This window comes from Streptomyces sp. WAC 06738 (assembly GCF_003945505.1).
Taxonomy (GTDB): Bacteria; Actinomycetota; Actinomycetes; order Streptomycetales; family Streptomycetaceae; genus Streptomyces.
The window spans coordinates 2539344-2593081 of sequence record NZ_CP029618.1 but is presented as its reverse complement, the minus strand read 5'-3'; the positions used below and the strand labels follow the sequence as shown (position 1 = coordinate 2593081).

The window sequence follows — 53738 nt, the reverse complement described above, 5'->3', positions numbered from 1 at the left end:
AATCGTGCCATGACCGGCTCCGCAGCAACCTCCCCCACCGGACCGCACCGCGTCGCCGTGCTCGTCCGGGACGGCGTGATGCCCCTCGAACTCGGCCTCGTCCACCAGATGTTCGGCTCCGCCGAGGCCGGGGGGCGGCGGCTGTACGAGGTCGTCACCTGCGCGCTGCGGCCGGGTCCGGTGCGTACCGACGCGGACTTCCCGGTGCTCGTCGAGCGCGGCCCGGAGGCGCTGGACGGGGCCGCGACCGTCGTGGTGCCCGCGTCGCACGCCGCGGACGCGGTCGAGAGCGAGGTCGGGAGCGCTGTCGGGAGCGCGGGGGACGCGGGGGAGGGGCCGGCCGGGGGCGCCGGGTACGGGGAGCCGTCGGCCGCGCTGCGGGCGGCCCTCGGGCGGGTGGGGCCCGACGCGCGCGTGGCGTCCGTCTGCACCGGCGCGTTCGTGCTCGCCGCCGTGGGTCTGCTCGACGGGCGCCGGGCCACGACGCACTGGAAGTCCGCCGAGCTGTTCCGCCGCCGCTTTCCCGCCGTGCGTCTCCAGCCCGACGTGCTCTACACCGAGGACGGCGGCGTCCTCACCTCCGCGGGCGAGGCCGCGGGCATCGACCTGTGCCTGCACATGATCCGCGCCGACCACGGCGCCGCCGTCGCCAACGACGTCGCCCGCCGCACCGTCGTGCCCCCGCACCGCGACGGCGGGCAGGCGCAGTACGTGCCCCGGCCGGTGGCCGAGCCGGAGCTGGGCACCACGGGCCGCGCCCGCGCGTGGGCGCTGGCGCACCTCGACCGCCCCATCGCCCTGCGGGAGCTGGCCGCGCAGGAGTCGATGAGCGTACGGACCTTCAGCCGCAGGTTCCGCGAGGAGACCGGCGTGACGCCGCTGCAATGGCTCACCCGGCAGCGCGTCGAGCGGGCGCGGCACCTGCTGGAGGAGACCGACCGCAGCGTCGACCGGGTGGCGGCGGACGCCGGGTTCGGCACGGCGGCGTCGCTGCGGCAGCACATGCAGGCGGCGCTGGGCGTCTCGCCGACCGCGTACCGGGGCACGTTCCGCGGGCCGGGGCAGCTTCCGGCGGGGACGGCGGCGTAGCGCCGAACGGGGGCGGGGCGCCGCACGGTTGCGCGAGGCGGCGCGGGGGCGCGCAGCGGGGCGTACGGGCGCTCACGTATCGCCGGACTCGTCCGACGGCCACGGGTCGCTCAGCCACAACTCGTCCCGTGTCGCGGGCCCCAGCAGCTCCGCCAGCCCCTCGTCCAGGCCGAGCTGCGCCCTCTCCGAACCCGGGGGCACGGCCCGTAGCGTGCGCTCCAGCCAGGTGGAGACCGCGGCGGCGGGCGCCTCGATGAGCGCGTCCCCGTCCGAGGAGGTGAGCGCGAGGCAGATGACGCTCCCCGAACGGGACTTCGTCGGCCAGACCCGCACGTCGCCGTGGCCGCACGGCCGGAACACCCCCTCCACCAGCAGCTCCCGGGCGAACGACCAGCGCACCGGCGCCGCCGAGCCGATGTGGAAACTGATGTGGACCGCGTACGGGTCCGACGACCGGTATGTCAGTCTGGACGGAACCGGAACACTTCTCTCCGGCGACAGCACGAGCCGCAGCTCCAGTTCGCGTTCCACCACGGTCCGCATGGTGTGGCACCTCTCTTGTCGAACGTCACGCAGGTCCGACGGGCCTGCTGGGGGAGAGAGGGCCAAACGGGGGCGCTCTTACGCGACTTCCGCAGACTTCCTCCCATCGTTCGACAAGTCACTTAAGGCGGAACGGGGGTGAGGCGGACCCGGCTGTCCGCCGGTTCTGGTAGATGTGGACACCATGAGCGCCCCGACACCACCCTCCGGAGGCGGGATCCCCGGCCCCGGTTATTACCCCGACCCCTCCATCCCGGGCTACGTCCGGTACTGGAACGGTGCGGCGTGGGTCCCCGGCACCAGCCGCCGTGCCCAGGAGGGCGAGGAGCAGTTGGCCGCGGACGCGCAGGAGACCGCCGACGCGGAGTCCGCGAGCGCGGGCGGCGCGGAGGGCCCCGCGGACGCCGCGCCCGCGGAGCCCGCCGCCTCAGGGCCGTCGCTGAGCGAGACCGGTCCGGTCTTCCTCGACGAGGAGGAGCCCCGGGACTCCGTGCCCGCCCCCCGCGGGCGGCACGCGCGCGGGAGCGACGACGCGGACGACGTACGGGACGCGGCCGAGCGGGCCGCGTCCGACGAGGCGCCCGCGTCCGCCGGGGAGCCGGCGGACGCGCAGGGTGCCTGGCAGGCGGTCGACGTCGTGGACGTGGCGGACCGGGCCGACAGCCGGGTCGCCTGGGGCGCGCAGGACCCGCCGGCGCTCACGGTGCCGGCCGAACTGGGCGGCGGCGCACCGGAGCCGGACCGCACCGAGGAGGAGCCCCGGCTGCCGGCCGCGCGCCGTGCGCAGGACGACGGGGCCGCGGAGGGCGGCGCCGGGCAGGAGGGCGGACAGGCCGCGCCCGGTCCGTACGAGCAGGACCGGCCGGGCGTGCCGCTCGGGCGCGACCCGCGCGTCGGGGGCGGCTCGTGGGGCGAGCAGGTACGGCGGCTGTCGGGGCCCGCGCCCGTACCGGCACCCGGAACGCCGGAGGAGACGCGCGAGGAGGCCGGCCCGGGGGTGGGCCCGGTGCGGGCTCCGGGGCCGCCGCCTCCGGGTTCGGGCAGGGGGCCCTTGGGTCCGGGGCCGCGGATCCGCGGCAGATCCCGGGGGCCTACGTGCCGGCGCCCACCACGCCCGACGTACCGGGCGCCCTTCCCGCGCCCACCACCCCCGACCTGCCGCAGGCGCGCCCTGCGCCCACGACCCCGGACGTACCGGTGGCCCCGCCGCCGACGCCGACGACGCCCGAACTGCCGCAGCCCCGCCCCGCGCAGCCGCAGCTCGCGCCGCAGGGCGGCCACGCGGCGCCGCCGCTGACCCCCGCCGCGCGCACGGCCCCTCCCCCCACCCCGCAGCAGCCGCCCGCCGCGCAGCTTCCCGAGCGGCCCGCGGCCCGTGCCGAACTGCCGCAGGGCGGCGGCGGCAGCGAGCCGCCCGTCGTGCCCTGGCGGCCGCCGTCCGGTGACCCCTTCCTCAGTGCCGCGCAGGGCACCGCGCCGCCCGCCGGGCTCGGGCGCAGGCTCGGCGCCCGGTTCGTGGACGCGCTGCTGGTCGGCGGCGTGCTCGCGGCGGTCGCGGTGCCGCTGGTGAGCAAGTCCGTGGACCACGTCCAGGACAAGATCGACGCCGCCGAGGAGTCCGGCAAGACCGTGACGGTCTGGCTCATCGACGGCACCACGGGCCCCTATCTCGCGCTCGTCCTCGGCCTCTTCCTCGTGCTCGGCCTCGTCGTGGAGGCGCTGCCGACCGCGAAGTGGGGGCGTACGCCCGGGAAGAGGCTGTTCGGCGTGCGGGTGCTGGACATCGAGTCGCAGGACCCGCCGGCGACCGGCTCGGCGCTGCGGCGCTGGCTGACGTACGCGGTCTTCCTGCTGCTGCCGTTCATCGGGCTGCTGAACGTCGTCTGGTGCGCCTTCGACAAGCCGTGGCGGCAGTGCTGGCACGACAAGGCGGGGCGCACGTACGTGGCGCGCGGCTGAGCCGTTCGGCGGCCCCCGGGATGCGGGGCGGTGACGCCGGGGGTCGACTCGGTGCATGAGCTCCGACCACGGCGAGGGCGCCGACCCGCACCGCAGCAAGCCCACGCGCTCGCAGCCGCCCCAGAGCGGCGCGCCCCCCGGCGGCACGCGGGGGCAGGAGGGGCAGGAGGAGGCGGAACCGCCGCCGGGTGAGGAGCACGGGGCACGGGAGCCGCGCGAAGGGCCGGCGGCCGGAAGCGGGACGACGCGGCCGGCGGGCGGCCCGCAGACGTCGGAGACACCCGGCGAGGCACCTCCGCCGGCCGGCCCCGCGCCCGGTACGGGCGAGGGCACCCCGGGGCACGGGGGCGGAGGGCAAGGGCCCGGCGGCGCGCCGCCCCCGCCGACCGGTCCCGGCGCCACGCCCTCGTCCGGTTCCGGCATGACTCCGCCGCCCGGTCCGGGGGCTTCCTCGTCGTCAGGTTCCGGCACCACCCCGCCCACCGGACCCGATGCCGCGCCCTCGTCCGGGCCGGGCGTCACGCCGCCGACCGGTCCCGGCGGCTCGTCGCCGTCCGGTCCCGGCGCGACCCCGCCGCCCGGCTCGGGCACCGGCGGCGAGCACGGCTACGGCCCCCCGCCCTCCGGCGGTTCCCCCTACGACCAGCCCCCCGGCTCCATGCCCCCGCCCCCGCCCCCGCCCCCGCCTCCGCCCCCGTACGGCGGCGGCCCCGGCGGCTCCCCCTACGGCGCCCCCGATCCCCGGCTCGCCGGGATGCCCCCGCTCGGCGGCCTCGGCCGCCGGCTGCTGGCCCGCATCATCGACGCCCTGATCGTCTACATCCCGGTGTCGCTCTTCCTCACCCTCATCGGCCGCGTCGACGAGGTCGCCGACACCGACAACACCGGCTCCCAGTACGCCTGGGGCATCTTCGGCATCCTGGTCTACCTCGTGTACGAGGGCCTGATGCTCACCCGCAGCGGTCAGACCGTCGGCAAGAAGCTCATGGGCATCCGCGTCGGCATGCTGGAGAACGGCGCCGTTCCCGCCGGAGGCCCCGGCTGGCTCCGCGCCGCCGTCTACTCGCTGCCGGCGATCGTGCCGTGCATCGGCACCCTGTTCTGGCTCTACAACGTGCTGTCCTGCACCTGGGACCGGCCGTACCGCCAGTGCGTGCACGACAAGGCGGCCAAGACCGTCGTGGTCTCGACCGAGGGGCAGCGCTACACCCCCTGACCACGACCACACCCACCCTGCCCGAGGGACCGGCACACCGAAGCGGCCGGCGACCACATGGTCGCCGGCCGCTTCGGCGTTCGGTTGGTGCCTCGGCCGTCCCCCGTGGGCGCCCCTGCGGACGCCCCCGTGCCGTCTCAGTGCGGCGCGGACTGCGCGCCGACCGGCCGCCGGTCCGCCGCGGGTGCGGCGATACCGTCCGGCCGCGCCGCCACCACGTGCTCCGCCGTCAAGGCGGGAGCGCGGCGGGAGCGCGGTACGGGAGCGGTCAGTGCGACGAGCACTCCGAGCGCCAGGGCGGTGACGCAGATCGCCACGAGGGCGATGGCTGCGCCGGCCTGCGAGAGCAGCAGCATGACTGCTGCTGAGGCGATGACTGTGGCCGACCCGTACAGGATTTGGGTGAGAGTCGGACGCGGCATGGCAGCCCCCCTGGTGGGCTCAGCATCGGTGCGGACGGGTGAACGTGCCGAAGGGCGGCCCCGTGCGTGCAGCCGCCCCCCATTACCCAAGGCGTTGCCCGCCCGGGGATGCAAGTAAGCGTGACCTTACCCACTCGGGGGGTGCACGAGGGGGCGCACGGTGTCATGCCGGGGTGGGCAACGCCGTCACCAGCGGCTCAGGTGCCGTAGCCCTCTGAAGTGTCCAAGTCAAGACTGTCATTTCTTTGTTCACTCCGGTCGAATGCAGGCACACCTATTCGTGCGGCGACGCGGGAGGGACAGCGCAAACGTGAAGAGCAGGCAAAGAAAGTTGTCAAAAACTGCCGTTACCACGGTGGTTGCAGCCGCACTCGGGGCGGCTCTGCTTCCCCTGGGGCAGGCTGCCGCCGACCCCGGCGACGGCGCGGCCCAGCTCGAACGCCGTGACCCGGCGCGGGCGCCGAAGCATCAGGAACACGACCTCGACGGCCCGTTCAGCAAGGAGCAGGAGGCGCGCCAGGAGGCCGCGCTCCAGCAGTTGCTCTCCGGCGAGACCGAGGCGCAGCCGCGGGCGAAGAAGGACGGCTCGACCGTCGTCAAGCTCGACGACGGCAAGTACGCCGAGCTGGGCCGGGGGGCGAAGACCGACAAGATCTTCACCGTGCTGGTCGAGTTCGGCGACGACGTCGACAACGAGACCATGTACGACCCGGACGGCCCCGAGGGCCCGAAGCCGCCCGTCGTCAAGTACGGCGGCGACGCGGGACCCGCGCACAACCAGATAGCCGAGCCGGACCGGGCGGTGGACAACTCCACCGACTGGAAGGCCGATTACGACCGTCAGCACTACCAGGACCTCTACTTCTCCAAGGAAGCGGACAAGCAGTCCGTGGCGAAGTACTACGAGAAGCAGTCCTCCGGGAAGTACACGGTGGACGGCGAGGTCAGCGACTGGGTCTCGGTGAAGTGGAACGAGGCCCGCTACGGCTCCAACTACTGCGGCGACTCCACCTGCGCCTCCGTCTGGGACCTGGTCCGCGACGCGACCGCCAAGTGGGCCGAGGACCAGAAGGCCGCCGGCAGGACCGACGCCGAGATCAAGGCGCAGCTCGCCGAGTACGACGTCTGGGACCGCTACGACTTCGACGGCGACGGCAACTTCGACGAGCCCGACGGCTACATCGACCACTTCCAGCTCGTGCACGCGGGCGAGGACGAGTCCGCCGGCGGCGGCGCACAGGGCGAGGACGCCATCTGGGCGCACCGCTGGTACGCCTACGGCACCGACGCAGGGCAAACGGGCCCCGGCGAGAACAAGGGCGGCGGCACCCAGATCGGCGACACCGGCGTGTGGGTCGGCGACTACACCGTCCAGCCGGAGAACGGCGGACTCGGCGTCTTCGCCCACGAGTACGGCCACGACCTCGGCCTGCCCGACCTGTACGACACCGCGGGCGGCGAGAACTCCACCGCCTTCTGGTCGCTCATGTCCTCCGGCTCCTGGCTCGGCCGCGGCAAGGACGCCATCGGCGACCTGCCCGGCGACATGACCGCCTGGGACAAGCTCCAACTCGGCTGGCTGGACTACGACACGGCCAAGGCGGCGACCCGCTCCAAGCACACCCTCGGCCGCGCCGAGGAGCAGGTGGACGGCAAGCCGCAGGCGCTCGTCGTCGAGCTGCCCGAGAAGGCCGTCACCACCACCATCACCAAGCCCGCCGAGGGCAGCAAGCAGTGGTGGAGCGGCATGGGCGACGACCTGTCCCACTCCCTTACCCGCACGGTCGACCTGACCGGCAAGTCCAGCGCCTCGCTCAGCCTCGCGGGCTGGTGGGACATCGAGGAGAACTACGACTACCTCTACGCCGAGGTCTCCACGGACGGCGGCGCCGGCTTCACCCCGCTCGACGGCACCGCGGACGGCGCGCAGATCCCGCGCGACGGCGGCGACCGGCCGGCGCTGACCGGCGTCTCCGGCGAGTACCGCGACCTGGAGTACTCCCTCGACGCCTACGCGGGCCAGGAGATCCAGCTCCGCTTCCGCTACCAGACCGACGGCGGGGTGGCCCAGAAGGGCTTCGCCGCCGACGCGCTGACGATCACGGCGGACGGTGCGGAGGTCTTCGCGGACGGTGCCGAGGGCGACGACGCGGGCTGGACGGCGGACGGCTTCTCGCGCGTCGAGGAGTCCTTCACCAAGGACTACCCGCAGTACTACATCGCCGAGAACCGGCAGTACGTGTCGTACGACAAGACGCTCAAGAGCGGCCCGTACAACTTCGGCTGGGTCACCGACAAGCCGGACTGGGTCGAGCACTTCCCGTACCAGAACGGCCTGGCCGTCTGGCTGTGGGACACCTCGCAGCTCGACAACAACACCAGCGAGCACCCGGGCGAGGGTCTGGTGCTGCCGGTCGACTCGCACCCGAAGCCGGAGAAGTGGGCGGACGGCTCGGTGATGCGGAACCGCATCCAGGCGTACGACGCCACCTTCAGCACCCAGCCGACCGACGGCTTCACCCTGCACAAGGACGGGAAGCCGGCGAAGATCACGTCGAAGAAGGGCGTCCCGGTCTTCGACGACCGCAAGGGGTCGTACTGGGACGAGGGGAACCCGGGTGGCAGCGTGAAGGTGCCGGACACCAACACGAAGATCACCATCGTCCAGGAGCCCAGTCATGGCCGGACCATGACAATCCAGGTGGCGCCCTCCGGTAGGTGATTCGGTAAAATCGCAGGTCAGAGACGTGTCGGCCGCTGCCCCTGGCGGGGTGGCGGCCGATCGCGTAAAGATGGCGTGAGCAGAACGGCCGACCGACGACCACGTGAGGAGCGCCATGGGCGGAGGAGGATTCACCAAGCTGCCGGACGGCAGCATGGTGGTCGCCGTCTCCCTGCCGGCCCCCGTGGAGGGCCGGCGGATACGTGTGCTCGTCCACGCCGCGAACCGCGCCAGGGCCCTGACGCGGCTGCGGAACCTGGGCCTGCGCTCCGTCTACCTCCGCGGCAACGCGCACCCGCCCACGCCCGACGAGGTGACCGCCGTGCTCTGCCACCCCGACGGCCTGGTCTGGCGCGGCTCGCTCGACGACGACACGGAGCCCTGGCACCCGATAGCGGCGCTCTTCCGGCTGGCGACGTAGGCGTACGGGCGCGGCCGCGGGCTCTCCGGGCGCGGGAAGCGCACGCCGCGGCCCCGGGGGCCCCGCGGGCGGCCCTGAGGGCGCCCGTGGCGTCAGCCGACGACGGGCTTGCCCGTCAGCTCCACGCCCGCCTCCGCGAGCTCCCCCAGCGCCCGGTGGGTGCTGTCCTCGGCCACGCCCGCCGTCAGGTCCAGCAGCACCTGGGTGCGGAAGCCCTCCGCCGCCGCGTCCAGCGCCGTGGCCTTCACGCAGTGGTCGGTGGCGATACCCACCACGTCGACCTCCGTGACCTCCCGGGCGCGCAGCCAGTCCGCCAGCGGCACGCCGTTCTCGTCCGCCCCCTGGAAGCCGCTGTACGCCGCCGCGTACGCGCCCTTGTCGAAGACCGCCGAGATCGCGCCGGAGGCGACGGTCGGGGCGAAGTTCGGGTGGAAGCCGACGCCCTCCGTGCCGGCCACGCAGTGCCGCGGCCAGGAGTGCACGAAGTCCGGGTGCGCCGAGAAGTGGTCGCCCGGCTCGATGTGGTGGTCGCGGGTGGCGACGACGTGCTGGTAGCCGGCCGTGGACCGGCCGATCAGGTCCGTGATCGCGGCGGCGACGTCCGCGCCCCCGGTCACCCCCATGCTGCCGCCCTCGCAGAAGTCGTTCTGCACGTCAACGACGATCAGTGCACGATGCATGGTGCGATGCCCTTCGTGAGTCGGCGTCGGACGGGCGGACCGCTGGGAGCCAAGCCGCCGCGCGTCCCGGTTCTCTGCCCGCTGGGCCGGGTGTCATACGTACTCCGTCGGCAGGACCGGCTCGCCCCTGGAGAGCTGGGTGGCGGACAGCGGCAGCCCGTCCCTGGCCACGACGTGCCGGGCCCTGGCATCGTCCATGGGTTCCCGGCCCACGATCTTCCCGCCGCGCACCAGCGGCACCAGCAGCTCCCGCCCCGCCAGCTCCGCCGGCACCTCCCCGGTGCCGACGACCTCGGCCTCCGCGACCCCGTACGCGTCGAGCCGCCGGGCCGCCCACTTCCGCCCGCCGATCGACGTCTTCCCGCCCGTCGACCGCTTCGCCACCGGCACCAGCGGCGCGTCGGGGGCGTCGGAGGCGGCGCGGGCGACCAGCTTGTAGACCATCGAGCACGTCGGGTGCCCGCTGCCGGTGACCAGCCGGGTGCCCACGCCGTACGCGTCCACGGGGGCGGCGGCGAGCGAGGCGATGGCGTACTCGTCGAGATCGCTGGTGACGATGATCCGGGTGCGCTCCGCGCCCAGCTCGTCGAGCTGCTGGCGCACCCGGTGCGCGACCAGCAGCAGGTCGCCGGAGTCGATGCGCACCGCGCCCAGCTCCGGGCCCGCGACCTCCACGGCGGTACGGACCGCGGCTTCCACGTCGTACGTGTCGACCAGCAGCGTCGTCCCCACGCCCATGGACTCGACCTGCGCGGTGAACGCCTCGCGCTCGCTGTCGTGCAGCAGCGTGAAGGCGTGCGCGGCGGTGCCGACGGTGGGGATGGCGTAGCGGAAGCCGGCGGCCAGGTCGGAGGTGGAGGCGAAGCCGCCGACGTACGCGGCCCGGGAGGCGGCCACCGCGGACAGCTCGTGGGTGCGCCGGGCGCCCATCTCGATGAGCGGCCGGCCGGCGGCGGCGACGGCCATCCGGGAGGCCGCGGCGGCGATGGCGGAGTCGTGGTTGAGGATCGACAGCACCACCGTCTCCAGCAGCACGCACTCGGCGAAGCTCCCCTCGACGCGCAGCACGGGGGAGCCGGGGAAGTACACCTCGCCCTCGGGATAGCCCCAGATGTCGCCGGTGAACCGGAAGTCCGCGAGCCACTCCAGCGTCGGGGTGTCGACCACGTCGTGCGCGCGGAGGAAGCGCAGCACCTCGGGCTCGAAGCGGAAGCTCTCCAGCGCGTCCAGGACGCGCCCGGTGCCCGCGACGACCCCGTAGCGGCGGCCCTCGGGCAGCCGGCGGGTGAAGGTCTCGAAGACCGACCGCCGGCCGGCGGTGCCGGCGTGCAACGCGGCCTGAACCATGGTCAGCTCGTAGTGATCGGTGAAGAGAGCCGTCGAGGGGACGGTGACCGGCAGCTTCAGTTCCGACATGCACCTGATCCTACGCCCATACTCGTCACTCTGACGATTTCCGGTGTCCGAATGGCTGCGGCACCGTCTCGGGTGGCAGCATGGGACCGTCAGGGCTGCGATCGCAGCCGGAGCTAACGAGGAGTTGCCGCCAACCGTGAGCGTCGCACCCACGGAGATCGAGCGCCCGGAGACCGTCGAGTCCCAGTCACCCGCGGCGGTGCCTGAACCGGACGTCCCCTGGGTGACGATCGTCCACAACGACCCGGTGAACCTCATGAGCTACGTGACGTACGTCTTCCAGGCGTACTTCGGATATCCGAGGGAGAAGGCCCGCAAGCTCATGATGGACGTACACACCAAGGGGAGGGCCATCGTCTCCAGCGGGTCCCGCGAGGAGATGGAGCGGGACGTGCAGGCGATGCACGGCTACGGCCTGTGGGCCACCCTCCAGCAGGACCGCTGATGGCGGGGCACTTCGAAGCGGTTCCCGGCGGCGGCGCGGCCGTCGCGCTGGACGAGCTGGAGATCTCCATCCTGCGCACCCTGACCGTGCAGTTGCTGGAGCTGATCGGCCCCGGCGACGCCCCCGCGGACGCCCCGCCGCCCGCCGACCCGCTGGACGCGCTCTTCGCCGAGGGCCCCAGCAAGCCGCCGTCCGACCCGGCGCTGGCGCGGCTCTTCCCCGACGCGTACGGCGAGCCGGGCAAGGGCCCGGACGACGAGGAGCGGGCCCGCTCGGCGGAGTTCCGCCGCTACACCGAGCCGGAGCTGCGGGAGAGCAAGCGGGAGAACGCGCTGGCGGTCGTCCGCGGGCTCGACCTGCTCTCCGTGCAGGGCGAGGGCGGCGCCGTGCTCAAGGTCGGCCCGGAGGAGTCGCGGCAGTGGCTCGCGACGCTGAACGACCTGCGGCTGGCCATAGGCGCGCGGCTCGACATCCGCGACGACGACGACGGCGAGGAGCTGTTCCGGCTGCCGGACGAGGACGAGCGCAAACCGATGGTGATGGCGTACCTGTGGCTGGGCGGGCTCCAGGAGACCCTGATCGAGACGCTGATGGGCTAGGCCCGCGGGCTCTCCTGGGGCCCGTTCGGGTGAATGTGCACATAATCACCCTTTTCCCGTGGTAAAGCTGCAGACGGGGGACTGCACGGGAAAGGGCACAACTCCACATGACCACTGCGAAGGTGCCGGAGGGCGGCGGCGCGGCTCCGTCCTCCGAGGAGGGCTACGAGCGCGGGCTCGGCAGCCGCCAGATCCAGATGATAGCCATCGGCGGCGCCATCGGGGTGGGCCTCTTCCTGGGCGCCGGCAAGATCATCGAGAAGGCGGGGCCCAGCCTCATCTTCCTCTACGCGCTCGCCGGCGTCGTGATCTTCTTCATCATGCGGGCCCTGGGCGAACTGCTCCTCTACCGCCCCGTCTCCGGCAGCTTCGCCGAGTACGCCCGCGAGTTCCTCGGCCCCTACTTCGGCTACGTCACGGGCTGGACGTACTGGCTGATGTGGGCCGTCACCGGCATGACCGAGCTAACCGCCGCCGCCATCTACATCAACTACTGGTGGCCGGCCATCCCCCAGTGGGTGAGCGCGCTCGGCTTCCTCCTGCTCCTCTTCGGCGTCAACCTGATCTCGGTGAAGATCTTCGGCGAGCTGGAGTTCTGGTTCTCGATGGTCAAGGTCACCGCGATCATCGGCATGATCGTCATCGGCGTCGGCGTCCTCACCCTCGGCTTCTCCGCCGCCGGCAGCACCGCCACCACCACGAACCTCTGGAACCACGGCGGCTTCTTCCCCAACGGCATCGGCGACAGCCTCATGACCCTCCAGGGCGTGATGTTCGCCTACCTCGCCGTCGAACTCGTCGGCGTCACCGCGGGCGAGAGCGCGAACCCCGAGAAGACCCTGCCCAAGGCGATCAACACGCTGCCCTGGCGGATCGTCATCTTCTACGTCGGCTCGCTGATCGTCATCCTGTCGGTGGTCCGGTGGACGGAGTTCAGCGAGGGCATCAGCCCGTTCGTCGCCGCCTTCGGCAAGATCGGCATCCCGCTGGCCGCCGGCATCGTCAACTTCGTCGTGCTCACCGCGGCCCTGTCGTCGTGCAACTCCGGCATGTACTCCACCGGCCGCATGCTGCGCGCCCTGGCCGCCAACGCCGAGGCGCCCAAGGTCTTCGGCCGGCTCAGCCCGCGCCGGGTGCCGGCCGCGGGCATCGCCATGTCGGTCGTGGTCATGTCCGTCGGCGTGGTCCTCAACTACCTCGTGCCGGAGAAGGCGTTCGGGTACGTCATGTCCGTGGCCACCGCCGCCGGTATCTGGACCTGGGCGATGATCCTCGTCAGCCACATCCGCTACCGCAGCCGGGTCGCCGCGGGACACCTGCCCGCCTCGTCGTTCCCGGCGCCGGGCGGGGTGGTGTGCAGTTGGCTGGCGCTGGTGTTCCTCGCCTTCGTCACCGTGCTCACCGCGCTCGACGCCGACGCGCGCGTCTCGCTGTACGTGGGCGCGGGATGGGCGGTGCTGCTCTCCGGCGGGTGGGCGGTGAGCCGGCGGCGGGCCGCGGCCCGGGAGGCGGGACCGGAGTACGTCGCGGGGGCGCAGTAGCCGGCCGCGCCCCCGTTCCCGCCGCGCGCCCGGCGCGTACGCCGGGTGCTACGCCCAGAGCTGGCCGTGCAGCGCGGCGACGGCCTCCTCCGTGGTCTCCGCGGTGTAGATGCCCGTCGACAGGTACTTCCAGCCGCCGTCCGCGACGAGGAACGCGATGTCCGCGCTCTCCCCGGCCCGTACCGCCTTGCGGCCCACGCCGATCGCGGCGTGCAGCGAGGCGCCGGTGGAGACGCCCGCGAAGATGCCCTCCTCGCGGAGGAGTTCGCGGGTACGGGTCACGGCGTCCTCGGAGCCGACGGAGTAGCGGGTGGTGAGCACCGACTCGTCGTACAGCTCGGGCACGAAGCCCTCGTCGAGGTTGCGCAGCCCGTAGACGAGGTCGTCGTAGCGCGGCTCGGCGGCCACGATCTGCACGCCGGGGCGGTGCTCGCGGAGGAACCGGCCGGCGCCCATGAGCGTGCCCGTGGTGCCCAGGCCGGCCACGAAGTGGGTGATCGACGGCAGGTCCGCGAGGATCTCGGGGCCGGTGGTGGCGTAGTGCGCGCCGGCGTTGTCGGGGTTGCCGTACTGGTAGAGCATCACCCAGTCCGGGTGCTCGGCGGCCAGCTCCTTGGCGACCCGTACGGCGGTGTTGGAGCCGCCGGCCGCGGGCGAGGAGATGATCTCCGCGCCCCACATGGCGAGCAGTTGGCGCCGCTCCGCGCTGGTGTTCTCCGGCATCACGCAGACGATGCGGTAGCCCTTGAGCTTCGCCGCCATGGCCAGCGAGATGCCGGTGTTGCCCGAGGTGGGCTCCAGGATCGTGCAGCCGGGGGTGAGCCGGCCGTCCTTCTCCGCCTGCTCGACCATGAAGAGCGCCGGGCGGTCCTTCACGGAGCCGGTGGGGTTGCGGTCCTCCAGCTTCGCCCAGATCCGCACGTCGGGGGCGGGGGAGAGGCGGGGCAGGTGGACCAGGGGCGTGTCCCCGACGGCCGCGAGGGTGCTCTCGTAACGCATCAGACCGAGCCGCCGGCGACGGCGGGCAGGATCGTCACGCTGTCGCCGTCGGTGAGCTTGGTGGCGATGCCGTCGAGGAAGCGGACGTCCTCGTCGTTGAGGTAGACGTTGACGAACCGGCGCAGGTCGTCGCCGTCGACCAGGCGCGCGCGGATCCCGGTGTGCCGGGACTCCAGGTCGTCGATCAGCTCGGCCAGCGTGGTGCCGTCGCCCTCGACGGCCTTCGCGCCGTCGGTGTAGCTGCGGAGGATGGTCGGGATGCGGACCTCGATGGCCATTTCGGGGCTCCTGTGGGATACGGGGAGTCGGGCTGCGGGCGCTTGCGGACGCGGGCCGGCCGCGCCGCAGGCGGGCGGGGACGTACGCGGCCGGGGCCGCCGGACGCCGGGTCGGCGGAGTCAGGCGCGGCCGGCCGCGCGGGGCGGCGCGGTCGTACAGGCGGCGCTGGCGAGACGGCAGAGGTCGACGTGGAGACGGGCGACGAGCAGCACCTGCCCGCCCGGGGGTTTCCGGGTCACGTCGTGGACAACCATGGGCTCATGGTATCGATTCCCCGTCCGCCCGCCGGATCGCCGTTTCATGATGCGGACCGGGGTCTCAGCCGGCGGGGGCGTCGTCGTACGAGGCGATCACCTTGACGTCCTCTTCGGTGATCACACCGTCCACGATGCGGAACGAGCGGAAGGAGACCGGCTCTTCGCCGTCGCCGGACTCGGCGGTGGAGACCAGGACGTAGTGGGCGCCGGGCTCGTTGGCGTAGGAGACGTCGGTGCGGGAGGGGTACGCCTCGGTGGCGGTGTGCGAGTGGTAGATCACCACCGGCTCCTCGTCGCGGTCGTCCATCTCCCGGTAGAGCCGGAGCAGGTCCTGCGAGTCGAACTCGTAGAACGTGGGGGAGCGGGCGGCGTTGAGCATGGGGATGAAGCGCTGCGGCCGGCCGTCGGCGGGCGCCGGCGCCGGGCCCGCGACCACGCCGCACGCCTCGTCGGGGTGGTCCTTGCGGGCGTGGGCGACGATCTGCTCGTACAGCTCCTCCGTGATGGTCAGCATGGGGGAAGGATGGCACGGCCGCGGCGGGCTTACCTCGTACGTTCCGAACACTGAGACGAATCTGCTCGGATGCCGGGAGACTTTCCGGGGCGTCAGGTGTCGGACAGGTGCCGGACCCGGTCCCACACCGCCGGGTCCACGGGACCGGCGCCGCGGCGGAGGTCCCGGAGGGCGACCTCGCGCAGCGCGTCCGTCTCCAGGAACGCCGGGCGGTCCGCCCCGGCGCCGGCGGAGCCGGGCGGCAGCGGGATCCGGTCCGGCCGGCCGCCGTCCTCCCGGGTGGTGATCCAGGCCACCGTCACCGTCTCGCCCGCGGTCTTCAGCACCAGGCAGGGCCGGTCCTCGCCGTCCGCCGTCTCCGCGTTCCCGTACGGCACGGCGGCCCACCACACCTCGCCGGGCTCCGGCGCCCGCGCCGGGCCCGCGCCCGGCTCGCTTCCGCCCTCCGGCCCGGCCGGGCGCCGGTGCGCGCGCCGCACCCGGCCGAAGCTGTCGACCAGCCCGGCGATCACGGCCAGCACCACCACGGCCACGATGGCCGGCCACCACGAGGCGTCCATGCACCCGATCCTAGGACCGGTCCCCGGCGCCGCCCGCGCACGCGCGCGGCGCCGCGCAGGCGGGTCGCCATACTGGTGATTCCGCCCACAACCGGGATGGCCGGGGGACCGCTCCGGTCCGTCCCGGCTTACCCTCGGCAGAGCCGGCGGGGCATCGTCGCCCCGTCCCGACCGTGCCGGAGGTCCCTCCCCGATGAAGCTCACCGTCGTCGGTTGCTCGGGCTCGTTCCCGTCCGCGGACTCCGCGTGTTCGAGCTACCTGGTCGAGGCGGAGGGGTACGCGCTCCTGCTCGACATGGGCAACGGTGCGCTGGGGGCACTGCAGCAGCACTGCGGACTGTACGACCTCGACGCCGTCCTCCTGAGCCACCTGCACGCGGACCACTGCATCGACATGTGCGCCTACTTCGTCGCGCGCTACTACCGCCACGACGGCGGCCCCGCGGACGTGCTCCCCGTCTACGGCCCCAAGGGCACGGAGCAGCGGCTCACCACCGCGTACGCGGACACCCCCTCGGAGACGTCGATGAGCGAGGTCTTCGACTTCCGGGCGCTGGAGCGGGGCGCGTTCGAGATCGGCCCGTTCCGGGTGCACGCGGACCGGGTGAGCCACCCGGTCGAGGCGTACGCCTTCCGCATCGAGCACGACGGCCGCAGCCTCGTCTACTCCGGCGACACCGGCCCCTGCGAGGCGCTGACCGAACTGAGCGCGGACGCCGATCTGCTGCTCTGCGAGGCGGCGTTCACCCACGGCCGCGAGCAGATCCCCGACCTGCACCTCAACGGCCGCGAGGCGGGCGAGGCCGCCGCGGCGGCGGGCGTGGGGCGGCTGGTGCTCACGCACATCCCGCCGTGGACCGACCCGCAGGTCAACCTGCGGGACGCGAAGGACATGTACGGGGGTCCGGTCGAACTGGCGCGCGCGGGCGCGGTGTACGAGGTCTGAGGATCTCCCCGGCCGGTCTCCCGGCCCGGGGCGGGCGGGTCGAACTCGACGACGGCGAACCGGGAGATCACGCAGTAGGGGGCCCAGGGCGCTGTCCCCAGGGGCACCGCGGTGCGGGCCGCGGGGCCTTTTGGTCCGGGGGCGGGGACGGAGGGCCGGCCTTCATGAAGGGCCTATAGGGTCGGGGGCATGGCTACCTCTGAGACCTCCGGCGGCTTCGGCCGTATCGACGGACGTACCCCCGCCGAGCTGCGCCCCGTGGCGCTGGAACGCGGCTGGAGCATGCACGCCGAGGGGTCCGTGCTGGTGTCCTTCGGCGACACCCGGGTGCTCTGCACCGCCAGCTTCACCGAGGGCGTGCCGCGCTGGCGCAAGGGCAGCGGCGAGGGGTGGGTCACCGCGGAGTACGCGATGCTGCCGCGGTCCACGAACACCCGGGGCGACCGGGAGTCCGTACGCGGCAAGATCGGCGGCCGCACGCACGAGATCTCCCGGCTCATCGGCCGGTCGCTGCGCGCCGTCATCGACTTCAAGGCCCTCGGCGAGAACACCGTCGTCCTCGACTGCGACGTCCTCCAGGCCGACGGTGGCACCCGTACCGCCGCCATCACCGGGGCGTACGTCGCCCTCGCCGACGCCGTCGCGTGGGGCCGGCGGAACAAGCTGATCAAGTCCAAGGCGACACCGCTGACCGGCACCGTGGCCGCCGTCAGCGTCGGCATCGTGGGCTCCGTGCCGCTGCTCGACCTCTGCTACGAGGAGGACGTGCGGGCGGAGACCGACATGAACGTCGTCTGCACCGGCGACGGACGCTTCGTCGAGGTGCAGGGCACCGCGGAGGGCGAGCCGTTCGCCCGCGCCGAACTCGACGCGCTGCTCGACCTCGCGGTCGGCGGCTGCGCGCAGCTCGACGGGCTGCAGCGCACGGCACTGGAGGGAGACCAGTGATGGGGAAGAGGCTCTGGACCCGCGCGGGCGTCGCGCTGGCGGCGGGCGCCGCCGCGGTGACGCTCACCGGCGCGTGTGACGCCGTGAGCAAGGCCATAGACTGCGGCCAGCTCGCCACCAGGATCGCGGCCGACGTCGATCAGTTGCAGGAAGCCGTCTCCGGCGCGGGCGAGAACCCGCAGGCCGCCGCGGACGCCCTCAACGAGATCGACAAGAACCTCGACGACTTCGGCGACCAGGCCGACAACGCCGACGTCGGCAAGGCGGTCGACGACCTCCAGCGGGCGGTCGACAACGCCCAGCAGGCCACCGACCGCGGCGAGGTACCCGACTTCCGGCCGGTCGGCGACGCCGCCGGCGAACTGACGAACGTCTGCACCTCGTGACCGCGCACCGTCTCGTCCTCGCCACCCGCAACGCGGGCAAGATCACCGAGCTGCGCGCCATCCTCGGCGAGGCGGGCGTCGACGCCGAACTCCTCGGCGCCGCCGACTTCCCCGACGTCCCGGACGTGCCCGAGACCGGCGTCACCTTCGCCGAGAACGCGCTCCTCAAGGCGCACGCGCTCGCCCGGGCCACCGGGCTCCCCGCGGTCGCCGACGACTCCGGGCTCTGCGTCGACGTCCTCGGCGGCGCCCCCGGCATCTTCTCCGCCCGCTGGGCCGGCCGGCACGGCGACGACGCCGCGAACCTCGCCCTGCTCCTCGCCCAGCTCTCCGACGTCGGCCCCGGGCACCGCGCCGCGCACTTCGCCTGCGCCGCGGCCCTCGCGCTGCCGGACGGCACGGAGCGGGTCGCGGAGGGGAAGCTGGAGGGCACGCTGCGGTACGAGCCGGCGGGCACCGGGGGCTTCGGGTACGACCCGGTCCTCCAGCCGCTCGGCGAGGACCGCACCTGCGCCGAGCTCACCCCCGAGGAGAAGAACGCCATCAGCCACCGCGGCAAGGCGTTCCGCGCGCTGGCCCCGGCGGTGCGGGAGTTGCTCAAGGGCTGAGCGCCCGCGTACGGGCCGTCTCGCGCGGCCCGTACGGACGCCGCCGTACGGAGAGGCCCGTACAGACGCCGAGGGCGCCGCCGGATCCCTCCGGCGGCGCCCTCGCAGTCGTCCTGCGCCTACGCGCCCTTGATCTCCTGCCGCTGCCGGCCGAGGCCGTCGACCTCCAGCTCCACGACGTCGCCCGCGCGCAGATACGGCTTCGGCTCCGCCATGCCCAGCGCGACCCCCGCCGGCGTACCGGTGTTGATCACGTCGCCCGGGTAGAGCGTCATGAACCGGCTCAGATACCGCACCACATGGGCCACCGGGAAGATCTGGTCCGCCGTCGTGCTGTCCTGGCGCTTCTCGCCGTTCACCCACAGCCGCAGCCCCAGGGCCTGCGGGTCCGGCACCTCGTCCGCCGTCACCAGCCACGGGCCCAGCGGGTTGAACGTCTCGCAGTTCTTGCCCTTGTCCCACTGCCCGCCGCGCTCCAACTGGAACTCGCGCTCGGAGACGTCGTGCGCCACGGCGTAGCCGGCGACCGCGGCCAGCGCGTCCGCGTCGGACTCCAGGTAGCGGGCCGTACGGCCGATGACCACCGCCAGCTCCACCTCCCAGTCCGTCTTCTCGCTGCCGCGCGGCACGAGGACGGTGTCCTCGGGGCCCACCACCGTGTCCGGGGCCTTCATGAAGAGGATCGGCTCGGCCGGGATGGCCGCGCCGGTCTCGGCCGCGTGGTCGTGGTAGTTCAGCCCGATGCACACGATCTTGCCGATCCCGGCCACCGGCGGCCCCGTGCGCAGCCCTTCGGCGTCGAGCGCCGGCAGGTCGCCGGCCGCGGCGGCGTCCCGTACGCGGGCGAGCGCCGCGTCGTCGGACAGCAGCGCTCCGTCCACGTCGGACACGACTCCGGAGAGGTCCCGCAGGGTCCCTCCGTCGTCGAGCAGGGCCGGGCGCTCGCTCCCCGACGGTCCGACACGCAGCAGCTTCATGTGATGACTCCCCTCTCCGCGGTCGATCGATCATCCGTTGACGGCTGTTCATTCCGCAATACCCTGTTCAGCCCGTGGACCCGGGTGGCGGTAGAGGAGGGTGCGTTCCGCGGCGGTCCATGCGGTGGTGGTCGCCAGGTAGAGGCCCGCGGCGAGCGGCACGATCGCGGCCGTGACCAGGGTGCCGAAGGAGAGCAGGGGCAGCCAGCGGGTGAGTCCCGCGGCGGGGCCCGGGAGTTCGGGCGGCGGCGCGGCGGCCTGCGCCCTCCCGCCCTTCTTCCCGCCCTTGCCGTTCTTCCCGCGTCCCGCGCCCTTCGCGGCCGCCGCCTTCCGTACGGCCTCCGCCTCCGCCTTGCGCTCGGCCATCATCCGGCGGCTGCGCCAGAACGTGTACGCGGCCACCCCCGCGATCACCGCGAAGAGCCCCGCGTAGACCATGCCGTGCGCCCCGAACACCCCGCCGTCCGCGAGCGCGTCGGACCACCGCCCGCCCAGCGGGGCGCCGAGCAGGGTGTGGGTGAGCAGGTCGTGGTCGTGGCCGGTGAAGAGCCGGTACATCACCATGAACACCGGGATCTGCAGCACCATCGGGCCGCAGCCCGCCAGCGGCGAGGCGCCGGCCTCCGCGTACGTCTCGGTGAGCGCGCGGCGCAGCCGCTCGGGGTCGTGGCGGTGCTTGCGCTGGATCTCCGCCACCTGCGGCGCGAGGTCCCTGCGCACCCGGTCGCCGCGCGCGGCGGCGCGCGCGAGGGGGTGCAGGGCGAGGCGTACGCACAGGGTGAAGACGATGATCGCGACGCCGGTGGCGGAGGCGCCGAAGAGGGGGTCGAGGGTGCCGGCGAGGCCGGACAGGAGGGCGGAGAGCGCGCCGAATACGGACATGGAAGGGCTCCACAGGTCTCGTCGTGCCGGAAGAGGGGCGGCGTGACGAGCCGTGCGGGGCGCCCGGCGGGCGGCATCGCGGGTAGCGGGCAGCGCACGGCCGGGGGCCGTGCTGCGGGCTACGGGCGGTGTACGGCGGGGCGCCTACACGGCCGTCGCGGTGCGACGGCCGGGCGCCCTGGGCCGCGGGCGGCCCGCGGCGTCCGGGTCCCGCTGGGGCAGGAAGGCGGTGCGCCGCGCGCGTTCGCGCAGCGCGGTGCGGATTCCGGCGGCCGACGCGGGCGCCGCGACGGCGGCGCAGAGCGCGAGCCCGGCGAGCAGCGTCAGGGCGGCGGACGCGGCGGAGGCCGCGGCACCGGCGAGGCCGGTGGCGACGCCCGTCTCGTCGAGGACGAGGTCGGCGGCGAGGAGGAGCAGGGCGACGGCGACCATGCGCCAGCGCGTGGCGGCATCGAGGATGCGGAGCATCGGGGCCGTCCTCCCTTCCGTTCACCGTCCCGTACGAGGCGTACGCGGCGTCTGCGCGCATCCTAACGCGGCACCGCCCCGCCCGGCCCGGGCGGCGACCGCCCCGCTCAGCCCGCGACCGCCCGGTACACCGTGTAGATGACCAGCCCCGCGAGCGAGCCCACCACCGTGCCGTTGATGCGGATGAACTGCAGGTCCCGGCCGATGTTGGCCTCGATCTTGCGCGACGTCTGGTCCGCGTCCCAGCCCGCGACCGTGTCCGAGATCAGCGACGTGATCTGGTGCTGGTACGTCGTCACCACGTGCGTCGCGACGTCCTCCGCCCAGCCGTCGACCTTCGCCTGCAGCCGCTCGTCCGCCGCCATCCGCTGCCCGAACGACAGCAGCGCCGTCCGTGCCCGCAGCCGCAGCTCGCTCCGCTCGTCCTCGGCCGCGCCGACGATCATGCCGCGCAGTGACGTCCACGCCGAGGCGATGAAGTCCTGCACCTCGTCGCGGGCCAGGATCTCGCCCTTGAGCCGCTCGACGCGCGCCCGGGTCGCGGTGTCGCCCTGGAGGTCGGCGGCGAAGTCGGAGAGGAAGCGGTCGAGCGCGCCGCGCGCCGGGTGCTCGGGCGAGTCGCGCATCTCGCCGATGAACCGCAGCAGTTCCTTGTAGACCCGCTCGCCGACCCGGCGGTCGACGAACCGCGGGGTCCAGCCGGGTGCGCCGCCGGCGACGGCGCCGACGACCGAGGGCCCGTTGAGGATCAGCCAGGACTCGGCGCGCTCGCAGACCATGTCCACGACGCGGCGGTGGCCGCCGTCCGCGACGACCCTCTCCAGCAGCTTCCCGAGCCCGGGGCCGACCTCCAGGGCGGCGGCCCGGCGGTTGATGGCCTCCCCGACGATGGCCTGCACGTCGTTGTCCCGCAGCACGGTCAGCGCGCCGCGCAGCACGGTCGACGCCTCGGCGGTGACCCGGTCGGCGTTGTCGGGCTCGGCGAGCCAGCCGCCGACGCGGCTGCCGAGGCCGAGCGCGTGCAGCCGGGCGCGTACGACGTCGGCGGAGAGGAAGTTCTCGCCGACGAAGTCGCCGAGGCTCCGGCCGAGCTGGTCCTTCTTGGTGGGGATGATCGCGGTGTGCGGGATGGGCAGCCCGAGGGGCCGCTTGAAGAGCGCCGTGACCGCGAACCAGTCCGCCAGCGCGCCGACCATGCCCGCCTCCGCCGCCGCGGCGACGTAGCCCGACCAGGCGCCGGCGCCGTTGTGCTGCGCCCAGCGGGCGAGGGTGAAGACCACGGCGGCCAGCAGCAGCAGGCCGGTCGCGAGGGTCTTCATCCGGCGCACGCCGCGCCGCTTCTCCGCGTCGGCGTCCGTATAGGCAAAGCCCCCCGGTCCTTCCGCTGCCGGCCGATCCATCGCGCTCCGTCCGCTCACGCCGTTCCCGAGGGCCATTGTCCCCGGGCCCGGCACCATCTTTCACTCGGAGAACGGATCGGGGGTTCCCGGTGTCCCGGGCCCGGCCGGACGGCGCCGCCGTAACTTTACCTTCCGGATGGTAAAGTTACGTTCCATGCGACCGAGCTCCCGCACCCAGCTCCTCGAAGCCGCCCTCCGCGTGGTCGAACGCGCGGGGATCACCGCGCTCACGCTCGACGCCGTCGCGGCCGAGGCCGGCCTCACCAAGCCCGGGCTGATGTACCACTTCCCCAGCCGCGACGCGCTGCTGCTGGCCATCCAGCGGCACCTGACCGAGACCCTGGACGAGCGCCTCCGCGCCGAGCTGGGCAAGCCCTTCGAGGAGACCACCGCCCGCGAGCGGGCCGCGGCCTACGTGCGGTGCTGCGGGCAGAGCGGCGGGACGGCGGACTTCGTCTTCATGGTCGCCTCCGCCACCCGGCCGGAGCTGGCGCGGATCTGGGACGAGTTCGCCGACCGCTGGGCGCCCGAGCCGCCCGGCCCGGACCCGGACCCGGAGGCCGTCGACCTCTTCCTGGCCCGGGTGGCGGCGGACGGGCTGTGGCTGTTCCACGCCACCGCGCAGTCCACCCTCGGCCCCGAGGTGGAAGAGGCGGTGCGCCGGCGGCTCGCCGCGCTCATCGACCCGGCGTCCTGACCGCCCGCCCGCGCACGTACCCGCGCACGCACACACAGGCAGAAAGCAAGGTGCTCCATGGTGAAGGCGCGACGCTGGTGGGTGCTCGCGACCGTCTCGGCGGGACTGCTGCTGATCTCGCTCGACGTGACGATCCTCTACACGGCCCTGCCCACCCTCACCGCCGACCTGGACGCCGACGCGTCCGCGAAGCTCTGGATCATCAACGCCTACCCGCTGGTGATGGCCGGGCTGCTGCTGGGCGCCGGGACGCTGGGCGACCGCGTGGGCCACAAGCGGATGTTCCTCACCGGGCTCGTCCTCTTCGGCGCGGCGTCCACGGTGGCCGCGTTCGCGCCCTCGGCGGCGGTGCTGATCGGCGCCCGCGCGTTCCTCGCGGTCGGCGCCGCGGCGATGATGCCCGCGACGCTGGCGCTGGTGAGGATCACCTTCGACGACGAACGCGAGCGCGGCATCGCCATCGGCATCTGGGGCACGGTCGCCGTCGTCGGCGCGGCGCTCGGCCCGGTAGCGGGCGGGCTGCTGCTGAACCACTTCTGGTGGGGCTCGGTCTTCCTCGTCAACGTCCCCGTCGTGCTGGCGGCGCTCGCCGCCACCGCGCTGCTCGCGCCCGGCGGCTCGGGCAGCAAGGACCGGCCGTGGGATCCGGTGGCCTCGGTGCAGGTCATGGCCGGGCTCGTCGGCCTCGTGTACGCGATCAAGGAGGGCGCCCGGCCGGAGCCCGACCCGGTGCACATCGTCGCCGCGCTGCTGGTCTCCGCCGCAGGGTTCACCGTCTTCGTACGCCGCCAGCGCACCCGCACGTACCCGCTGATCGACTTCGCGCTCTTCCGCAACCGGCAGTTGCTCGCCGGGGTCCTCGGCGCGGGACTGTCGATGTTCGCCACCGCGGGCGTCGAGCTGATCCTCGCCCAGCGCCTCCAGCTCGTGCTCGGCCTCAGCCCGCTGCACGCCGGGCTGGTGGTCGCCGCCTCGGCCGTCGGCGCCCTCCCGGCGGGCGTCGTCGCCGGCGGCCTGGTCTACCGCGTGCCCGCGCGGCACCTCATCGGCGGCGGGCTGCTCGTCGGCGCCCTCGGCATCGTGCTGACCCTGCTGCTCACGCCGGGCATCGGCCCGCTGCTGGGCGCCGGGCGCGCCGCGGGCTGGGTCGTGCCCGGCGTGATCCTCACCGGACTGGGGCTCGGCGCGGTCATGACCGCGGCCTCCGCCGCGATCATCGGCGGCGCGCCGCCGCACCGGGCCGGCATGGCGTCGTCGGTGGAGGAGGTCTCGTTCGAACTGGGCAGCCTCACCGGCGTCGCCGTCCTGGGCAGCGTCCTGACCGCCGTCTACACCGCCACCGTCGACCTGCCCGCGGGCGCCCCCGCGGCGGCCTCCGACGGCATCGACGAGGCCCGCGCGGTCGCCGGCGAACTGCCGCCGGACGGCTCGCGTTCGCTGCTGGAGAGCGCCGCCTCGGCCTTCGACAACGGCTACACGCTCACGCTGGCCATCAGCGTCGCCGTGCTCGCCGCCGGCGGCGTCGCCGCCCGCCTCCTCCTCGGCCACCGCATCGCCGGCGCCGCACCGGAGGACGAGACCCCCGGCGACGGACCGGGCGATGCCGGGGCTGTGACCGGAACGTCTCCCTCCCCTCGCTAGGATGGCGGACCGCCGAGACGGCGCGTACGACGAACTTCCGGGGGAGCAGGCTGACGTGAGGAACAGGACGGGCTACGCCGTGCTCGCCGCCCTGGTGGCGGTCGTGGCCCTGCTCGTCGTCGGCGTGCATGCCCTCACCGACCGCCCGGGCGTGCCCGCGGCCGCGGGCGCCGGCGGCGGCGCGGACGCCGCCGCCCCCGCCTCCGTCGGCGGCTGGGCCGGCACCTGGGCCGCCGCGCAGGCCGCGGCGGAGCCGGGCACCCGGGACGGCTTCGCCGGGATGTCCCTGCGCAACGTCGTGCACACCTCCATCGGCGGCGCGAGGGCCCGGATACACCTGTCCAACGAGTACGGCGAGACGCCGCTGACCCTCACCCGCTCCAGCGTCGCCGTCGCCGCCGGGGCGGGTGCCCCGGCGGCGCAGCCGGAGACGATGCGGCCCCTGACCTTCGCCGGCGCCACCGCGGTGACGATCCCCGCCGGCCGGACGGTGACCAGCGACCCCGTACGGCTGCGGGTGCCGGCCGACACCGACCTGCTGGTGACGACGTACGCGCCGGCGCCGGCCGGCCCGGTCACGTACCACCCGCACGCGCTGCAGACCTCCTACCTGGCCGCGGGCGACCACACCCGGGACGCCGAAGGGACGGCGTACGACCGGGAGTTCCGGTCCTGGCGCTACGTCACCGCCGTCGACGTCTGGAGCGAGCACGCCACCGGCGCCGTCGCCGTCCTCGGCGACTCGCTCACCGACGGCACCACCTCCACGCCCGGCGCCAACCGCCGCTGGACCGACTACCTCGCCGTCCGCCTGCGCGAGGAGCCCGGCGCCCCGCGCTACGGGGTGCTCAACCTCGGCCTCAGCGGCAACCGGATCCTCACCGACGGCGGCACCGAGTTCCCCGGCAACGGCCCCTCCGGGCTCAACCGCCTCGACCGTGACGTGCTCTCCCGCACCGGCGTCAAGGCCGTCATCGTCGAACTGGGCATCAACGACATCCTCAAGTCCCCCGCCACCGCCGACGCGGACGCCATCGTCGCCGGCCTGCGCGAGACCGCACGGCAGTCCCGCGACCGGGGCCTCAGGGTGCTCGGCGCGACGCTGATGCCGTTCCGGGGGCACGCGGCGTACACGCCGCGGGCGGAGCGCGTACGGCAGGAGGTCAACGAACTGATACGCGCGGGCGGCGTCTTCGACGCGGTCCTCGACTTCGACGCCGCCCTGCGCGACCCGGACCGGCCCGCGCGCCTGCACCCGGCGTACGACTCGGGCGACCATCTGCACCTGACGGACCTGGGCTTCCACGAGATGGCCCTGACCCTGGACCCCGCGGACCTCAAGCCCCGCGCCCAGGCCGTGCTCTGACCCGGCCTACGCGGCGACTCCCGTACTACTCCAGCCGCTTGCGGCGCTCCTCGCGCGCGAGGCGCCGCTCCTCCCTGGCCAGCCGCCGCTGCTCCCTGGCCGCCTCCGCCTCCGCGCGCCTGGCCGCCTTGGTCTTCTTCCGGCTCGTCCCCACGCCGCCCCAGAAGGCGAAGCCGGTGAGCGTGACGCGCGGGGCGCCGGGAGCGTGGGGGACGCCGGTCTGGGAGTGGTCGAAGCCGCCCATGATGCCGATGCCGCGCACTTCCAGCGCCATGTCGGGCGGCAGGATGACGTGCGCGCCGCCCATGATCGAGATGCAGCGGATCTCCACCTCCGCGGCCTCGAAGTCCGCCTCGCGCAGGTCCAGTTCGCCGCCGCCCCAGAACGAGAACATGGTGAACCGCCGCGGCACCGTCCAGGCGCCCTTGCGCTGGAAGCCGCTCATGATCGCGATGCCCCGGCGCGACGTCGCCTCGCCGCCGACGCGGCCGGCCCAGCCGGCCGCGGGCCGGGCCGCGGGCGCCGCCTCGCGCGGCGCGGGCGCGGCGCCCGCGGCGGGCAGGTCGCGGGTGAGCGGTTCGAGCTGGGCGTAGGTCTTCGCCCGGTACGTCTCCTCCAGGCGCTCCTCGAACTCGTCCATGGCGAGCCGGCCCTCCGCCAGCGCGTCACGCAGGATGTCGGCGACCCGCTCCCGGTCGGCGTCCGAGGCGCGCAGCTCCGGCAGGTGCTCATCGCTCGTCATGCACAAACCCTATGCGTACATGCGGGCGATGACGTCCTCGATGTCGGGCTCCCGCACCGAGAGGTCCACCAGCGGCCACCGCGCGGCCACCTCCGCGACGAGCGGCGCCGCGCTCGCCCCCGCCGGGAACGCGAGCCACTGCCGCGGGCCCTCCACCTTCACCGTGCGGCAGCCGGCGAGGTCGATGGGCGGCAGCTCGCGCTCCAGGTCGACGACGAGCATCCGCTCGCTCTCGCCGACCGCGTGCAGCCCGTCGAGGCCGCCGTCGTACATCAGCCGGCCGTGGTCGATGACCATGACCCTCTTGCAGAGCTGCTCGATGTCGGACAGGTCGTGCGTGGTGAGCAGCACGGTCGTGCCGCGTTCCGCGTTCAGCTCGCGCAGGAACTCCCGCACCTTCGCCTTGCTGAGCACGTCCAGGCCGATCGTCGGCTCGTCCAGATACAGCACCTCGGGGTCGTGCAGCAGGGCGGCGGCGATGTCCCCGCGCATCCGCTGGCCGAGCGAGAGCTGCCGCACCGGCACCTCCAGCAGGTCGCCGAGGCCCAGCAGTTCGGTGCAGCGCTCCAGGTTCTCGCGGTAACGGTCGCCGGGGATGCGGTACATGCGGCGCATCACCCGGTACGAGTCGAGCAGCGGCAGGTCCCACCACAGGGTGGTGCGCTGGCCGAAGACCACGCCGATGCGCCGGGCCAGCTTCGTCCGCTCGCGCGCCGGGTCGATGCCCGCGACGCGCAGCCGGCCGCCGCTGGGGGTGAGGATGCCGGTGAGCATCTTGATGGTGGTGGACTTGCCCGCGCCGTTGGGGCCGATGTAGCCGACCATCTCGCCGCGGGGCACGGAGAAGCTGATGCCGCCGACGGCGCGCACCTCGTGCCGCGTACGGCGCAGCCGGCCCGCCCGGCGGCGTACGACGAAGACCTTCTCCAGGTCCTCGACCTCGATCACGTGCCCCTCCTTCGCGTCGTGTGCACCGTCGCGTCAGCTTCCCGTGCTGCGGTACCCGCGCAGCCCCGTGCGCCACGCCAGCCCGGCCAGCGCGCAGCACGCGGCGGCGACCAGCGGCGAGGCGAAGTCGACCCAGCCGGGCAGGCCCAGCGGGTCGTCCCGGCCGAGGATGTGCAGGGCCGGCAGCCAGTTGACGAACGCCAGCGGCACGGCGAACGTCACGCCGCGCACCAGCTCCTTGCTGAAGATCGTCGGCGGGTACTGGGTGAGCATGTTGCCGCCGTACGTGAAGGAGTTCTGCACCTCGGCCGCGTCCGTGGCCCAGAACTGGAACGCCGCGCCGCACGCGAACACCGCCCCGAAGATCGCCGCCCCGGACAGCACCATCACCGGGACCAGCACCACCGCGACCGGCGTCCACGCCACGCCGTCCAGCGCGGTCAGCGACCAGACCAGCACGATCAGCCCCTGGAGCACCCGCCCGATCCGGCGCAGCGCGAAGCGGTCGGCGGCTATCTGCGCGAACACCGGCACCGGCCGGACCAGCAGCGTGTCCATCGTGCCGTCGCGGATCCTGCTGCCGATCCGGTCCAGGTTGCCCAGCAGCAGGTCGGCCAGGCCCAGGGAGGTGGAGGTGGTGCCGTAGAGGAGCCCGACCTCGGCGAAGGTGAAGCCGCCGAGCACGTCGGTGTGCGAGAACATGATCGCGATCGCGGCGAAGTCGGCGGCGGTCATCAGCAGATTGCCGAGCGCGGTCATGGCGAACGACATGCGGTACGTCATCGTCGTACGCACCCACATGGCGACGATCAGCCCGTACCCCCGCACCCCCGCGGCCAGCTCAGCCACCCTGCACCACCACCTTGCGGGTCGCGAGCGCCTGCATCGCCCGCCCGGCGGCCAGCAGCGCCACCGCCCAGGCCGCCTGGAACGCCAGCGCACCGGCGAGGCCCGCGCCGGTGTGCCGGCCGAGCAGCACGTCGGCGGGGACCTGGAGCATCGCCGCCCACGGCAGCGCCTGCGCGAGGTCGCCGGCGGCGCCGGGGAAGACGGTCAGCGGCAGCAGGGTGCCGGACAGGAGGATCGCCACCAGCGAGTTCATCAGGTTGATCCCCTGGCCGTCGAGGAGCCAGAACGCGGCGAGGCCGACCAGGTAGCGGATGGCGAAGCTCACCAGGCAGCCCAGCGTCACGGAGAGGAGGAAGAGCAGCCAGGTGTGCGCCGCCGTCGGCAGCGCCAGCTCGAACGCCAGCGCGCCCACCGCCATCGGCGCGATGCCGCGGCCGAGCAGTTGGAACGAGGCCCGGCCCAGGTCGTGGGCCAGCCACCAGAGCTGCAGGTCCGCGGGGCGGTAGAGGTCCACGGCCACGTCGCCGGAGCGGATGCGCTCCTGGAGGTCCTCCTGGAAGCCGTAGCCGAGGAGGGCGGCGGGCGCCAGCAGCGCCTGGCCGATCCAGACGAAGGTGAGCGCCTGCGCCTCGTCGTACCCGCCGAGCTGCGGGCGCTCGTGCCAGAGCGCGATGAACGTGTAGGCCAGGATGAAGCCGAAGACCGTGTTGGTGAAGACGCCGGCGGCGGTGGCCGCGCGGTACGTCGAGAAGCGGCGGAAGCCGCCGGCCGCCACCAGCCCGTACAGCCGCAGCGCCTGCACGGCGGGCGCGTCCCGCAGGGCACCGGACCCGCGCATGCTCCCGCCACCCCCGCTCTCCCCAGGGGGCCCCGCCGCCGGGCCCCGCACAAAGGACCCGACTCTAGTCCAGTCGGGTTGAGCCCTGCGACTGATTATCCACACCTACCGGATATCTGCATTCTTAATGACAAACTGCTCGCAAGTGTCATATCAGACGAGGATCGAGCCCACGGACGGCAGATGAGCCACACGGAGATGCGACAGGGCACCCGGAGCTTCGGCCCCCAGGCGGAACCGGAGGACACCGAGCGCACGGACCTCGAACCGGCGCACCCGCCCGCCCCGCCCACCGGCCGCCCCGCGAAGGACCGCCGCCGGCGCACGTACCGCAGGACCTGGTGGAAGGTGCTGCTGGGCGCCGCGATGCTGACGGTGGCGCTGGCCTCCGGGGCGTTCGCCGTCGGCTACCTGACCGTCGACATCCCGCGGCCCAACGACATGGCGACCGCGCAGAGCAACCACTACTTCTACGCCGACGGCACCAAGCTCGCCGACAAGGGCGAGGTCGACCGGGAGAGCGTCGAGTTGCAGCGCGTCCCCGACCACGTGCGGATGGCCGTCCTGGCCGCCGAGGACCGCGAGTTCTACTCCGACTCCGCGGTCAACCCGATGGCGATGGTGAGGGCCGGCTTCAACACTCTCACCGGCAAGGGCACCCAGTCGGGCTCGACCATCACCCAGCAGTACGTGAAGAACTACTACCTCGATCAGGAACAGACGATCAGCCGCAAGCTCCGCGAGGCGTTCATCGCCATCAAGCTGGACCGCGAGGTCACCAAGGACGACGTCCTGGAGGGCTACCTCAACACCAGCTACTTCGGCCGCAACGCCTACGGCGTGCAGGCCGCCGCCCAGGCGTACTACGACAAGGACGTCGAGGAACTGACCGTCGCCGAGGGCGCGTTCCTCGCGACGCTGCTCCAGGCCCCGAGCACGTACGACGTGGCCGTGCACCCCGGCAACCGGCCCGCCGCCGAGGCCCGCTGGAACTACGTGCTGGACGGCATGGTCAAGGAGGGCTGGCTCGCGCCCGGCAGCCGCGGCAGCCTCGAGTTCCCCGTGCCCGAGCCGTCCCGGCTCGACCCCGGCCTCTCCGGGCAGCGCGGCTATCTCGTCGAGGCCATCAACAGCTACCTCACCGAGCATCGCATCATCGACGAGAAGACCCTCGCCGCCGGCGGCTTCCGCATCGTCACCACGCTCCAGCCCGAGAAGCAGGACGCCTTCGTCGGCGCCGTCGAGGAGCAACTGACCTACCAGCTCGACCCCGAGTCCAACCCCGCCGACGCCTACGTGCGCGTCGGCGGCGCCTCCATCGACGTCGCCAGCGGCAAGGTCGTCGCGCTCTACGGCGGCACCGACTACACCCGGCAGTACGTCTCCAACGCCACCCGCCGCGACTACCAGGCCGGCTCCACCTTCAAGCCGTTCGTCTTCGCCGCCGCCGTGCAGGAGAAGGCGAAGAACTACGAGGGCAAGCGGATCACGCCGCGGACGATGTACGACGGCGACACCGACCGCCGGGTGATCGGCAAGAAGGGCAAGGCGCTCCGCTACGCGCCGAGCAACCAGGACGACGTCTCGTACGGCCGCCTCAACGTCGCCGACGCGACCAACGACTCGGTCAACTCCGTCTACGCGCAGATGGCCCAGGACGTCGGCCCCAAGAAGGTCCGCGCCACCGCCGTCCGCCTCGGCCTGCCGTCCGCCACCCCGGAGCTGAAGGCCCACCCCTCCATCGGCCTCGGCACCGCCACCCCCAGCGCGCTCGACCTCGCGCAGGCGTACGCCACGCTCGCCGGCCACGGCGACCACGGCGGCTACCGGCTCGTGGACGAGCTCAGCCGCAACGGCGAGATCTTCCAGCTCCCGCCGCGGCGCCCGCACCCCGTGATCTCCCGCAACGCGGCGGACGCGACGACCGCGATGCTGCAGAACGTCGTCGAGAACGGCTCCGGCGAGGAGGCGCAGATCGCCGAACGCCCGGCGGCCGGCAAGACCGGCACCGGGGAGCACGACCGCTCGGCGTGGTTCGCGGGCTACACCCCCGAGCTGGCGACGGTGGTCGGCGTGATGGGGCAGGACCCGGAGACGGGCGCGCAGAAGTCGCTCCACGGGGTGCTGGGCGAGGACCGGATCAGCGGCGGCGGGGTGCCGGCGAAGATCTGGGGCGCGTACACCAGGGACGCGCTGTGGGACGTGCCCGCGAGCGACTTCGACCTGGAGGTGAGCCACCGGCAGCGGATGCCGTACGTGCCCCCGCCGGCGCCCGACCCGGCCGAGGTACCGATGCCCGCCCCCGCGGCGCTCCCGGCCCCGCCCGTCCCGGCCGCGCCGCCGGTCCCGGCGGCACCCGCGGGTGCGGCACCGCCGGTGCCGCAGTAGGGAGCGGGCGGGGGAGAAGGGCGGGGGAGCGAGGCGGGAGCAGGCGGGAGACGTACGGGGATCAGTGCCCCGACGTCGCCTTCAGCCCGACCACCGCGACCAGCAGCAGGGCGACGAAGAACACCCGCGCCACCGTCGCGGGCTCGCCCAGCACCACCATGCCGAGCAGCGCCGCGCCGCCGGCGCCGATGCCCACCCACACGCCGTACGCGGTGCCGATGGGCAGGGTCTTCGCGGCCTGCGCGAGCAGCATCATGCTCGCGGCGATGCCGGCGATGGTGAAGACGCTGGGCCAGAGGCGGGTGAAGCCTTCGGTGTACTTCATGCCTATCGCCCAGCCCACTTCGAGCAGACCGGCGACGAGCAGCAGAATCCAGGCCATGAGACGGACCTCCGTAGTCGGACTGACGGGGGTGCGTCGTCTTTGCGTGACCCGGTACGGCGCGTCTCGTCGGGTTCCTCCCACCGTAGCAAGCCGCGGGAGAAGGCCGCGTGGGTGCCCGTGCCGCCTCTGCCGGAGGCGGCTGAGGGGGGCCGTTACAGGTACAGGCCGGTCGAGTCCTCCGTGCCCTCCAGCCGCTCCGAGGCGACCGCGTGCAGGTCGCGCTCGCGCAGCAGCACGTAGCCCACGCCCCGCACCTCGACCTCGCCGCGGTCCTCCGGGTCGAACAGCACCCGGTCCCCCGGCTCGACCGTCCGCACGTTCTGCCCCGTGGCCACCACTTCGGCCCAGGTCAGCCTCCGGCCCACGGCCGCGGTCGCGGGGATGACGATGCCGCCGCTCGACCGGCGCTCGCCCTCCGCGGAGTCGGTACGGACGAGCACCCGGTCGTGGAGCATCCGGATGGGCAGCTTGTCGTCGGGCGTATTCACGGACTCGACGGTACCCGCGCCGCTAGCGGCGCCGTCGCCTGCCCCGGTACTTCCCGGGCCGGCGCGAGCCCAGCACCAGCAGCCCGGCCACCGCCACCAGGGTCACCGCGACCGGCACGATGCGCTCCATCCGGGGGCCGCCGTCGGGCGAGACCAGCACGCCGCGGGCGCTGTCGACGGCGCGGTTCGCGACCACGAACGCCTGCCCCGCCGTACGGTCGACCGCGCCCTTCGTCCGGGCCTTGGCCTCGTCCACCAGGTTCTTGGGGCTCACCCGCAGCGAGATCTCGTCGAGCGTCGCGGCGAGATCCTGCCGCCGGCGGGCGATGTCCGCCTCGATCTGCGCGGGAGTCCTGCCGTCCGACACCGCGGTGCCTCCGTCCTCGCCGTCCGTCTGCTTTTCGACAGTCTGTCAGCCGTTACGCTCGGGTGCGACATCCGCCCCGCACCGAGGAGTAGGGAAAGCACCATGAGCGAGCGACTGCAGCCCGGCGACACCGCCCCCGACTTCACCCTGCCCGACGCGGATGGCAAGGATGTGTCCCTCGCCGACCGCCGGGGCCGCAAGGTCATCGTCTACTTCTACCCGGCCGCGCTCACCCCGGGCTGCACCAAGCAGGCGTGCGACTTCACCGACAACCTCGACGTGCTCGCCGCCGCCGGCTACGACGTCATCGGCATCTCGCCCGACAAGCCGGCCAAGCTGGCGAAGTTCCGGGAGAAGGAGTCGCTGAAGGTGACGCTCGTGGGCGACCCCGACAAGGCGGTGCTGGAGGCGTACGGCGCCTTCGGCGAGAAGAAGCTCTACGGCAAGACGGTGACCGGCGTCATCCGCTCCACCGTCGTCGTCGACGAGGACGGCAAGGTCGAGCGGGCGCTGTACAACGTCAAGGCCACCGGTCATGTCGCGAAGCTCCTCAAGGATCTCGACGTCACTGCGCCTGCGTGAGATAGCCGGAGACCACCAGGTTGCCCGTGTAGCTCCTGGCCGTCGACTCGTACGCGCCGCCGCAGGTGAGCAGGCGGATCTCGGCCCGGCCGCGCCGGTGCTGCCCGTAGACGCGCTGGGCGTCGAAGTCGTCCTTGGCGACGGTCTCCACCCGCTCCACCGTGAACACCGCGGTCCTGCCGTCCGCGCGCGTCACCGTGACCTCCTCGCCGGGGCGCACGTCGCCGAGGCGGTAGAACACCGCCGGCTTGGCGCGGGTGTCCATGTGCCCGACGAAGACCGCGACGCCGGCCGCGCCGGGCCGCGCGCCGCCGCGGTACCAGCCGATCTCGTTCGCGTTCCCGAACGGCGGTGCCGCCACCGCGCCGTCCCCGTCGAGCCCGCGGCTGATCACCGGGCCCTCGACCCCCACCGACGGCACCGCGACGGCCGCGGGCACCGAGCCGGGCAACGGGCGGGCCGCCGGGGGCCCGTCGCGGAGCACCTGCGCGGCGGCGGCGCCGTCGGAGACCGCGCCGCCGCCGTCCTCTTCGCTCAGGTCGCGGCCCCAGAGCGCCAGGCCGAGCAGGAGCACGGCCCAGGCGGCGGCGGTGACGAGACCCGGGCGGCGGGCGGGCTTATCGGCCATCGGGGGTGCCGCCGTCCGGGCCGCGGGACGCGGCGGCGCGCGTCCGGCGGCGTACGAAGGAGAGCGCCAGGACCGCCGCGCCGCCGCCGACGAGGGCGAGGGGCACGACGGGCACGGAGCCCTTCGTCTCCTGCTCCTGTGCCTGCGCCGGGTCCGTCTTCTTCGCCGTGCCGCCGCCGCCCGCGGTCACCGGCGACCAGGGCTCGTGGTGCCAGTTGTTCTTCCAGTGCTCCGGACGCTGGTGCCGCTCCTCCACCACCACTTGGCCGCGCGCCACCCGCTTGCCGCCGTCGCAGTCGACCCACACCGGGAACGTGCCGGCCCGCGCGCTCCACTTGATCTTCCCGCGGCCGGTGAGCCCGCCGAAGTTCTCCGGCCGCAGGTTCACCGGCGCCTCGAACGCCTCCGAGGTCGCCGAGGCGAAGTCGCCGCGGCAGGCGCCGGTGCTCACCTGGACCGGGTCGCCGCGCTGCACGCGGTACGGGGTCACCGTCACCTCGCCCTGCGCGAACGCGTCGGTGGCACAGGAGACGGCGCCGCCGCCCGTCAGCAGGAGCACGGCGGCGAGGCAGACACGGACCGGGCGCATGGGACCTCCGGGAGTTCTCACTCCCAGGGTCGCGACCCGCGCGCCGCGCGCATCCGCACGGCGGCGGCACTACGCCGATCCGGGCGGCGCCCACCCGAACGGCGGGTGCGGGCCCCGCCGCGGCGGCCGCGCGCGCCGGGTCAGATGAGCGCGACCAGGTCGGCGATCGAGTCGACGATGTGGGACGGCCGGTACGGGAAGCGCTCCACCTGGTCCGCCCGGGTGAGCCCGGTCAGCACCAGATACGTCTCCATGCCCGCCTCCAGACCGGCCAGCACGTCGGTGTCCATCCGGTCGCCGATCATCGCGGTCGACTCGGAGTGGGCGCCGATCTGGTTGAGCCCGGCGCGCATCATCAGCGGGTTCGGCTTGCCGACGAAGTACGGCTCCTTGCCGGTCGCCTTGGTGATGAGCGCGGCGACGGCGCCGGTCGCCGGCAGCGGGCCCTCGGTGGACGGGCCGGTCTGGTCCGGGTTGGTGGCGATGAAGCGGGCACCGTTCTCGATCAGCCGGATGGCCTTCGTCAGCGCCTCGAAGCTGTACGTGCGGGTCTCGCCGAGGACGACGTAGTCGGGGCGGTGGTCGCTGAGGACGTAGCCGTGGTCGTGCAGCGCGGTGGTGAGGCCGGCCTCGCCGATGACGTACGCGGTGCCGCCGGGGCGCTGGTCGTCGAGGAACTTGGCGGTGGCGAGGGCGGAGGTCCAGATGTTCTGCACGGGCACGTCGAGACCGATGCGGGAGAGTCGGGCGTGCAGGTCGCCGGGGGTGTAGATGGAGTTGTTGGTGAGCACGAGGAAGGGCTTGCCGGAGTCGCGCAGCCGCTTGATGAAGGCGTCGGCGCCGGGGATCGGGATGCCTTCGTGCATGAGCACCCCGTCCATGTCCGTCAGCCACGACTCGACCGGCATGCGCTCCGCCATCTGCTCTCTCCAACCGGTGCCTCGGGAACGGGGTCACCAGCCTAGACGCAGGAGCGGCGGGACCGAGGGGGGCGGAGGGAGAAGAGTGAGGGGAGGGGGTGGGTGGTTTGGGGGGGTGGGTTGGTGCGGTGCCTCGGGGACGGGGTCGCCGGGTGGGATGCAGGAGCGGCGGGAATGAGGGGGCGGAGGGAGGAGAGTGGGGGGAGGAGGTCAGGGGACTGTTGGGGTTCTTGGGGTGCGGCGTCGGCGGTGGGCGGTGAGGAGCAGGGCGGTGCCGAGGAGGAGCGAGCCGGTTGCCGCGGCGGCCGCGGCCCTTGCCCCACCGCCCGTGGCCGCGAGGCTCTCCGGCATGGGGGCGGCGCCGGGCAGCCGGGGCGGTGCCGGCGGTGCGTCGTTGGGCCACTGCGGTACGGGGGCGCCCTTCGGTGCCGGGGGCACGGTCGGCTTACCCGGTGGGCCGGGTGTCCGTGGTACGCCCGGCGCTCCCGCTCCCGGCGGTGTGCCCGGCGCTCCCGGAGTTGCCGGAACTCCCGGCGCCGCCGGGCTCCCAGGCACTCCCGAAGCTCTTGGAGACATCGGCGTCCCGGGCGCTCCCGACCTTCCCGGCGCTCCCGATCCTCCCCGTGCCCGAGGTGTCCCGGGCTCTCCCGTCCCCGGCGCGCCCCGCGCGCTCCGCGCGCCAGGCGCTTCCGGCGGGCCGGTCTCCGCCCGGGGCTCCCGTCTCTCCGGGCGCCCGCTCTCCCTCGCCCCCGGCGGACCGGCCCGGTGCCGTGGGCGTTCCGGCGTCGCGCCCTCCCGCGGCTCCGCGGGGCGCTTCGTCGCCTCCTCCTCCGGTTCCCCCGTCCCGCCGCAGCACCGCCGTCCCCGCTCGATGCCCGTCTCGTAGTCCTTCGACTGCCCCACCCACTCGCTGTCGTCCCCGCGCCGCTGCACCGTCGTCACGTTCACCGTCACCCGCCCCGGCGGTGCGCCCTTCGCGAAGCCGATCCGCAGCCGTACCTCCCGGCTCTCGCCCGCCCGCAGCGTGAAGCCGCGGGAGCCGCCCGCGAACACCCCCGCGCTCTCGTCCGCGCCCGTCCGCTCGAAGGCCACCGACCGCCAGCGCCGCGTCCGCTCGTCGTGGAACTCCAGCCGGATGTCCCCCGGCCGCAGCCGCCCGCCGGCCTCGTGGCCGACCACGGCCACGGGGTGCACGTCGCGGCAGGCCCCGGCCGAGGCGTTGTGCAGCCGCAGCGTCAGCCCACCCCGTGCGCCCCCCGCCCGGAGCGCGTCGCCGTCGCCGTGCAGTTCCGTCCGCACGGGGAAGCGCCCGGCCCCGGGGTCGCCGCAGCGCGGCGCGAACGCCCGTCCCGGCGGCGGCTCCTGCACCGCCGCGGCCGGGGACACGGGAGAGAGGAAGAGGGCTGCGGCGGCGGCCGTGACGGCGAAGGCGGAGCGCGGTCCCATGCTCGCGACCGTGCCACGGTCCCCGTACCGGCGAGCGGCGAGGCGGCTCCGAACGGCCCAACGCCCGGCCGCATGCCGCCCGTCCGGGGCAACCCCCGGGCCCGTACGGGCAGCGCACGCCAACCCCCCGCCCGCCCCCGGCGCGCCGCGGGCCGTGTGGTTGAGTGACGGCCATGGATGGCACCCCTGGCACCCCCCTGCGCGTCGGTCTCCTCGGTTACGGACTCGCCGGGTCCGTCTTCCACGCCCCGCTGGTCGCGGCCACGGACGGGCTGGTCCTGGACACCGTCGTCACCGGCGACCCCGAGCGGCAGAAGCAGGTGCGCGCCGCGTACCCGGACGCCACCACCGTCGCCACCGCCGACGACCTCCTCGCCCGCGCCGACCGCCTCGACCTCGCCGTCGTCGCCTCCCCCAACCGCACCCACGTGCCGCTGGCCACCGCCGCGCTGGAGGCCGGTCTGCCGGTCGTCGTGGACAAGCCGCTGGCCGCCACCGCCGCCGAGGCCGAGGAGCTGGCGACTCTCGCCGACGCCCGCGGGCTGCTCCTCTCCGCCTTCCACAACCGCCGCTGGGACAACGACTTCCGCACCCTCGCTGCGCTCCTCGCCGACGGCTCCCTCGGCGAAGTCCACCGCTTCGAGTCCCGCTTCGAGCGCTGGCGCCCCGCGCTGCGCGGCGGCTGGCGCGACTCCGCCGACCCGGCGGACGTCGGCGGGCTGCTCTACGACCTGGGCAGCCACCTCGTCGACCAGGCGCTGACCCTCTTCGGCCCGGTGACCTCCGTCTACGCCGAGTCCGACGCCCGCCGGGCGGGCTCGGTGGTGGACGACGACGACTTCGTCGCGCTGGTGCACGCCGGGGGCGTCCGTACGCACCTGTGGATGACCGCGATGGCCCCGCAGCTCGGGCCGCGCTTCCGGGTGCTGGGCAGCCGGGCGGGCTACGTGAAGTACGGGCTCGACCCGCAGGAGGCGGCGCTGCGCGACGGCCGCCGCCCGGGGGACGGGGACGGGACCTGGGGCGCGGAGCCGGAGTCCGCGTGGGGCCGCCTCGGCGCGGGGGAGTCCCCGCTCACCGGCGGCGGCGAACCGGTGCCCACCCTGCCCGGCGCCTACCCCGCGTACTACGCGGGCATCGTCGAGGCCCTGCGCACCGGCACGCCCCCGCCGGTCACCGCCGCGGAGGCCGCGGCGACGCTGCGGGTGCTGGAGGCGGCCCGCCGCTCGGCGGCGGAGGGCCGGGTCGTACGGCTCCCGGACGGTGCCTGAGCACCCCCGCGGAGCCGGTATGCTTGACGGCGTCGTCCAAGACGACCTGCGCCGCTAGCTCAGTTGGTTAGAGCAGCTGACTCTTAATCAGCGGGTCCGGGGTTCGAGTCCCTGGCGGCGTACGCACCCCGAAGAGCCCGGGCCGGAAGGCCCGGGCTCTTCGTGTGTCCGGGCGTCCGCGTGTCCGTGTGCCTTCAGCCGAGGCGGTACGTACCGGCCGCGACGGCGTCGCGCACGGCGGCGGCGGTCGCCTCGGGCGGCTGGCCGCCGGTGTCCAGCGCGTGGGTCTCGTACGGGCCGAGGTCGGCGAACTCCCGGTGCATCGCCCGTACCGGCCCGGGGTCGGTCAGCGCGTCGGGTCCCGTGCGGGCGGTGGCGCGGGCCAGGGTCGTTTGCTCGTCCGGGCGCAGGACGACGTAGTGCAGCGGGACGCCGGCGGCGCGGGCGGCGGCGCGGTAGGCGTCGACGAACCAGGGGCCGACGACGCCGTCGAGCACCACGCGGTAGCCGCCGGCGGCGTACCGGGCGGCGGCGCCCGCGGCGACGGCGACGACGGTCTCGTTCTGGCGCCGGGCGGCGGGGAGGTAGGGGGCGATGCCCCCGCGGGCGATGAAAGCCCAGAAATCGTCGGTGTGGAGGTGGACGCTGGGTTCTGCCTCCCGGGCGAGGAGCCGGGCGACGGTGGTCTTGCCCGCCCCGGGCGGCCCGCTGACGACGAGGACGTCGCCGAGCGGGTGGCCGGGTGCGTCCGCGGCTTCCGCGGGGCCCCCGGCCGGGTCGTCCGCCGCCACCACGCGGTCGCACCGCCCGCGGGACGCCTTCACCAGCTCCGCGTTGGGCGCGTCGTTGGCGTCGATCCAGGCGCGGGAGGCGGCGGCGGTACGGCCGAAGCCCACGTGCCGCGCCATCAGCCGCGCGTCGCGTACCGCGTCGGGGGCGTCGACGTACCAGACCTCGGCCATCAGCTCCCGCGCCGTGCGCCAGCCGGGGAGGTCGCAGGCGAGGTAGTTGCCCTCGGTGACGATCAGCCGGGTGCCGGGCGGGACGTGGTGCCGGGCGGCGACGGGCTCGTCCAGCGCGCGGTCGAAGTCCGGCACGTACACCTCGGCGCCGGGCTCCTCCGCGAGCCGGCGCAGAAGGGCGGCGTAGCCGGCGGCGTCGAAGCTCGGCTCGGAGCCCTTGCGGTCGCGCAGGCCGAGGCGGTCGAGCTGGGCGTTGGAGAGGTGGAAGCCGTCGAGCGGCACGTACGCGGCGGCGCCGGCCCCGTGCCGCGCGCGCAGCGCCGCGACGAGCGCGCGGGCCAGCGTCGACTTCCCGGCCCCGGGCGCCCCCGCCAGCCCCAGCACGGCCCTTCGCCCCCCGCGGAGGAGGGCCCACGCGTCGTCGGCCAGCAGTTCGCTACGCATTGCCGCACCCTACGACGCCGGGCCCAACCCGCCGTATCCGGGCCGCGATCGGGGGGCGGGTAACATTCCGGGCGGAGCGGCGGTGGCGCAATGGCTGACGCAGCAGACTTAGGATCTGTGGCCCCTGACAGGGCTTGAGGGTTCGAATCCCTCCCGCCGCACGCAACCCGCTGCGCGGGGCGCGGCGGGGTGGGCGGCGCCGCGACGCCGGGCCGGTGGCGAGGCTGCCGGGGCGGCGCCTGCGGCGCGGTGAGCGCACGGCCGAACGGGGGCCGACGCCGGTCGTGTCGGCGAAGCGGGGAGTCCGCGCGCGGTACGGGCCCCCGCTGCGCGGAGGCGAGGCGGATGCGAACCCGGCCGGCGAGCCGTCCGTGACGCCGCACCGCCCCCCGCCGCGGGCGGGCGGAATCGGCCACGGCCCGCGCCGCGTCTGCCCTCCGGGGGCTGTTCCGGGCCGCTGTACGGCGGACCGCCACCCGGCTGCCGGCCCGCGGCTCCCCTCCTTGCCCGGCGCCCCACGGCTCCGTTTCCGTGCCTCCGGCGCGGGGCCGGGCGCGTAGCCCGGGATCCGCGCAGTTCCGTGCCGCTGCACGAGGGCCACCGGTTCCGCCTGCCCGTGCGCCCGGCACCTGGGCGCCCGGTCCGCCCGCCGGGAGCCCTCTCCCCGGCCGCCCGCGGCTGCGTGGCCGCGGCTACAGCGACAGCGCCAGCAGCAGGTTCGCCGCCTCTCTGTTCAGTCTTTCCGCCGCCGCGCGCAGACGGTGGGTCTGGTTCACCGGGAGGGACAGGGCCACGCAGCCTATGTCCAGGCCCGCCGTGAGGGGGACCGCCGCGCAGACCGTGCCGACCGCGTACTCCTGGAGGTCCAGGGTCGGGACCGTGGCCACCTGGCGGTCCAGGGCGGCCAGGACCGCCGCCTCGCTCGTGATCGTGCGGGACGTCAGCCGCGCCGCCCGGTGGCGCGACAGGTGGTCGCGGCGCGCGTCGTGGTCCAGTTGGGTCAGCAGGCACTTGCCCAGCGCCGTCGCGTGCGCCGCCGAGCGGAAGTCCACCCACTCGTTCACCCGCGGCGTCCCCGGCGCGTCCGCGATCTGCGTGACGCGGACCTCCCCGTCCTCGTACCGGCCGAGGTATATCGCCGCCCGCGTCGCCTTCCGCAGCTCGTTCATCTCCCGCCGCAGCTTGTCGTGGACCGCCCGCGTCCTGCTCCCGCCCGCGCCGAGCAGCGCCACGGCCTCGCCGATGGCGTACGAGCCGTCCTCCAGCCGCTCCAGGTACCGCTGCCTGCGCAGCGTCAGCAGCAGGTGTGCCAGCCGTCCCGGCGGCAGGCCGGTCTCGCGGGCGAGGCGGGCGACGGGCACCCCCTCGCCGCCGTGCCGGGCCGCGGACTCCAGCACGCGGAGAGCGTGCCGTACGGAGGGGAAGGGTGCCGCGGGTTCGTCCCTCGGCTCGGGTCGCCGGCCCGGGGGCTGGTCCCCGGGCGGCGGGTGCAGGACCGGCACGTGGTCTCCCTGAAGTGTCTCCTCAGGTGTTCCCCGCTTTCCCGGCCGTCAGGCCCGGACGCCCCCTCCTCCCCATGGTTGTCCATATCTCACTGTTCTCTCCCGAAGCACGCCTAAGCACGCCGACGGGCGTCCTCGTGACCGGAGGGCGCCCGCCAAATGGCGTCCGTCCGCCGCGTCTCAGAGGATCGCGTTCAGGAACTGCTGCGTACGCTCGTTCTCCGGATCGCTGAAGATCTTCTCCGGCGACCCGGACTCGATGATCTTTCCCTCGTCGAACATGAGCACGTCGTCGGAGATGTCCCGGGCGAAGTTCATCTCGTGGGTGACGCACAGCATCGTGATGTCCGTCGTCCGCGCGATGTCCCGCAGCAGGTCGAGCACGCCCGCCACCAGCTCCGGGTCCAGCGCCGAGGTGACCTCGTCCAGCAGCAGCACCTGCGGCCGCATCGCCAGCGCGCGGGCGATCGCCACACGCTGCTGCTGGCCGCCGGAGAGCTGGGTCGGGTACTTGTCGATGTGCTCGGTGAGGCCCACCAGCTCGAGCAGCTCCCGCGCCCGCGTCTCCGCCTCGTCCTTCGCCATCCCCAGCACATGCACCGGGGCCTCGGTGATGTTCCGCATCACCTTCATGTTCGGGAAGAGGTTGAACTGCTGGAACACCATGCCGATGTGCTTGCGCACCTCGCGGACGTGGTTCTCGCCCGCCGGCTCCAGCTTGCCGTTGCGCTCCTCGTGGAAGAGGTAGTCGCCGTTGACCTTGATGGTGCCGCTGTCCGGCTTCACCAGGGTCATCAGCAGCCGCAGGATCGTCGTCTTGCCGGAGCCCGAGGGCCCGATGAGCGTCACGTGCTTGCCCGACGAGACGTCGAAGCACAGGTCGTCCAGGACGACGTTGTCGCCGAACCGCTTGGTCACGTTGTGGAAGCGGATCAGCTCGCTGCCGTCCACGGGCGGGTTCTCGGTGGTGGAGTCAGGTGTTGTTGACAAGGCGACGCTCCAGGACTCGGATCAAGAGGGAAGCGGGGTACGCGATCACGATGAACGCCACGCCCACGATGGTGATGGCCTCGGTGGTGAAGGTCTCGTTGCTGAACTGCCGGGCCTCGCCGAGCATGTCCAGCGCGCCGATGACGGCGATCATCGGCGAGTCCTTGAGCATCGCGACCACGTAGTTGCCCAGCGCGGGGACCACCCGGCGGATGGCCTGCGGCAGGATCACGGACGACCACGTCCGGCCGCGCGACAGGCTCAGCGCCTTCGCCGCCTCCCACTGCCCGACCGGCACGCCGTCGATGCCCGCGCGGTACACCTCGGCGGTGTACGTCGAGTAGTGCAGGCCCAGGCCGACGATGCCGGTGGTGAGCGGGGACATGGACGGGCCCCACTGGGGCACCACGTAGAAGAGGAAGAACAACTGCACCAGCAGCGGCGTGTTCCGGATGAACTCGGTGATCGCGGTCACCGGCCAGCGGACCCACCGCTGCGGCGCACGCTGCGCCATGGCCCAGACCAGGCCGAGCGCGAAGGCGATCAGCGTGCCGAGCGCCAGGGCCTGGAGCGTGACGAGCACGCCGTCCCAGAACCGTGGCATGAAGTCCTCGACGACCTTCCAGTCGAACGTCATCCCAGACCTCCAGCGCCTTGAGTGCTCGCCTGCATGGACTCACCGCTGGGGCTGAGCTTGCGGGAGAGCAAGCCGTTCCTCTTCTCCGGAGCCCGGCCCACCCCCGCTTTGGCCCGGCGCTCCAGCATCCGCATGAGACGGGTGAGGATGAACGCGAGAATGAAGTACAGAACCAGCAGCAGCGTGTAGATCGGCGCGCTCTCGTTCTTCGCCAGCCGCAGCAGGTTCCCGGCGAACGTCATGTCGGCGACGGCGATGACCGACACCAGCGACGTGCCCTTCAAGAGCTCGATCAGCAGGTTGTTGAAGGGCGGGACCATCTCGGGGAACGCCTGCGGCAGCTCTATGCGCCGCAGCCGCTGCCAGCGGGTGAAGCTGAGCGCGATGCCCGCCTCCCGCTGCGCCGCGGGCACCGCCGCCAGCGCGCCGCGCACGATCTCGGAGCCGTACGCGCCGTAGGTCAGGCCGAGCGCCAGGGTGCCGGACCAGAGCGGCACGAACTGCCAGCCGAGCATCAGCGGCACCGCGAAGGCCATCCAGAACATGAAGATCAGCGCGGACATGCCGCGGAAGATCTCGAAGTACGCGCCGGCCAGGAACCGCACGATCCAGAACCGCGAGGTCCTCAGCGTGCCGACGACGAACGCCACGACGGCGGAGAGCACTGCGCTGTAGACCAGCACCTGGATGGTGATCCAGATGCCCGGAAGGAACCACTCGGTGAAGAAATCCCAGCTCATCATGTAGGACAGAGCTCCTTCACCGTCTTGTCCGTCATCTCCCGCTCGGTGAAACCGAAGGGCTTGACGATGCGGAGCAGCTCGCCGCTCTCCTTGAGCTTGTGCAGCTCCTTGTTGAAGGCGTCGCGCAGGTTCTTCTCCGAGAGCCGGAAGGCGAAGCCGCCGGCGCCGTAGGCGGGCTCGCCGTCGACCATCGGCTGGAAGGGCTTCGTGCTCTCGGCCCGCCTGGAGCCCTTGACCGCGTTGAACACGGTGACATTGGTGCCGGCGAAGGCGTCCACGCGGCCCTGCTCGACGGCCTCCAGCCCGGCCACCTGGTCCGGCAGGACCAGGACCTGCTTGACGCCGTTGGCCTTCGCGTAGTCGATCTCCGCGTACGCGGTGCCGCTGGCCAGCTTCAGGCCCTTCTCGGCGATGTCCTTGTAATCCTGGATGCCGTGCGGATTGCCCTTCTTCACGATGAAGGCGTCCAGCATCAGATAATCGGGGTCCGCGAAGAGCACCTGCGCACACCTGTCCGGGTTGATGTACATTCCCGCGGACACGACGTCGAACAGCGCCACTTTCAGCCCCGGGATCAAGGCGCCGAACTCCACCGGCACCGGTTCGATCTTCGGAATCCCCAGTCGCTTGAAGACCACCTCGGCGATGGCCGGTGCCTCCCCGACGGCGTCGCCGTCCTCGTTGATGTAGCCGAAGGGCACCTCGCCGGCGATGCCGACCTTGACGACGCCGCGGTCCCGCAGCTGTTCGAGCAGGTCACCCCCTTCGACGGTGCCGTCCGCCTCGGCCGTCCGGCTGCAACCGGCGGCCCCGCCGATCGCGCCGGCCGCGCCGACGGCGGCGGCTGATGCGAGCAGGGAGCGGCGCCTCAGCCCGCCCGGCCCGCTTCTCGTCTCGTTCTCACCACGTAGAACCATGGGCGCGCGGCTACCCGTCCCCGCCGAAGTTATGCGGGTCGGTTCCGGCCGGTGATCCTCCCGTTATCGTGGGATACACCGAACGAGGGAGTGGTGCATGTCTGCACGATTTGTCGAAGTCTCTCTGGCCAAGCGGGGCGTCCGCTGCACGGCGAAACTGCTCGACGACAGAGCCCCCATGACCTGCGCCGCGGTCTGGAACGCGCTACCGCTCGGCGGCGACGTCTACCACGCGAAGTACGCCCGCAACGAGATCTACACCCTGCTGCCCGCGTTCGCGCCCGCCGAGCCGCCGCTGGAGAACCCCACGGTCACCCCCATTCCCGGGGACCTGTGCTACTTCAGCTTCACCGACACCGTGCTCGGCACCGCCAGCTACGGCTACGAGGCGGAGGCCAAGCACCAGGGCCGCGCCAGCGTCGTCGACCTCGCGCTCTTCTACGAGCGGAACAACCTGCTCATCAACGGCGACTCCGGCTGGGTCCCCGGCATCGTCTGGGGCTCGATCGTGGAGGGTCTGGACGAGATGACCGCCGCCTGCCAGGACCTCTGGCGTGCCGGCGCGCTCGGCGAGACCCTCAACTTCCGCCGGCTCTGACCGGGACGGCGGTACGGGCCGCGGGCCGCGGCCCGTACCGCCGTGGCGGCTCAGCCCAGGGCCGGCGGCCGGATGCCGTCCGCGATCCCCGACTCGTACAGCGCCTGCGCCGTGCGCAGCACCAGGGCGTCCCGGTGCCGCGCCGCGACGAGCTGGAGCCCCACCGGCAGCCCGGCCCCGTCCACCCCGCAGGGCAGGCTGACGGCCGGCTGCTGCGTGAGGTTGAAGGGGTACGTGAACGGGGTCCACCCCGTCCACCGGGTGAATCCCGAGTCCTTCGGCACCTCCGCCCCCGCCTCGAAGGCGGTGATCGGCACGGTCGGGGTGACCAGCACGTCGTACGTCTGGTGGAAGCGCCCCATCGACTGCCCGAGCGCCATCCGCACGTCCACCGCGGCCAGGTAGTCCAGCGCGCTGTAGCGCTCGCCCAGCTCCACGATCTCCCTCAGCCCCGGGTCCAGCAGCTCCCGCGCGCCGGGACCGTACGGCTGCACCACTCGCGCGGCACCGCTGAACCACAGCGTGTGGAACGCCTCCTGGCACGCCGCGAGCCCCTCGCACAGCCGCGGGTCGGCCTCCTCCACGTACGCGCCCAGGTCGGAGAGCCGCTCCACCGCGCCCCGCACCACCGCGGCCACCTGCCGGTCCACCGGCACCTGCCCGCCGAAGGTCGCGCTGTACGCCACCCGCAGCCCCCGCACGCCCTCGGCCGCCCCGTCCAGGGCGTCGACGAAGCCGCCCGCGGGCGGGCCGAGCTGCGACCAGTCGCGCGGGTCCGCGCCGCTGATCACGTCCATCATCAGCGCCGTGTCCCGGACGTCCCGGGTCATCGGCCCGACGTGCGCCAGCGTGCCGAACGGGCTCGCCGGATAGAGCGGCACCCGCCCGTACGTGGCCTTCAGCGCGACGATCCCGCAGAACGCCGCCGGGATCCGCACCGACCCGCCACCGTCCGTGCCCAGGCTCAGCGGCCCCGCGCCCAGCGCCACCGCCGCCGCGCTGCCGCCGCTGGAGCCGCCGGTGGTGCGGCCCGCGTCGTACGGGTTGACGGTGACCCCGCTCAGCGGGCTGTCCGTGGTGCCCTTCCAGCCGAACTCCGGCGTCGTGGTCTTGCCCAGGAACACCGCCCCGTGCTCCCGCAGCCGCGCCACCGAGGGGCCGTCCTCGTTCCACTCCCGGTCAGGGTCGACCAGCCTGGAGCCGCGCAGCGTGGGCGTGCCGCGCTCCAGGATCATGTCCTTGACGGTCACCGGCACGCCGTCGAGCAGCCCGGCCGGCTCGCCGCGCTGCCAGCGGCGCGCGGACGCCTCGGCGCGGGCGAGCGCCGCGTCCCGTACCGCGTCGTCGAGGGTGACGAAGGCGTTGGTCAGCTTCTGTGCCCGGGCCGCGCGCGCGAGGGCCGCACGGGTGGCCTCGACGGGCGACAGCTCGCCCGAACGGTAGCGGCGCAGCAGCTCCACCGCCGTGAGATCCGCCGGATCCGTACTCCCCGTCATCCCGCCGCCTCCTGAGGTCTCCGTCACCTTCTCCGCATTCTGCGTCACCGTACGTACCCGAGCTGCTTGTCCACGACGTTGAAGAGCGGCCGGCCCGCCTCCCACAGGTCGAACAGCTCCAGGAACTGCTCGGAGAGCGCCTCGCGCCACCCCACGATGTCGCCGCTCATGTGGGGCGAGACGAACAGCCCCGGGACCTCCCACAGCGGGTCCTCGGGCGTCAGCGGCTCGTTCTCGAAGACGTCCAGGGCGGCCGCCGCGATCTCCTGCTGCTCCAGCGCCGCGACCAGCGCCGTGGTGTCGACCAGCGGGCCGCGGCCGACGTTGATGAACCGGGCCCGGTCCGGCATCGCCGCGAAGGCGTCGCTGCCGAACATCCCGCGGGTCTCCTCCGTCAGCGGCGCCGCGCAGACCACCCAGTCGGCCTCCACCAGCAGCGCCGGCAGCTCCGCCTGGCCGCGTACGCCCTCGCGCGCGGTCCTGCCCACCAGCTCCGTACGCACGTCCAGGCAACCCAGCGTCTCCGCGATGGCCCGCCCGATCGGCCCGGCGCCCACCACCACCGCCCGGGTCCCCGCGAGCCGCAGCGTCTCGCGGTGCTGCCAGCGGCGCTGCCGCTGCCGCTCCCAGGTGCCCGGCAGGTCCTTGGCCATCGCCAGCACCAGCCCGGCCACGTACTCCGCGATGGGACGGTCGAAGACGCCGCGGGCGTTGGTCAGTACCGTGTCCGAGGCGGCGAACTCGGCGGAGAGCACATGGTCGACCCCGGCGCTCGGGGTGTGCACCCATCCGGGCCGCGGGCCCGGTCCCGGCCAGGCCCTGCGCACCGCGGGCGAGGTGAAGTTCCACACCAGCACCACGTCGGCGGAGGGCAGCAGCTCGGCGAGGCCGTCCTCGTCCGTGCTGATCACGTGGGCCCGGCCGCGGAGCCGGTCCAGGTCGGGCGGCGGGTCGTCGTCGAGGACGAGCACGCGGATTTCGGACATAGGAAGGAAACCGTCCCGCAATGTGGCACTGCTGAAATGGGGCCCGGTGGCGGGGGCAGTACTCATTCCGTCACCGGATGTAGCCTGAAGAGAGAAGGCGCAAAAACGTCGGAGATGCGAGGATTGACCACGCTAGGGGTGTGCCTCTACCTTCGTCAATAACCGCATCTGTCACTGCGTCCCGGTCGCTCACCGGCTGCTCCAGATGTTTTACCTTCCCCCAGCCCTCCGTACGAACGGGGCATCCTCATGGACGTCTCTTTTCTGGGCGGACCACAGCCACAGCGTGGTGTGGGTGTCGTAGCCCCTTTTGACTTCGCGCTCGACCGTGAGCTCTGGCGATGGGTACCGGACGATGTGTCCCTGCATCTGACGCGCACCCCCTACGTCCCCGTCGAGGTCAGCCTCGACCTGGCCAGACTCGTGAGTGAGCACCAGACCCTGCGCGAGGCGGTCAGGGCCCTGACCGCCGTCTCCCCCGAGGTCATCGCCTACGCGTGTGCGTCCGGCAGCTTCGCCGACGGCCGCATGGGCGAGCGTGCCATGACGGCCGCCATGTCGTCCGCCGCCGCGGTGCCGGCGCTGACGACATCCGGGGCCATGCTCGCGGCGCTGAACGAGATCGGTGCCCGTCGCACCGCCATCGTCACGCCGTATACACCGTCCGTCACCGGAGCTCTGGAGGACTTCCTCGAAGAAGGCGGCGTCGAGGTCACGGGGCGCGCCAGCCTCGGCCTGACCCGGCACATCTGGCGGGTGCCGTACCGGCAGGTCGTCGAGATGGCGCGGATCGCGGTCGCGCAGGGCTCGCCGGACGCGCTGTTCATCAGTTGCACCAACCTGCCGACGTACGACGTCATCCCCCAGCTCGAAGCGGAGCTGCGGATGCCGGTGCTCTCCGCGAACCAGGTCACCGTCTGGGAAGCCCTCCAGCGCATCGGCAAGGACGCCGTGGGTCCCTACCAGGCGCTGCTGGACCCGGCGGCACGGCTCGGCTGGGCGTCCATGCCGCCGCCGGACGCCACCGTGCTCCCGGACGTCACGGTGCTGTCGGCGGAGCCGGCGGGAGGGCCGCCCGAGGTCCCCGCGCCGCCCGCGGAGATCGCCGCCCCGCCGCCCCCGCCGGAGGCGGCGCTGGCGGGCTCCGCGCAGGCACAGGACGCCGACGCGGTGGACGCGGCGGAGCCGATCTGGCCGGACGATCCCGGGCAGTGGCCGGCGTAGGCCGGCGCGGGAAACACACCGAGACCCGGCGTGGGGGAGCCGCCCACGCCGGCATACGCACGTTCACGTAGGGAGGCAGTGTGCAGCAGAACGCCAGGGCGACCGCGACCGTCGGTTTCCTCTACCCCGGGTACTCGGCCGAGGACGATTACCCCCGCATCCAGGACATGCTCGGCGGCGAGACCGCGCTGCCGCTCGTCCACACCGACATCGGCGAGGACGCCCACCGCGTCGACGCCCTGCTGGAGATGGGCTCCGCCGCCCGGCTGGCCGCGGGCGTGGACCAGCTCAAGGCCCAGGGCGCGCAGGCGGTGGTCTGGGCGTGCACCAGCGCCAGCTTCGTCTACGGTCCCGAGGGCGCGGCGCGGCAGGTGGCCGAGCTGTCCGAGACCGCGGGGCTGCCGGCCTCCAGCACGTCCTTCGCCTTCGCGCGCGCGGTGGCGGAGCTGGGGGTGCGCCGGGTGGCGGTGGCGGCGACGTACCCGGAGGACGTGGCGGAGCTCTTCGCCGTGTTCCTGAAGGCGGGCGGCGCCGAGGTCACGTCGACGCGGGGCAGCGGGATCATCACCGCCGCCGAGGTGGGCACCTGGGCCAGGGACGAGGTGCTGGAGCTGGCCCGCGCGGGCGACCACCCGGACGCGCAGGCGGTGCTGCTGCCGGACACGGCGCTGCACACGGCGGCGTACGTCGCCGAGGTGGAGGCGGCGCTCGGCAAGCCGGTGCTCACGGCGAACCAGGTCACGGTCTGGGAGGGCCTGCGCCTCCTGGGCCGCCGGGCGACGGAGCCGGCGCTGGGGCGGCTCTTCGGCGCCCGGGGCTGACGGCGCGCGCCCGGGGGCGTACGCGCCGGGACGACGGGCGTACGAGCCGGGCGCGGGACGTACGCGACGGCCGGAAGGCGACGCCCTCCGGCCGTCCTACAGCAGCCGCTCCACCCGCTCGGCCGGCACGGCCCGGGAGTAGAACCAGCCCTGCGCCGTGTCGCACCCGATCCGGCGCAGCCGCTCGGCCTGCTCGCCGCTCTCCACGCACTCCGCGGTGACGCTGATCCCCAGCCGGTGCGCGAGGTCGACCAGGGCCTCGACGATCGTCTCGTCCGCCGGGCTCGGGTGCTCCGCGGAGCTGAAGCCGCGGACGAACGATCCGTCGAGCTTCAGCGCGGAGACCGGCAGCCTGCTGAGGTACGCGAGGTTGGAGTAGCCCGTACCGAAGTCGTCGATGGCGATGCCGACGCCCATCTCGCTCAGCTCCTGGAGCGCCTGGAGCGGCCGGCCTGCCGAGCCCATGACCGCCGACTCGGTCAGCTCCAGTTGCAGCAGCCGCGGCGGCAGGCCCGTCTCCTCCAGGATCTGCGCCACGTCGGCGACCAGGTCGGAGTCCCACACCTGCCGCACGGCGACGTTGACGCTGACGAACACCGGGTCGGCGGGGCGCAGCCGGCGCCAGCCGGCCGCACGGCGGCACGCGGTGGCCAGCACCCAGCGGCCCAGCGGCACGATCGCGCCGTTCTCCTCGGCCAGTCCGATGAACCGATTCGGCGTCAGGGTGCCGAGCTTCGGGTGCTGCCAGCGCACCAGCGCCTCCACGCCGCGCACGCTGCCGTCGCCGAGGTCGATGAGCGGCTGGTAGTCCAGCGTGAACTCGTCGCGCTCGATGGCGGGGCGCAGCGTGGAGGAGAGCGCCTGCCGGGTCATCCGGTGGGCGTTGCGCTCGGGGTCGAAGAGGGTCCAGCGGGCCTTGCCGTCGGCCTTCGCCCAGTACAGCGTGGTGTCGGCGGCCTGCATCAGCGCCGTGGCCGTCTGCCCGCTGGCCGCGCGCTCGACGACGCCGATGCTCGCCGAGACCGCGAGCCGCTGCCCGGCGAGGTCGAACGGCTCCTGGAGTGCGTCGAGCAGCCGCTGCGCCAGCTCGCCGAGCTGTTCCGTACCGGCGGAGCGGGCCACCAGCACCGCGAACTCGTCGCCGCCGAGCCGGGCGACCGTGATGCCGTGCTTCTCGGCCTTGCCCGCCTCCGCGGTGCAGGCCACCAGCCGGCGCGCGACGGCGGCGAGCAGCCGGTCGCCCACGCGGTGGCCGAGGGTGTCGTTGACGGCCTTGAAGCCGTCGAGGTCGAGGTAGGCGAGACCGACGCGCCCCGCCGCCCCCGGCGCGGGTGCCGCCGCCCTCGTGCGCGTACGGGATCCGCCCTGTCCGCGGCCCCGGCCGGCGCCGCCGTGCTCGGCCGCGGGCTCCTCCTCCTGCCTGGCCTCCTGGAGCGCGCCGGTGAGCCGCTCGAAGAACAGCTCCCGGTTCGGCAGCCGGGTCACCGGGTCGTGCATCTTCAGATGGCGCAGCTTCGCGCGCAGCTCGCGCTGCTCGGTGACGTCCGAGAGCGACAGCAGCGCCCGCCCGCCGGAGAGCGGGGTGAGGGTCATCTCGACCGAGAGCGACCGGCCGCCCGCATCCTTCATCCGCCGCGTACAGCGCAGGGAGGCGCGCCTGCCCTGGAGGACGTCCACGAAGCCGGCCCAGCTCCACGGCTCGTCGCGCAGCCCGGTCAGCTCCGCCGCCGAGGCGCCGGTGAGACCGCTCTCGCCGGCGCCGACCAGCTCCTGCATCCGGCTGTTCGCGGCCCGTACGAGGCCGTCGCCGCCCACGACGGCCATCGCGAGCTGTGCCCCGTCGAAGGCGGCGCGGAAGTCGTCCACGGACGCGCCCGCGGGAAGGTGACGTTCCGTGACCGCCTGGAGTGAGGTCCCGGGCCCGCAGCCCGGCCCTTCGAGAGATACGCTCACCGCTCGCTCCCGCCCGTGGGGACCGCTCGGCTCCGCCGCTGCAGAGCCACAGCGCTGGAAATGTGCCCGATCATAGGGCTACCGGCTGTGTCGATCCAGTGACGCCGCTACGGCGCGGAAAGCGCTGAGCCGGATGGGGCCGGGAGTGATCGCACATGGCCGCCTCCTGCCGGGCGAATGACCAGATGTGACTTTGTGTTACCCGCACATGCTCCTGATCTCCCCTCTCGTCCCGCCCCGGACTCACTCGTGTGGGGCACTGGAACAGGACGGGCGGGAACAAACACGAACAAAGTGGGCTGTGTTCCCTACTCTTCCGAGCCGATGAGGTCGATGTGGCCCACCCATCCATACCCCCTGTGGAACAGGACCAGTCGCGCGCGTTGCACCGGGCCGCCGCCGTGGCGACGTCGCTCTCCGCCGTCATGGCCACCTCCCTCATCGCCGACCCGGTCGGCGCCCAGCCGGGACACCCCTGTGCGCTGGAGCGGACCGCCGCCCACCACTCGGAGGGGATCGCCGGCTGGGACCCGGCGTACCCGCGGCCGAAGAAGACCCTCGACGCGGTGATGGTGTATCTCTCCTTCCCCGATTCGGAGCCGCTGACCTCCCCGGACGAGCTGACCGGCGACCACTTCCCGGCCACCGCCGAGTTCTTCGAGCGGGCCTCGTACGGGCAGTTCCGGCTGCGGGTCGACGCGCGCGAGCGGTGGATACGCATGCCGTCGGACTCCCTGTCCTACGGCATCGCCCGCGACTGGGACCCGACGGCGCGCAGCCGTTTCCTCAACGACGCGGTGTCCGCGGCCGATCGGAAAGTGGACTTCCGTGACTACGACGTGGTCTATCTTGTCGCCGACCCGGATGCCCCCGGCGTGGATTCCGACGCCACCAAGGTGGTCAACTTCGAAACCCCGATGCGCGCCGACGGCACCGACCTGCACCGCATCGTCACCGTCTTCGAGCAGCACCCGCCCGACCGCAACGTCCTCGCCCACGAGACCGGCCACGTCTTCGACCTCCCCGACCTCTACCACCGGCCGCTCGACGGCCGGGCCGACTGGGACACCCACGTCGGCGACTGGGATCTCATGGGCAGCCAGTTCGGGCTGGCGCCCGACCCCTTCGGCTGGCACAAGTGGAAACTCGGCTGGCTCGGGGACGACCAGGTCGGCTGCGCCGCGAACCCCGGGTCGGACCGCTTCACGCTGCACGCGCTCTCCGCCCCCACGAGCCCGCAGACGCCCCCGCGCGGCACCACGGAGACGGAAGCGGAGAACGGGGCGGGGGAGCCCCGGGAGCGGGGCGGGAACGGGAAGGGGGCGGCGGTCCTGCGGCGCGACACCCGGCTCGTCGTCGTGCCCACCGGCGCCACCACCGCCGTCGCCGTCGAGGCCCGCGGCCGCTACGCCAACGACCGGCACGCCTGCACCGAGGGCGTCCTCGTCTACCGCGTCCACACCGGCACCGACTCCGGCGGCGGCCCCGTCGAGGTCGTCGACGGCCACCCCCGCACCGCCGCCTGCCACGACACCTCCGTCTACCCGCCGCTCGCCGACGCCCCGCTGGGCGAGGGCGAGAGCCTGGAGCTGAAGCGCGAGGGCGTACGCGTGGAGGTCACCGGACGCACCGCGGACGGGGGCTGGGGCGTACGGGTCGTGCGGGGCGCGGCGAAGCGGGGGTGACCGGCGGCGGGGCCGCGGCGGGATCCGGCCCGGAACGCGGACCGGGCGCCTTCAGAGATCCGAAGGCGCCCGGGTCGACGGTCTTGCGTGCTGTACGCCGTCAGGGACTCGAACCCCGGACCCGCTGATTAAGAGTCAGCTGCTCTAACCAACTGAGCTAACGGCGCCTGTCGACGTGGTCGACCTTAGCACCCGGGCCCCGGAGATCGAAAATCGGTATTCGGGAGCGGCCACCGCGGCCCGTACGCACCCCCACAGCAGCTCCTTCGGACCCGGCAGCCACGGGAACCGCACCTCCGGCGCGACCAGCCAGCGCGCCGCCCCCGCGCCGGCGCCCTCGCGCCGCCCGTAGACCGGC

57 protein-coding genes, 3 tRNA genes and 1 riboswitch (1 of these 61 only partly in view) are annotated in these 53738 nt (G+C 73.6%); of the genes, 25 read left to right on the top strand and 35 right to left on the bottom strand.

Annotation, left to right across the window (positions count from 1 at the left end):
- The first annotated feature begins 9 nt into the window (after positions 1-9).
- Positions 10-1089 carry a helix-turn-helix domain-containing protein gene (locus tag DMB38_RS10900; protein WP_125935002.1) on the top strand — a complete coding sequence of 360 codons (1080 nt, stop codon included), beginning with the start codon at positions 10-12 and terminating at the stop codon, positions 1087-1089.
- A 72-nt stretch (positions 1090-1161) separates the two neighbouring features.
- Here DMB38_RS10900 and DMB38_RS10895 read toward each other — a convergent pair whose 3' ends face one another.
- Positions 1162-1632 (bottom strand): SsgA family sporulation/cell division regulator, encoded by a 471-nt coding sequence (locus tag DMB38_RS10895; RefSeq protein ID WP_125935001.1) that lies wholly within the window; start codon positions 1630-1632, stop codon positions 1162-1164.
- 184 nt (positions 1633-1816) lie between these two features.
- Between DMB38_RS10895 and DMB38_RS36760 the strand changes: the two genes are divergently transcribed.
- The 3 genes from DMB38_RS36760 to DMB38_RS10885 are packed head-to-tail and all read left to right on the top strand — an operon-like array spanning position 1817 to position 4807.
- On the top strand, positions 1817-2929 hold the full coding sequence (locus DMB38_RS36760) for a DUF2510 domain-containing protein (RefSeq protein WP_240662116.1): 1113 nt from the start codon (positions 1817-1819) through the stop codon (positions 2927-2929).
- Positions 2830-3591 carry an RDD family protein gene (locus tag DMB38_RS36755; protein WP_240662115.1) on the top strand — a complete coding sequence of 254 codons (762 nt, stop codon included), beginning with the start codon at positions 2830-2832 and terminating at the stop codon, positions 3589-3591. Before DMB38_RS36760 ends, DMB38_RS36755 begins: the two co-directional genes overlap by 100 nt.
- 55 nt (positions 3592-3646) lie before the next feature.
- Positions 3647-4807, top strand: coding sequence for an RDD family protein (locus DMB38_RS10885; RefSeq protein ID WP_125935000.1), 1161 nt, complete (start codon positions 3647-3649; stop codon positions 4805-4807).
- Positions 4808-4944: 137 nt separating this feature from the next.
- On the opposite strand, the gene DMB38_RS10880 is transcribed toward DMB38_RS10885, so the two are convergent.
- A complete protein-coding gene (locus DMB38_RS10880) occupies positions 4945-5163 on the bottom strand; it encodes a hypothetical protein (protein WP_047015968.1) in 219 nt (72 codons plus the stop codon).
- Between the two features lie 604 nt (positions 5164-5767).
- Here DMB38_RS10880 and DMB38_RS10875 point away from each other — a divergent pair.
- Both DMB38_RS10875 and DMB38_RS10870 read left to right on the top strand, forming a co-directional pair.
- Positions 5768-7951: an immune inhibitor A domain-containing protein gene (locus tag DMB38_RS10875; RefSeq protein WP_125938948.1), complete on the top strand. Its 2184-nt coding sequence runs from the start codon at positions 5768-5770 to the stop codon at positions 7949-7951.
- Between the two features lie 115 nt (positions 7952-8066).
- Positions 8067-8372 carry a hypothetical protein gene (locus DMB38_RS10870; protein WP_101424330.1) on the top strand — a complete coding sequence of 102 codons (306 nt, stop codon included), beginning with the start codon at positions 8067-8069 and terminating at the stop codon, positions 8370-8372.
- Positions 8373-8464: 92 nt separating this feature from the next.
- Here DMB38_RS10870 and DMB38_RS10865 read toward each other — a convergent pair whose 3' ends face one another.
- Together DMB38_RS10865 and DMB38_RS10860 are read right to left on the bottom strand one after the other, a co-directional pair.
- Positions 8465-9052: an isochorismatase family protein gene (locus DMB38_RS10865; RefSeq protein WP_125934999.1), complete on the bottom strand. Its 588-nt coding sequence runs from the start codon at positions 9050-9052 to the stop codon at positions 8465-8467.
- A 93-nt stretch (positions 9053-9145) separates the two neighbouring features.
- A complete protein-coding gene (locus DMB38_RS10860) occupies positions 9146-10468 on the bottom strand; it encodes a nicotinate phosphoribosyltransferase (protein ID WP_125934998.1) in 1323 nt (440 codons plus the stop codon).
- Positions 10469-10604: 136 nt separating this feature from the next.
- On the opposite strand from DMB38_RS10860, the gene clpS reads away from it, so the two are divergent.
- From clpS to DMB38_RS10845, 3 genes are all read left to right on the top strand, one after another.
- Entirely contained in the window at positions 10605-10913 is a 309-nt protein-coding gene (gene clpS, locus DMB38_RS10855) for an ATP-dependent Clp protease adapter ClpS (protein ID WP_018834043.1), read from the top strand.
- Positions 10913-11512, top strand: a complete 600-nt coding sequence (locus tag DMB38_RS10850; RefSeq protein ID WP_125934997.1) for a DUF2017 domain-containing protein — start codon at positions 10913-10915, stop codon at positions 11510-11512. Before clpS ends, DMB38_RS10850 begins: the two co-directional genes overlap by 1 nt.
- Positions 11513-11619: 107 nt before the next feature.
- Positions 11620-13053, top strand: coding sequence for an amino acid permease (locus DMB38_RS10845; protein WP_125934996.1), 1434 nt, complete (start codon positions 11620-11622; stop codon positions 13051-13053).
- Between the two features lie 48 nt (positions 13054-13101).
- Here the strand turns inward: DMB38_RS10845 and DMB38_RS10840 are convergent, their stop codons facing one another.
- The 5 genes from DMB38_RS10840 to DMB38_RS10820 all read right to left on the bottom strand — a co-directional run bounded on the left by DMB38_RS10840 (position 13102) and on the right by DMB38_RS10820 (position 15662).
- Entirely contained in the window at positions 13102-14052 is a 951-nt protein-coding gene (locus tag DMB38_RS10840; protein ID WP_125934995.1) for a cysteine synthase, read from the bottom strand.
- The gene (locus tag DMB38_RS10835; protein ID WP_125934994.1) at positions 14052-14330 is read right to left on the bottom strand and encodes a MoaD/ThiS family protein; all 279 of its coding nucleotides are present in this window, start codon (positions 14328-14330) and stop codon (positions 14052-14054) included. Before DMB38_RS10835 ends, DMB38_RS10840 begins: the two co-directional genes overlap by 1 nt.
- A 120-nt stretch (positions 14331-14450) precedes the next feature.
- Positions 14451-14585 (bottom strand): putative leader peptide, encoded by a 135-nt coding sequence (locus DMB38_RS10830; protein ID WP_346429503.1) that lies wholly within the window; start codon positions 14583-14585, stop codon positions 14451-14453.
- Between the two features lie 64 nt (positions 14586-14649).
- Positions 14650-15102 carry a M67 family metallopeptidase gene (locus DMB38_RS10825; protein ID WP_125934992.1) on the bottom strand — a complete coding sequence of 151 codons (453 nt, stop codon included), beginning with the start codon at positions 15100-15102 and terminating at the stop codon, positions 14650-14652.
- A gap of 92 nt (positions 15103-15194) precedes the next feature.
- Positions 15195-15662: a type II toxin-antitoxin system PemK/MazF family toxin gene (locus tag DMB38_RS10820; RefSeq protein WP_125934991.1), complete on the bottom strand. Its 468-nt coding sequence runs from the start codon at positions 15660-15662 to the stop codon at positions 15195-15197.
- A gap of 193 nt (positions 15663-15855) precedes the next feature.
- On the opposite strand from DMB38_RS10820, the gene DMB38_RS10815 reads away from it, so the two are divergent.
- The 4 genes from DMB38_RS10815 (at position 15856) to rdgB (ending at position 18550) form a co-directional block, all read left to right on the top strand.
- On the top strand, positions 15856-16608 hold the full coding sequence (locus DMB38_RS10815; RefSeq protein ID WP_125934990.1) for an MBL fold metallo-hydrolase: 753 nt from the start codon (positions 15856-15858) through the stop codon (positions 16606-16608).
- Positions 16609-16797: 189 nt separating this feature from the next.
- Complete coding sequence (gene rph / locus DMB38_RS10810; RefSeq protein WP_125934989.1) at positions 16798-17556, top strand: ribonuclease PH; 759 nt, start codon at positions 16798-16800, stop codon at positions 17554-17556.
- Positions 17556-17942 (top strand): hypothetical protein, encoded by a 387-nt coding sequence (locus tag DMB38_RS10805; RefSeq protein ID WP_125934988.1) that lies wholly within the window; start codon positions 17556-17558, stop codon positions 17940-17942. Before rph ends, DMB38_RS10805 begins: the two co-directional genes overlap by 1 nt.
- Positions 17939-18550 (top strand): RdgB/HAM1 family non-canonical purine NTP pyrophosphatase, encoded by a 612-nt coding sequence (gene rdgB / locus DMB38_RS10800; protein ID WP_125934987.1) that lies wholly within the window; start codon positions 17939-17941, stop codon positions 18548-18550. The genes DMB38_RS10805 and rdgB overlap by 4 nt, the downstream gene beginning before the upstream one ends.
- 119 nt (positions 18551-18669) lie before the next feature.
- Here rdgB and DMB38_RS10795 read toward each other — a convergent pair whose 3' ends face one another.
- From DMB38_RS10795 to DMB38_RS10780, 4 genes are all read right to left on the bottom strand, one after another.
- On the bottom strand, positions 18670-19527 hold the full coding sequence (locus tag DMB38_RS10795) for a fumarylacetoacetate hydrolase family protein (RefSeq protein WP_125934986.1): 858 nt from the start codon (positions 19525-19527) through the stop codon (positions 18670-18672).
- Between the two features lie 48 nt (positions 19528-19575).
- On the bottom strand, positions 19576-20409 hold the full coding sequence (locus DMB38_RS10790; RefSeq protein ID WP_125934985.1) for a YidC/Oxa1 family membrane protein insertase: 834 nt from the start codon (positions 20407-20409) through the stop codon (positions 19576-19578).
- Between the two features lie 144 nt (positions 20410-20553).
- Positions 20554-20877, bottom strand: coding sequence for a DUF6412 domain-containing protein (locus tag DMB38_RS10785; protein WP_125934984.1), 324 nt, complete (start codon positions 20875-20877; stop codon positions 20554-20556).
- 107 nt (positions 20878-20984) lie between these two features.
- The gene (locus DMB38_RS10780; protein WP_125934983.1) at positions 20985-22277 is read right to left on the bottom strand and encodes a DUF445 domain-containing protein; all 1293 of its coding nucleotides are present in this window, start codon (positions 22275-22277) and stop codon (positions 20985-20987) included.
- Between the two features lie 154 nt (positions 22278-22431).
- Here DMB38_RS10780 and DMB38_RS10775 point away from each other — a divergent pair, with 154 nt between their 5' ends.
- Genes DMB38_RS10775 through DMB38_RS10765 form a run of 3 tightly spaced genes read left to right on the top strand, consistent with a single transcriptional unit; the run spans position 22432 to position 25981 of the window.
- Positions 22432-22974 (top strand): TetR family transcriptional regulator, encoded by a 543-nt coding sequence (locus tag DMB38_RS10775; RefSeq protein WP_125934982.1) that lies wholly within the window; start codon positions 22432-22434, stop codon positions 22972-22974.
- 57 nt (positions 22975-23031) lie between these two features.
- Complete coding sequence (locus DMB38_RS10770; RefSeq protein WP_125934981.1) at positions 23032-24615, top strand: MFS transporter; 1584 nt, start codon at positions 23032-23034, stop codon at positions 24613-24615.
- A gap of 55 nt (positions 24616-24670) precedes the next feature.
- Positions 24671-25981 carry an SGNH/GDSL hydrolase family protein gene (locus tag DMB38_RS10765; RefSeq protein ID WP_125938947.1) on the top strand — a complete coding sequence of 437 codons (1311 nt, stop codon included), beginning with the start codon at positions 24671-24673 and terminating at the stop codon, positions 25979-25981.
- A 25-nt stretch (positions 25982-26006) separates the two neighbouring features.
- On the opposite strand, the gene DMB38_RS10760 is transcribed toward DMB38_RS10765, so the two are convergent.
- From DMB38_RS10760 to DMB38_RS10745, 4 genes are read right to left on the bottom strand one after another with little or no spacing between them, the layout of a single operon-like run.
- Positions 26007-26723, bottom strand: a complete 717-nt coding sequence (locus DMB38_RS10760; protein ID WP_125934980.1) for a DUF1707 domain-containing protein — start codon at positions 26721-26723, stop codon at positions 26007-26009.
- A 9-nt stretch (positions 26724-26732) separates the two neighbouring features.
- Entirely contained in the window at positions 26733-27671 is a 939-nt protein-coding gene (locus tag DMB38_RS10755) for an ATP-binding cassette domain-containing protein (protein WP_047015952.1), read from the bottom strand.
- A gap of 33 nt (positions 27672-27704) precedes the next feature.
- A complete protein-coding gene (locus DMB38_RS10750; protein ID WP_125934979.1) occupies positions 27705-28520 on the bottom strand; it encodes an ABC transporter permease in 816 nt (271 codons plus the stop codon).
- Positions 28513-29358, bottom strand: coding sequence for an ABC-2 family transporter protein (locus tag DMB38_RS10745; RefSeq protein ID WP_125934978.1), 846 nt, complete (start codon positions 29356-29358; stop codon positions 28513-28515). Before DMB38_RS10745 ends, DMB38_RS10750 begins: the two co-directional genes overlap by 8 nt.
- Positions 29359-29541: 183 nt before the next feature.
- On the opposite strand from DMB38_RS10745, the gene DMB38_RS10740 reads away from it, so the two are divergent.
- Positions 29542-31746: a transglycosylase domain-containing protein gene (locus DMB38_RS10740; RefSeq protein WP_125934977.1), complete on the top strand. Its 2205-nt coding sequence runs from the start codon at positions 29542-29544 to the stop codon at positions 31744-31746.
- Positions 31747-31807: 61 nt separating this feature from the next.
- Here the strand turns inward: DMB38_RS10740 and DMB38_RS10735 are convergent, their stop codons facing one another.
- From DMB38_RS10735 to DMB38_RS10725, 3 genes are all read right to left on the bottom strand, one after another.
- The gene (locus DMB38_RS10735) at positions 31808-32128 is read right to left on the bottom strand and encodes a multidrug efflux SMR transporter (protein ID WP_125934976.1); all 321 of its coding nucleotides are present in this window, start codon (positions 32126-32128) and stop codon (positions 31808-31810) included.
- Between the two features lie 30 nt (positions 32129-32158).
- Positions 32159-32226, bottom strand: a riboswitch (guanidine-III (ykkC-III) riboswitch).
- A gap of 57 nt (positions 32227-32283) precedes the next feature.
- Positions 32284-32586 (bottom strand): co-chaperone GroES, encoded by a 303-nt coding sequence (locus tag DMB38_RS10730; RefSeq protein ID WP_047019943.1) that lies wholly within the window; start codon positions 32584-32586, stop codon positions 32284-32286.
- Positions 32587-32641: 55 nt separating this feature from the next.
- Complete coding sequence (locus DMB38_RS10725; protein WP_125934975.1) at positions 32642-32986, bottom strand: DUF3618 domain-containing protein; 345 nt, start codon at positions 32984-32986, stop codon at positions 32642-32644.
- Between the two features lie 102 nt (positions 32987-33088).
- Here DMB38_RS10725 and bcp point away from each other — a divergent pair, with 102 nt between their 5' ends.
- Positions 33089-33568 (top strand): thioredoxin-dependent thiol peroxidase, encoded by a 480-nt coding sequence (gene bcp / locus DMB38_RS10720; RefSeq protein ID WP_125934974.1) that lies wholly within the window; start codon positions 33089-33091, stop codon positions 33566-33568.
- On the opposite strand, the gene DMB38_RS10715 is transcribed toward bcp, so the two are convergent.
- The 4 genes from DMB38_RS10715 to DMB38_RS37460 form a co-directional block, all read right to left on the bottom strand.
- Positions 33552-34196 (bottom strand): class F sortase, encoded by a 645-nt coding sequence (locus DMB38_RS10715; protein ID WP_125934973.1) that lies wholly within the window; start codon positions 34194-34196, stop codon positions 33552-33554. The two genes, bcp and DMB38_RS10715, sit on opposite strands and share 17 nt — an antisense overlap.
- On the bottom strand, positions 34186-34785 hold the full coding sequence (locus DMB38_RS10710; protein ID WP_125934972.1) for a hypothetical protein: 600 nt from the start codon (positions 34783-34785) through the stop codon (positions 34186-34188). The genes DMB38_RS10715 and DMB38_RS10710 overlap by 11 nt, the downstream gene beginning before the upstream one ends.
- Before the next feature lie 140 nt (positions 34786-34925).
- Positions 34926-35705, bottom strand: a complete 780-nt coding sequence (locus DMB38_RS10705; protein WP_125934971.1) for an HAD-IIA family hydrolase — start codon at positions 35703-35705, stop codon at positions 34926-34928.
- Between the two features lie 210 nt (positions 35706-35915).
- Complete coding sequence (locus DMB38_RS37460) at positions 35916-37151, bottom strand: hypothetical protein (RefSeq protein ID WP_125934970.1); 1236 nt, start codon at positions 37149-37151, stop codon at positions 35916-35918.
- 173 nt (positions 37152-37324) lie between these two features.
- On the opposite strand from DMB38_RS37460, the gene DMB38_RS10695 reads away from it, so the two are divergent.
- Complete coding sequence (locus DMB38_RS10695; protein ID WP_164715959.1) at positions 37325-38422, top strand: Gfo/Idh/MocA family oxidoreductase; 1098 nt, start codon at positions 37325-37327, stop codon at positions 38420-38422.
- 48 nt (positions 38423-38470) lie between these two features.
- A tRNA-Lys gene (locus DMB38_RS10690) sits at positions 38471-38544 on the top strand.
- A gap of 72 nt (positions 38545-38616) precedes the next feature.
- On the opposite strand, the gene DMB38_RS10685 is transcribed toward DMB38_RS10690, so the two are convergent.
- Positions 38617-39828: a nucleoside/nucleotide kinase family protein gene (locus DMB38_RS10685; protein WP_125934968.1), complete on the bottom strand. Its 1212-nt coding sequence runs from the start codon at positions 39826-39828 to the stop codon at positions 38617-38619.
- A 76-nt stretch (positions 39829-39904) separates the two neighbouring features.
- On the opposite strand from DMB38_RS10685, the gene DMB38_RS10680 reads away from it, so the two are divergent.
- Positions 39905-39989 (top strand) — tRNA-Leu (locus DMB38_RS10680).
- Positions 39990-40520: 531 nt separating this feature from the next.
- Here the strand turns inward: DMB38_RS10680 and DMB38_RS10675 are convergent.
- The 5 genes from DMB38_RS10675 to ehuB form a co-directional block, all read right to left on the bottom strand.
- Complete coding sequence (locus tag DMB38_RS10675) at positions 40521-41330, bottom strand: IclR family transcriptional regulator C-terminal domain-containing protein (RefSeq protein ID WP_125934967.1); 810 nt, start codon at positions 41328-41330, stop codon at positions 40521-40523.
- Between the two features lie 180 nt (positions 41331-41510).
- Positions 41511-42281, bottom strand: a complete 771-nt coding sequence (gene ehuA / locus DMB38_RS10670; protein ID WP_125938946.1) for an ectoine/hydroxyectoine ABC transporter ATP-binding protein EhuA — start codon at positions 42279-42281, stop codon at positions 41511-41513.
- A 22-nt stretch (positions 42282-42303) separates the two neighbouring features.
- Positions 42304-42957: an ectoine/hydroxyectoine ABC transporter permease subunit EhuD gene (gene ehuD, locus DMB38_RS10665; RefSeq protein WP_125934966.1), complete on the bottom strand. Its 654-nt coding sequence runs from the start codon at positions 42955-42957 to the stop codon at positions 42304-42306.
- Positions 42954-43700, bottom strand: coding sequence for an ectoine/hydroxyectoine ABC transporter permease subunit EhuC (ehuC, locus tag DMB38_RS10660; RefSeq protein ID WP_125934965.1), 747 nt, complete (start codon positions 43698-43700; stop codon positions 42954-42956). The genes ehuD and ehuC overlap by 4 nt, the downstream gene beginning before the upstream one ends.
- Positions 43697-44617: an ectoine/hydroxyectoine ABC transporter substrate-binding protein EhuB gene (ehuB, locus tag DMB38_RS10655; protein WP_125934964.1), complete on the bottom strand. Its 921-nt coding sequence runs from the start codon at positions 44615-44617 to the stop codon at positions 43697-43699. The genes ehuC and ehuB overlap by 4 nt, the downstream gene beginning before the upstream one ends.
- Positions 44618-44714: 97 nt before the next feature.
- Between ehuB and DMB38_RS10650 the strand changes: the two genes are divergently transcribed.
- Entirely contained in the window at positions 44715-45215 is a 501-nt protein-coding gene (locus DMB38_RS10650; RefSeq protein ID WP_125934963.1) for a DUF3830 family protein, read from the top strand.
- 50 nt (positions 45216-45265) lie between these two features.
- Here the strand turns inward: DMB38_RS10650 and DMB38_RS10645 are convergent, their stop codons facing one another.
- Together DMB38_RS10645 and DMB38_RS10640 are read right to left on the bottom strand one after the other, a co-directional pair.
- On the bottom strand, positions 45266-46711 hold the full coding sequence (locus tag DMB38_RS10645) for an amidase (protein WP_125934962.1): 1446 nt from the start codon (positions 46709-46711) through the stop codon (positions 45266-45268).
- A 44-nt stretch (positions 46712-46755) separates the two neighbouring features.
- Positions 46756-47697, bottom strand: a complete 942-nt coding sequence (locus tag DMB38_RS10640; protein ID WP_125934961.1) for a D-2-hydroxyacid dehydrogenase — start codon at positions 47695-47697, stop codon at positions 46756-46758.
- 249 nt (positions 47698-47946) lie between these two features.
- On the opposite strand from DMB38_RS10640, the gene DMB38_RS10635 reads away from it, so the two are divergent.
- Together DMB38_RS10635 and DMB38_RS10630 are read left to right on the top strand one after the other, a co-directional pair.
- Positions 47947-48921: an aspartate/glutamate racemase family protein gene (locus DMB38_RS10635; RefSeq protein WP_164715958.1), complete on the top strand. Its 975-nt coding sequence runs from the start codon at positions 47947-47949 to the stop codon at positions 48919-48921.
- An 80-nt stretch (positions 48922-49001) separates the two neighbouring features.
- Positions 49002-49742, top strand: coding sequence for an aspartate/glutamate racemase family protein (locus DMB38_RS10630; protein WP_125934959.1), 741 nt, complete (start codon positions 49002-49004; stop codon positions 49740-49742).
- 96 nt (positions 49743-49838) lie between these two features.
- Here DMB38_RS10630 and DMB38_RS10625 read toward each other — a convergent pair whose 3' ends face one another.
- The gene (locus tag DMB38_RS10625; protein ID WP_125938945.1) at positions 49839-51608 is read right to left on the bottom strand and encodes an EAL domain-containing protein; all 1770 of its coding nucleotides are present in this window, start codon (positions 51606-51608) and stop codon (positions 49839-49841) included.
- Between the two features lie 446 nt (positions 51609-52054).
- On the opposite strand from DMB38_RS10625, the gene DMB38_RS10620 reads away from it, so the two are divergent.
- Positions 52055-53380, top strand: a complete 1326-nt coding sequence (locus DMB38_RS10620; protein ID WP_125934958.1) for a M6 family metalloprotease domain-containing protein — start codon at positions 52055-52057, stop codon at positions 53378-53380.
- Positions 53381-53473: 93 nt separating this feature from the next.
- Here DMB38_RS10620 and DMB38_RS10615 read toward each other — a convergent pair.
- Together DMB38_RS10615 and DMB38_RS10610 are read right to left on the bottom strand one after the other, a co-directional pair.
- Positions 53474-53547: transfer RNA gene (locus tag DMB38_RS10615), tRNA-Lys, on the bottom strand.
- A protein-coding gene (locus DMB38_RS10610) for a bifunctional DNA primase/polymerase (protein ID WP_125934957.1) crosses the window boundary here: on the bottom strand, positions 53525-53738 show its 3' portion. Its footprint extends 374 nt past the window's final position; 214 of the gene's 588 nt are visible here — the last part of the coding sequence; its start codon lies beyond the right edge, outside the window — the gene reads right to left on this strand; its stop codon occupies positions 53525-53527. The genes DMB38_RS10615 and DMB38_RS10610 overlap by 23 nt, the downstream gene beginning before the upstream one ends.

What these genes read in the sequence shown, in the direction of transcription:
- DMB38_RS10900 (WP_125935002.1), top strand. Translation starts at nt 10, where the DNA reads ATGACCGGCTCCGCAGCAACCTCCCCCACCGGACCGCACCGCGTCGCC.
- DMB38_RS10705 (WP_125934971.1), bottom strand. Translation starts at nt 35,705, where the DNA reads ATGGCGGAGCGCATGCCGGTCGAGTCGTGGCTGACGGACATGGACGGG.
- DMB38_RS10870 (WP_101424330.1), top strand. Translation starts at nt 8,067, where the DNA reads ATGGGCGGAGGAGGATTCACCAAGCTGCCGGACGGCAGCATGGTGGTC.
- DMB38_RS10780 (WP_125934983.1), bottom strand. Translation starts at nt 22,277, where the DNA reads ATGGATCGGCCGGCAGCGGAAGGACCGGGGGGCTTTGCCTATACGGAC.
- DMB38_RS10735 (WP_125934976.1), bottom strand. Translation starts at nt 32,128, where the DNA reads ATGGCCTGGATTCTGCTGCTCGTCGCCGGTCTGCTCGAAGTGGGCTGG.
- ehuB (WP_125934964.1), bottom strand. Translation starts at nt 44,617, where the DNA reads ATGGTTCTACGTGGTGAGAACGAGACGAGAAGCGGGCCGGGCGGGCTG.
- DMB38_RS10695 (WP_164715959.1), top strand. Translation starts at nt 37,325, where the DNA reads ATGGATGGCACCCCTGGCACCCCCCTGCGCGTCGGTCTCCTCGGTTAC.
- DMB38_RS10640 (WP_125934961.1), bottom strand. Translation starts at nt 47,697, where the DNA reads ATGTCCGAAATCCGCGTGCTCGTCCTCGACGACGACCCGCCGCCCGAC.
- DMB38_RS10645 (WP_125934962.1), bottom strand. Translation starts at nt 46,711, where the DNA reads ATGACGGGGAGTACGGATCCGGCGGATCTCACGGCGGTGGAGCTGCTG.
- DMB38_RS10710 (WP_125934972.1), bottom strand. Translation starts at nt 34,785, where the DNA reads ATGCGCCCGGTCCGTGTCTGCCTCGCCGCCGTGCTCCTGCTGACGGGC.
- ehuC (WP_125934965.1), bottom strand. Translation starts at nt 43,700, where the DNA reads ATGATGAGCTGGGATTTCTTCACCGAGTGGTTCCTTCCGGGCATCTGG.
- DMB38_RS10650 (WP_125934963.1), top strand. Translation starts at nt 44,715, where the DNA reads ATGTCTGCACGATTTGTCGAAGTCTCTCTGGCCAAGCGGGGCGTCCGC.
- DMB38_RS10840 (WP_125934995.1), bottom strand. Translation starts at nt 14,052, where the DNA reads ATGCGTTACGAGAGCACCCTCGCGGCCGTCGGGGACACGCCCCTGGTC.
- DMB38_RS10790 (WP_125934985.1), bottom strand. Translation starts at nt 20,409, where the DNA reads ATGTCCGTATTCGGCGCGCTCTCCGCCCTCCTGTCCGGCCTCGCCGGC.
- ehuD (WP_125934966.1), bottom strand. Translation starts at nt 42,957, where the DNA reads ATGACGTTCGACTGGAAGGTCGTCGAGGACTTCATGCCACGGTTCTGG.
- DMB38_RS36760 (WP_240662116.1), top strand. Translation starts at nt 1,817, where the DNA reads ATGAGCGCCCCGACACCACCCTCCGGAGGCGGGATCCCCGGCCCCGGT.
- DMB38_RS10805 (WP_125934988.1), top strand. Translation starts at nt 17,556, where the DNA reads ATGGGGAAGAGGCTCTGGACCCGCGCGGGCGTCGCGCTGGCGGCGGGC.
- DMB38_RS10775 (WP_125934982.1), top strand. Translation starts at nt 22,432, where the DNA reads ATGCGACCGAGCTCCCGCACCCAGCTCCTCGAAGCCGCCCTCCGCGTG.
- DMB38_RS10820 (WP_125934991.1), bottom strand. Translation starts at nt 15,662, where the DNA reads ATGGACGCCTCGTGGTGGCCGGCCATCGTGGCCGTGGTGGTGCTGGCC.
- DMB38_RS10860 (WP_125934998.1), bottom strand. Translation starts at nt 10,468, where the DNA reads ATGTCGGAACTGAAGCTGCCGGTCACCGTCCCCTCGACGGCTCTCTTC.
- DMB38_RS10830 (WP_346429503.1), bottom strand. Translation starts at nt 14,585, where the DNA reads ATGGTTGTCCACGACGTGACCCGGAAACCCCCGGGCGGGCAGGTGCTG.
- DMB38_RS10770 (WP_125934981.1), top strand. Translation starts at nt 23,032, where the DNA reads ATGGTGAAGGCGCGACGCTGGTGGGTGCTCGCGACCGTCTCGGCGGGA.
- DMB38_RS10730 (WP_047019943.1), bottom strand. Translation starts at nt 32,586, where the DNA reads ATGCTCCACGACCGGGTGCTCGTCCGTACCGACTCCGCGGAGGGCGAG.
- DMB38_RS10825 (WP_125934992.1), bottom strand. Translation starts at nt 15,102, where the DNA reads ATGCTGACCATCACGGAGGAGCTGTACGAGCAGATCGTCGCCCACGCC.
- DMB38_RS10635 (WP_164715958.1), top strand. Translation starts at nt 47,947, where the DNA reads ATGGACGTCTCTTTTCTGGGCGGACCACAGCCACAGCGTGGTGTGGGT.
- DMB38_RS10850 (WP_125934997.1), top strand. Translation starts at nt 10,913, where the DNA reads ATGGCGGGGCACTTCGAAGCGGTTCCCGGCGGCGGCGCGGCCGTCGCG.
- DMB38_RS10685 (WP_125934968.1), bottom strand. Translation starts at nt 39,828, where the DNA reads ATGCGTAGCGAACTGCTGGCCGACGACGCGTGGGCCCTCCTCCGCGGG.
- DMB38_RS10815 (WP_125934990.1), top strand. Translation starts at nt 15,856, where the DNA reads ATGAAGCTCACCGTCGTCGGTTGCTCGGGCTCGTTCCCGTCCGCGGAC.
- bcp (WP_125934974.1), top strand. Translation starts at nt 33,089, where the DNA reads ATGAGCGAGCGACTGCAGCCCGGCGACACCGCCCCCGACTTCACCCTG.
- DMB38_RS10835 (WP_125934994.1), bottom strand. Translation starts at nt 14,330, where the DNA reads ATGGCCATCGAGGTCCGCATCCCGACCATCCTCCGCAGCTACACCGAC.
- DMB38_RS10795 (WP_125934986.1), bottom strand. Translation starts at nt 19,527, where the DNA reads ATGAAGCTGCTGCGTGTCGGACCGTCGGGGAGCGAGCGCCCGGCCCTG.
- DMB38_RS10740 (WP_125934977.1), top strand. Translation starts at nt 29,542, where the DNA reads ATGAGCCACACGGAGATGCGACAGGGCACCCGGAGCTTCGGCCCCCAG.
- DMB38_RS10865 (WP_125934999.1), bottom strand. Translation starts at nt 9,052, where the DNA reads ATGCATCGTGCACTGATCGTCGTTGACGTGCAGAACGACTTCTGCGAG.
- rph (WP_125934989.1), top strand. Translation starts at nt 16,798, where the DNA reads ATGGCTACCTCTGAGACCTCCGGCGGCTTCGGCCGTATCGACGGACGT.
- DMB38_RS10760 (WP_125934980.1), bottom strand. Translation starts at nt 26,723, where the DNA reads ATGACGAGCGATGAGCACCTGCCGGAGCTGCGCGCCTCGGACGCCGAC.
- DMB38_RS10845 (WP_125934996.1), top strand. Translation starts at nt 11,620, where the DNA reads ATGACCACTGCGAAGGTGCCGGAGGGCGGCGGCGCGGCTCCGTCCTCC.
- DMB38_RS37460 (WP_125934970.1), bottom strand. Translation starts at nt 37,151, where the DNA reads ATGGGACCGCGCTCCGCCTTCGCCGTCACGGCCGCCGCCGCAGCCCTC.
- DMB38_RS10745 (WP_125934978.1), bottom strand. Translation starts at nt 29,358, where the DNA reads ATGCGCGGGTCCGGTGCCCTGCGGGACGCGCCCGCCGTGCAGGCGCTG.
- DMB38_RS10785 (WP_125934984.1), bottom strand. Translation starts at nt 20,877, where the DNA reads ATGCTCCGCATCCTCGATGCCGCCACGCGCTGGCGCATGGTCGCCGTC.
- DMB38_RS10880 (WP_047015968.1), bottom strand. Translation starts at nt 5,163, where the DNA reads ATGCTGCTGCTCTCGCAGGCCGGCGCAGCCATCGCCCTCGTGGCGATC.
- DMB38_RS10885 (WP_125935000.1), top strand. Translation starts at nt 3,647, where the DNA reads ATGAGCTCCGACCACGGCGAGGGCGCCGACCCGCACCGCAGCAAGCCC.
- DMB38_RS10895 (WP_125935001.1), bottom strand. Translation starts at nt 1,632, where the DNA reads ATGCGGACCGTGGTGGAACGCGAACTGGAGCTGCGGCTCGTGCTGTCG.
- DMB38_RS10715 (WP_125934973.1), bottom strand. Translation starts at nt 34,196, where the DNA reads ATGGCCGATAAGCCCGCCCGCCGCCCGGGTCTCGTCACCGCCGCCGCC.